Raw genomic sequence first — 57,671 nt, 5'->3', positions numbered from 1 at the left:
CCCTGCGCACCGGCTCCCGCGGATGCTGCACCCTCGAAGACTCCATGGACGCCCGCCGCGTCTGCTCCCAGCTGGGTATTCCCTTCTTCGTCTGGGACTTCTCGGAACGCTTCAAGGAAGACGTCGTGGACGACTTCATCGCCGAATACGAGGCCGGGCGAACCCCCAACCCCTGCATGCGCTGCAACGAGAAGATCAAGTTCGCAGCCCTGCTCGAACGCGCCGTCGCCCTCGGCTTCGACGCCGTGGTGACCGGCCACTATGCCCGCGTCATCACGAACGAGGACGGTAACCGCGAACTGCATCGCGCCGCCGACTGGGCCAAGGACCAGTCCTACGTGCTCGGCGTGCTCACCCACGAGCAGCTCAAGCACGCCTGGTTCCCCCTGGCCGATACCCCCTCGAAGGCACAGGTGCGTGCCGAGGCCGCCGAGCGCGGCTTCTCCGTGGCGAAGAAGCCTGACTCCTACGACATCTGCTTCATCCCCGAAGGTGACACCCGCGCGTGGCTCGGCGAGCACATCCAGATGCGCCCGGGCCTCATCAAGGACACGAACGGCCAGGTGCTTGGCGAGCACCCCGGCGCTCAGGCCTACACCGTCGGTCAGCGTAAGGGCCTGGCCCTGGGTCGCCCCGCCCCCGACGGCAAGCCCCGCTTCGTGCTGGAGGTGCGCCCCAAAGAGAACGAGGTGATTGTCGGATCCCGCGAGCTTCTGGCCGTGGACGAGATTCGCGGCATCCGCGCCACCTGGGCCGGAGTCCCGGTGAATCAGGCAGCCCGCTTCCTGCAGGAACCGGAGCAGCCAGGCGCTCGCAGCGAAGAGTTTGAGGTGACCGCGCAGGTGCGCGCCCACGCCGACCCGGTGCGCGCCAAGGCGTACCTGACCTGGGCCCCCGACCCCGAAGCTGAAGAAGAGAACGCGCTGCGCCTGGAGACCGTGGTGCGCCTGCTGGACCCGCTCTCGGGCGTCGCTCCCGGCCAGACCATGGTGCTCTACCAGGGCACCCGCGTGCTGGGCCAGTCCACGATTGCCCGCGCATACTCCCTGAACCGCGAGGATATTCAGGAAGCCCTGGGCGCCTAAGGCACAGCAGTAAATACTCTCGCGGTTTGCCCCAACCACACCGCAGCCGCAACGCACAGAAGACCACAACCGATCTGAGGAGAAACCGATGACCGCCGAACACACGTCCTGCGAATTTGACCCTCACGCCACCTCCATGGGCGATGAAGTTGCGCCCGAGGTCTACGAGGAGCTTTTCGCGATGCGCCGCTCCATCGACAACTTCGATGCGGCCCTCGTGCACATTTTGGCGGAGCGTTTTCAAGCCACGAAGCGCGTGGGTCTGCTCAAGGCTAAGCACAATCTGCCGGCGGGCGACCCCGGCCGCGAGGAAGCCCAGATTGCCCGTCTGCGCGCCATGGCGAAGGAGTCCAGCCTGGACCCCGAGTTCGCCGAGAAGTTCCTGAACTTCATCATCTCTGAGGTGATTCGTCACCACATTCGTATCGCGACTGAGCAGCAGGACAGCGAGCAGGGTGAGAACCCCACCTCGGCCGACCATGCAGAGTAGCCCTCGCCGGGGCGGGCGAGGCCCCGCGCCGGAACCGACGCCTCAACGTCTGCTGATGCCCGGTGAGTACCGTGCCCCCGAGGGCGACGAGCTGGACGAGCGGGAGCTCGCGGCCCTCGCCGCCGAGCGTCCTCTGGTGCGTGCCAGCGGCACCGGGCCCTTCCCCGGAACCTCCCTGGCGGAGGCGATGGCCCGCATCGAGGGAGAACTGGGAGCGCCACATCTGCCCTATCTGCCGCAGCTGCCGGCCACCGGCTGGAAGGGGACCGCGACCGCGCGCACCCTGGCAATCTGTGAGGGAATCGCCTTTGATGGTGCATCCTTCGGCTGGCGCATGGTGCACAGCACCGGACGCGGTGCACGCGAATCGGCTCTGGCCGAGGACCGGCTGCTCTCGGATATCAATCTTCTGGCTGACCGAGTGGGCTCACGCGCTTCGGGCCGCCGCACCTCAACGCAGACCGGGGGAGAAAGGGCGACCCGCCCCGCCTACAAGATCCAGCTCACCGGTCCGTTGAGCCTCGCCGCGCAGGTGTACCTGCCCGGTGGCGAACGGGCGATGAGCGATGCCGGCGCGAGCCGCGATCTGCTGGATTCTTTCCTCGAGGGTATGGAACGCTGGTTTATTCTCCTGCGAGAGGCCCTGCAAGCCCCGACCGCCCCGCTGGCCGTGCAATTTGACGAGCCAGAATTTCAACGCCTGCTGGAGGGCTCTATCCCCACTGTGAGCGGCTTCCGTACCCTGCCGGCAATTGAACCACACGTCTATCGCGAGGCGTACCGGCGCCTGACGGAGCGGTGCGCCGACCTGAACCTGCAGGTCATCCTGAATATTGACGGCACCGGGGTGAAACCGTTGCGCGCGCCGAAGGTGAGTGTTAAGCCCGCCCCGAGCCTGGACGCGCTCGAGATGTTCAAAACCATGCAGGTTGCAGCCAACCCCGCCCTGCCCTGCGCCCTGATGCTGCACCCCGACCGTTCCCGTCCGCGCGGGGCGGGAACGCTGCACGTGCCGCCCTTGAACGATCCGCGCTCTTGGGAGCCTATCGCCCAGCTAGCGGATGCGGGGGCCCGCATCTGGCTGCCGGTCGTCACCGAGGAAATGGTGCCCCACCAGGCACGACGCCTTTTCAACCTGTGGCGCGAGGTGGGGTTGGAGGCCCGTCAGCTGAGTTCCGTGGGCCTCATTCCCGACGACGCTCGCCTGCCCGCAGGAGGCTACGCCTCGCTGAGCCTCACAGAAGCGACGGCTTCTCTGGCGCGAGTGACAGAGTGTGCCCGAGCCCTGGGCGAGTGCGGGGTATGATTAGAGGAATGACATTTTAGTGTAAGTAATTTCGGCAATTCTTTAGGGAGGTACTGTGAGCGTAGGCGACGCGCACACCATTCTGGTGGTTGATGATGATGACGCCCTGGCGGAGATGATTGGTCTTGTGCTCGCACAAGAGGGGTTCAACGCCGTTTTTTGCGAGAATGGTGCACGCGCTTTTGAAACCTTTATGCGCTCCACTCCCGACCTGGTTCTTCTGGACCTAATGCTTCCCGGAATGAACGGTATTGAGGTGTGTCAGCAGATTCGCCGTTCCTCGAACGTGCCGATCATCATGCTGACCGCCAAGAGCGATACCGAAGACGTGGTGAAGGGCCTGGAGGCCGGCGCCGACGACTACATTGCCAAGCCGTTTAAGCACGCCGAGCTGTTGGCTCGTATCCGAACCCGCCTGCGCCCGCGTGAGAGCCGCCAGCTGGTCGTGTCGATTGGCGATATCGTCATGGATATGGACGGCCGCACGGTGAAGTACCACGACACCGAGGTCCCGATGACTCCGCTGGAGTTCGATCTTTTGGCGGCCCTGGTGCGCCACCCCGGCCAGGCCCTGAGCCGTCAGGAGCTGCTGGACATGGTCTGGGGTTACACCGACGTGAGCGATTCTCTGGTGAATGTGCACGTCCAGCGCTTGCGTGCAAAGTTCGACGAGCTGGGCGCGGATCGCTTTATCCAGACAGTGCGCGGTGTCGGATACAAGATTCCGACCGAACTGGTTGGTTCCTCCGCAAACTAAGCGGGAACACACGACGACTCTCACCACAGTGGCGAAGGGATAACCTGATTGTCTGTTGCGAAGTCGCGCCGTAAGCACGGCGCTTTGGCGGCGGAGGCGGTTGCCTCCGCCTCTTCGCGTACCCGAACCCCTCGGGCGCGGGAGAATCGCAAGCCGCGCCGAAACATTCCGCAGCGGATGCGCAGGCTCTGGCGTGAATCCCTTCAGTTCCGTGCATTGGCAACCGCCGGCGTGCTCATGTTCCTGAGCTTCTTGGCGGTGGGCTGGTCCCTGTCGAGCCAGATTGCAACGAGCCTGTTCGAGAACCAGAAGTCGCAGGCACTTCAGGAGTCGATCAGCGGTTTCCGTAACGTGCAGAGCGTGCTGAAATCCTCCGAGATGCGAAGCGACAGCGAGATTCGTCGTAACGTGAGCCGTACCCTGACGGTCTTGGACGCCGGCGCATCCGGCAAACGTAGCTGGATCCTTGTGCCGCTGGAGGGGCAAGGTAAGCAGGGTTTTATCCCCGAGCAGAGTAGCGATAAGTCCCTGAATTCGTCGAGCATCCCCACGGATTTCAAGAACACCGTTCGCGATAGGGACGGCGTGTATTGGCAGACCTCCACTATTACAACGTTTGAGAATAACCGCGAACGCACCTACCCCGTGCTTATCGTGGGTACGCACGTTTCTATCGCGCAGAATCCTAACTACGGTCTGTTCACCGTGTACGACATGACCGATTCGTCCGAGACGATTGCGCACATTAACTTCGTGCTGTTCGGCGGTTTCTGCGCCCTGCTGACCGTGGTGCTGTCCGTGGTGTGGTTCGTGACCCGCTTCGTGGTGCGCCCGATTACGCAGACCGCCATCACGGCGGAGCGTCTGGCCGCCGGTGATTTGGACCAGCGCGTGTCGGTTAAGGGCGAGGACCAGGCCGCGCGTTTGGGTATTTCCTTCAACCGCATGGCCGATTCTCTGCAGGAGAAGATTGTTCAGCTGGAGCGCCTGTCGACCCTGCAGCAGCGCTTCGTCTCGGACGTGTCGCACGAGTTGCGCACCCCGCTGTCCACGGTGCGTCTGGGCACCGAGCTGCTTTACGACTCGCGTGAGAACATGACCCCGATGCAGGTGCGAAGCGTGGAGCTTCTACACGGTCAGGTGGACCGCTTCCAGTCGATGCTGGCCGACCTGCTCGAGATTTCGCGCTTCGATGCCGGTAGTGCAATGCTGACGATTGATACCGAGGACTTCATCCAGGTGCTGTCGAATATTCTGCAGGAGGCTCTGCCGCACCTGGAGCGGACGAACACGAAGTTGAACGTGCACACGAACCACGAGAGCATCATGGTCGATATGGACCGTGTGCGTATTGAGCGTGTGCTGCGCAACCTGCTGTATAACGCGATTGAGCACGGCGAATCCCGACCGATTGATGTGTATGTCGATGCGAACGCCACGAACCTGGGCATCGCCGTGCGCGACCACGGTATCGGCCTGTCCGAGGACGAAGCTGTTCAGGTCTTCAACCGTTTCTGGCGTGCCGATACCTCGCGTAAGCGCACCCTGGGCGGTACCGGCTTGGGCCTGTCGATTGCGGCTGAGGATGTGCGCCTGCACGGAGGCACGCTTGAGGCATGGGGCGAGAAGGGCCGCGGCGCCTGCTTTACGATGAACCTTCCGCTGGTTCACGGCGCTCCGCTCGGGGAGTCCCCGGTTCTGGCGACCGGCGAACCGGAAGCGTCGACTAACCGTCCCGCGATTGCGCAGGATACCCTGCCCTCGATCGATCCGCGGCAGAAGAAGGACACCGCGGAGGGTGAGGAAGGGTAGCTTCCTAACCCTACCCAAACCGTCAAGGGCATGCCTTTTTCGGGGGGAGTGTTCCCACCCCGACGAGGCGCGATGTTTTTCTGGCGATCAAAGGGAATCCATGGATGATTCGCACGCATAATGTGCCTCGTCACATTGCGTGCACGAGGTACCTAGCCAGTACAATCGAGGAACGTATATTTTCACTCCGCTGTTACTTCTACGGGAGCGACGGCCATAACGTCACTGTTCTAGAGGAAGGTCTAACCCCTATGTCCCAGGGCGCTGTTTTCTCTCGGCGCGTTGCGCTCTCTGCGGGCGTCGCCTCGCTGGCGGCGCTCCTTAGCTCCTGTGCCGGTCTTCCCTCGAATGACCACGTGACGCAGCACAGTAGCACTCTGGGAGCGAAGGATTCGAAGACCTCCCCGGCGCGTGCGCCCGGCCCGTTGGCCGGTGCTACCCCCGAGGCCATTATCGAAGGCTTTGTCCGTGCTGGAGTCGACAGCATCGAGAACTACGCTGTGGCCCGCCAGTACCTGAGCTCCTCGTATAACCAGCATTGGAATCCCCTCGGCACGACTCGCGTGTACCGCAACACGATTCAAGCCCAGGCCGACGAGGGAATCTCTTCTTCTAACTCGGCGGAGAGTACCTACCATGTGCGCTTCCAGCAGACCGCTACGGTGAACAGCCAGGGCCTGACGAGCACCTTCCCCGAGGCGCAGACCGAGACCCAGGACTTCAAGCTGGTCAAGGAAGACAACCAGTGGCGTATTAGCTCCTGCCCCGATGGGCTGTGGCTTGACGGCAGCGAATTTGAGCGGGTGTTTAGTCCCTACCGCCTGTATTTTTACGATCGAGCCTTCCGCTACGCCGTGCCCGATATCCGGTGGTTCCCGCACATCGAGAACTACTTTGAACTTTTGGTGCGCATGTTGATGTCCGGCCCTGCATCCTACCTGAAGGGTGTCGCCTTCTCCGCCCTGACCGACTCTATGACCTTGGACGAGGCACGCCTCGTCAATAACCAGGACGCCACGGTGCGCCTGACGGGTGAGCGTCTGGATGATTCTCGCCTGGCGCGTATCCGCGAGCAGATTGTTCACGGGCTCAGCAACTTCTCCGGTCTGGAGAAGACCGAGGTGTACTACAACGGCACCCTCATTCCCGAGCAGACTCCGAACGGGTACATGCCCGTACCGCTGACGCTTTCGGTCCCCGACCGTACCGTGGCCATCACCGCGAACGGGCAGATGGTGGCCCGAGATAACTACATGAGCGCCTCGGGCGAGCAGATGCTCCTGCGCGGTGTCAGCCAGCTGAGCGCCCCTGCGATGAGCTACTCGGGCGATATGTTTGCCTGCCTGGCGAACGATGCAGGCAGCCTGTACACGGTGTACCAGGGGACCGCCCGCCGAGTGTGGCAGGGCTCGAATCTGACCGCCCCGACCTTTGACGCGTACGGTTGGGTGTGGACCGCCGATGCCGAGGGTACGGTGCGTGCCTTCAAGCCGAGCTCCGAGGACGCTCAGGAACGCGAGCGCGGGGTCGATATCGGTATGTCGTGGCCGCGCAACCTGAGCTTCACCAGCATCAACGTGTCACACGATAGCGCGCGCATTGCGATTGTAGCCTCCACGGAGGGCGCGTCGGCCGTGATTATTTCGGGTGTGGTGCGTGATGATACGGGTAAACCCCTCAACCTGACCGAGATGGTGCGTCTTAGCTCCTCGGTGGTGCCCCGTAGCGCGCGATGGGCTGGCGATCAGAACGTCGTAGTGGTGAACGTGAAGAACGGTGAATCCGAGGTAATCTCGCTGAGCGGTGAGGAGACGAAGCTGGATCGTCTGGACGGCGTGATGAGCGTGTCGACGGCCGATAATACCTCCAACATCATTGCCCACCGCTCCGATGGTTCCTGCTATGTGCTGGAGGAACGCGGCTGGACCCGCTTGGATACCCTTCTGCACGAGATTAGCTACGCCGGTTAGGGCGCTTGCATGAATTCCCAACAGCGTGGTTTGAATTCTGAGCGGGCCCCAGGCCGGAAGCACGTGCGTGGTTCGGAGCACCCCGTGCGCTGGGTGGAGAGCGCGTGGGGATCACTCGGTGAGTTGCTCCTGCCGCGGTCGTGTTCCTGCTGTTCCGCAGTGTTGCCGTACGGCTCGGGGCCCGCGCTCTGCGATGGGTGCCTGAACCGCTGGGAGCGCGCCTGCGTGAGGGTCGAGCGGGTGCATCCGGTGCAGGACGTTCCGGAAACCGTGGCGGCTTCGCGCTATGACGGGATTGTGCCCCGGGTTGTCCTGGGGATGAAGAACGCGGGGCGGACCGATCTTGTGCCGTTGATGGGGGAGGCCCTGGCTCGTTGCGTGTACGAGTTGTTGCGCGCGCACCGAGGGGAGCTCGTTCGGAATCCCGCGTCCGGTGCCGCCAAAAGCGAGGTCCTGCTGATTCCCGCCCCATCCTCACCCGCGAGCGTGCGTCGACGAGGCTACGCCCCGGCCTCGCTCCTGGCCCGTGAGGCGTCCCAACGGTTGAAGGGGCGCCTTCCCGCCGGCCTGAGGGTGATGCCCCTGGACATCATGGGGTACACCTCCAGCCCATCCGGGAGTGCCGGGGGAAGTCTCGGTAGCGTTGTGGGGGCCCTGACCGGGCGTCTGGGCGGCGCCTCCGGGGGAGAGGAACAGAAGACCCTGACCGCGGTGGCTCGTTCCGAGCGGATGCACGGGGCCCTGCGCGTTCTGGAGCCGGCCCTGGTTGAGGGGCGGCTGTGCATCATCTGCGATGATGTGGTGACGACCGGCGCAACGGCCGCGGAGATGGTCCGTGCTCTGCGTGAGGCAGGTTCCGTGGTGCTGGGCGTGTGTGCCGTAGCCTCCGTACCGAAGAAGGCCTCGCTCTAGTACCTAATCCGTGAGATGCGCCTTTTCTGTGAATGGGTCTGCAGATTGTTCTGACTATTGATAAATAGAGAGTAATGTAGGCGAATATTTGTCACATATAGTGATGTATGGCATCCATTCGTATTAGAATATAGGCAAGGGAACGGCATCGAGGTCGAACCCCCGTACCGGGTCCAGCCGGACGCGGTATAAACCCCCAACCTGGAGGGAATGATCGTGGAAGTCAACATCTACGGCCGCAATATCAAGGTCACCGAACGCCTGGAAGAATACGTGAACGAGAAGGTTCAGAAGTTCGCCCAGCTCGGTGATAACGTGAAGGACATCGACGTCAAGTTCAGCAAGGACGGTCACCTCGGTGGCGAGTCCATCCGCGTTGAGATTACCGTGGTCGGTACCGGCCCGGTCCTTCGTTCTGAGGCTCAGGGCAACGATAAGTTCGCGGTCTTCGATGAAACCTACGGCAAGCTCCTGGAGCGTCTGCGCCGTGCACGTGACCGCCGCAAGCTGGCTAAGCGCGGTGGCAAGCACCCGGTATCTGTGGCTGACGCTACCGGCTCGATTCCCGTTGTGAGCGAGGCGATTACCGAGATTCTGCTGCCGGATATTCCGGTGGAAGAAGCCGCCTTCGACAACAGCGAGGTCACCCTGGCCGACGAAGCCGCATCTCCCATCGAGATTCGTCACAAGAGCTTCAAGGGCGAGCGCCTGACCGCTGCAGAGGCAGTTGACCGCATGGAGCTGGTGGGCCACGATTTCTACCTGTACATTGACAGCGAGACCGGTGCCCCGGCTGCGGCATACCGCCGTAAGGGCTGGAGCTACGGCATCATCACCCTGACCGACGAATAACGGACGGGCAGGGAGTAACGGTTCATACCCGTTGAGAAATCTTCTGTGAGGTGCTGGTGTAAGCCGCAACCTCTCACCCCGGGAAGGCCCGGGTCCCGAAGGACGCAAGGTAATACGCATTATTGCCGGGTTGTCCGCTACGGGGCCCGGGCTTTCGCGTGCCCCGCGCACGGGGACGATGCCGCCAGGCTGATGGCTCACGGTCCGAGCGCAGAGCGTAAAAAAGAGCTCGGACGGGCGAATTAGGCGGCTCTGCCATACAATATGTAGGAAGGCCTCACCGCGCGCACTCTCGCGCGCCCTTGGTGAGGGCACCGAGACAATCAAGGAGTAGAAGCTCAGTGGCATCTTTCTTGGAGAAAATCCTCCGAACCGGCGATAAGAGGGTTCTGCGACAGCTCGAGGCGTACACGAAGGCGGTGAACTCGCTCGAGGACAGCTTCGCATCCATGACCGATGAGGAGCTGCGAGCGGAAACCGATAAGTTCCGTGAGCGCGTCAAGGACGGCGAGTCCCTCGACATCCTGCTGCCGGAGGCCTTCGCGGTGGTTCGCGAAGCATCCAAGCGTACCCTGGGCAAGCGTCACTACGACGTCCAGATTATGGGCGGCGCAGCGCTGCACCTGGGTAACATTGCCGAAATGAAGACCGGTGAGGGCAAGACCCTCGTCGCGACCCTGCCCGCATACCTGAACGCTCTGAGCGGCAAGGGCGTGCACATCGTGACCGTGAACGACTACCTGGCCGAGTACCAGGCGAACCTCATGGGCCGCGTGTTCCGTTTCCTGGGTATGGAATGCGGCGTGATTCTCTCCTCGATGGAGCCCGACGAGCGCCGCAAGCAGTATGCCGCGGACATCACCTACGGTACGAACAACGAGTTTGGCTTCGACTACCTGCGCGACAACATGGCCTGGACCGTGGAGGAGCAGGTTCAGCGCGGCCACAACTTCGCCATTATCGATGAGGTGGACTCCATCCTGATTGATGAGGCGCGTACCCCTCTGATTATTTCCGGCCCCGCCGCTGGCGAGGCAAACCGCTGGTATGCAGAGTTCGCGCGCATCGCCGCAACGATGCTCAAGCGCGATGAAGACTACGAGGTGGACGAGAAGAAGCGCACCGTCGGTATCCTCGAGCCCGGTATCGATAAGGTGGAAGACCACCTGGGTGTGAAGAACCTCTACGAATCCAAGAACACTCCGCTGATTGGCTTCCTGAACAACGCCATTAAGGCGAAGGAGCTGTTCACCAACAACAAGGACTACGTGGTCATCGACGGCGAGGTTCTGATCGTGGACGAGCACACCGGCCGTATTCTGCCGGGCCGCCGTTACAACGACGGCATCCACCAGGCGATTGAGGCGAAGGAAGGCGTCGAGATCAAGCCTGAGAACCAGACCATGGCGACCGTGACCCTGCAGAACTACTTCCGCATGTACGACAAGCTTTCGGGCATGACGGGTACCGCAGAGACCGAAGCCGCCGAGTTCATGAACACCTACAACCTGGGTGTCGTGCCGATTCCCACCAACAAGGGCGTGCAGCGCGTCGATAACCCCGATAAGGTGTACCGCGACGAGATTGCCAAGTTCAAGGCCGTCGTCAAGGACATTAAGGAACGCCACGAGAAGGGCCAGCCGATTCTGGTCGGTACCGCCAGCGTGGAGAACTCCGAGTACCTGTCCCGCCAGTTGGCGAAGGCCGGCGTGCGTCACGAGGTGCTGAACGCGAAGAACAACGAGCGTGAGGCCGCGATTGTGGCTCAGGCGGGTCGTAAGGGCGCCGTTACCGTGGCGACTAACATGGCCGGTCGCGGTACCGACATCATGCTCGGCGGCAACCCCGAGTTCGAGGCCGTCGAGAAGATGCGTCAGCTGGGCCTGGACCCGAACACCAACTCCGAGGCGTATGAGGCCCGCTGGCCCGAAGTTCTCAAGGAGTGCGAGGACGCCGCAGAAGCAGAGCACGAGGAGGTCACCGAGCTCGGTGGTCTGTACGTGCTTGGTACCGAGCGCCACGAGTCCCGCCGTATCGACAACCAGCTGCGCGGTCGTTCCGGTCGTCAGGGCGATCCGGGCGAGTCCCGCTTCTACCTGTCGCTGACCGATGAGCTCATGCGTCTGTTCAACACCGGCATGGCGACCCGCCTCATGGCCGCTGCCCCCGAGGACTCCGCACTGGACTCCAAGATTGTCAGCCGTGCCATTGCCACCGCGCAGGCCAACGTTGAGGGCCGTAACGCCGAGCAACGTAAGAACGTGCTCAAGTATGACGATGTGCTCAACCGCCAGCGCGAGGCCATCTACAAGGATCGTAGCCGTATTCTGCACGGTGACGACCTGAAGGAACAGATTTCCGGTTTCGTGGACGAGGTGCTGACCTCCATCATCGACGCACGCGTCTCCGAGGGGCACGCCGAGGACTGGGATTTCGAGGAGCTTTGGAACGCCCTCAAGCAGGTGTACCCCATCTCCATTACCGTGGATGACCTAGCTGAGGACGCAGGCGATCGCACCAAGATTACCCGCGACCAGATCGTGAAGGAAGTCCTTGCGGACGCTCACGTCGTGTACGACGAGCGTGAGGAGAGCGTCGGCGAAGAGAGCATGCGTGAGATTGAACGCCGCGTGATGCTCTCGGTCATCGGTCAGCGCTGGCCCGAGCACCTGTACGAGATGGAGTACCTCAAGGAAGGTATCGGTCTGCGTGCAATGGCCCAGCGTGACCCGCTGGTTGAATACCAGCGTGAGGGCTACGACATGTACCAGTCGATGCTCGACGCTGTTCGCGAGGAGACCGTGACCTACCTGTACAACCTGGACCTGTCCAAGCAGCGCACTCAGGCTTCCGCCGTGCGCCTGGCTGAGCCCTCGCGTCCGAAGTTCCTGCAGTACTCGGCCCCCGACGAGGACGGCCACACTCAGGTGCACGTGGAGCGTTCTCAGAAGAAGTCTCAGAAGAAGTAGTCGCGGTATAAACCCCGAAACGAACGGAGAGGGTGCGAATCCATCACTGGGTTCGCACCCTCTCCGCGTGTTTATATGTTTAGGGCAGGCTGAGATCGTGGGGTTCGTTCTTCCTCGGGGCAGAGCCCGCTAATTTGCGCCCGGCCGATTCTGCGGCTGCTCGATGGAAGTAACAAGCCAGGTACCGTGCAGTTCCCGAACCTGCAGGGTAACCACCCTGATACCCTGACCGCATCGGAACAGAGCAACCGCCTCGTAGAGCTTGGGGTTGACCCGCTGTGCGCGGACCCGAAGGAGCGCCGGAGGCATCGAGAGGGCCTGCCCGGCGGGAACCTGACGAGGATTCTTGGGAAAACGCGGTAGCAGGCGGTGAAAGCAATCCGCCGAAACCCACTGAGCGAGCTGCTGGCGCGAGCGTCGGGCAGCCATGATTTCGAGATAGGCGATGGCCACGCCCGCGCAACGCCCCTCAATTTGGCGGGAGATGGCGTCCACGGGGCGAAGCGGGCGACCAGCCCGAGGAGGTGCCGTTCGGTGCGAGGAGCTCTGCTCATAGCGGGGGAGAGGAACAATCGATACTGGGGAATCGAAGCCTCGGGCCTGCACAAGGGCGAGGGTTCCGGGTGCCTGCGCAAGCTTTTGCGAAGGCTCCGGAACGGAACCTGGAGTCGGCGTGCTCACCTTCGGGGGAGGGAACGTGCGGAGCGCCGGAGTGCGGCGGGGGAGCGGAGGAAGAAGAGGCGTGAAGCCCATGACGGGTTCCTTTCTGAAATGATGTAGAGGAAAATAACCGGTTAGCGACGGAAAGTCTGTAGCGGCTGCTCGGGAATCTGGAGTACCTGCCCCTCGTACAGCAGATCGGCGTTCTGCCCCAGCGCCTCGCGGTTGGCGCTGTAGATATCGAGGGTGTAATCGTAAATAACGGAGGCATCGGTGCCTTCGCCCAGCTGTTCGGCGGCGATGGACCAGAGAGTATCTCCGGCGCGTACCGTGTAGGCATAGGTGCCTCGGGCTTCGTGCGAGGGCGCGAAGAATGGGCTGCGATCCTGGAGTGACCCGGTGGATTCGGTAGTGTTTGGGGCGAGGGGAATCTCTGCATTGGTGGTGTTTCCCGCATCGGTCGGTTCCGTCTGGTACGCGACCGATGAACCGTCGGTACTGTACCCGGCTGAGCACGCATCCGGGGCCATCAACGAGGTGGTCGGCGCGGTCGGCGCGGTCGGCGCGGGGGTGTGACTCGCCTCGGCGGCGTGTGCCGGGGCGAAGACCGCCCCAAGCCCGATGGCCGTGCCGCCCAGCGTCAGAACGATGCGACGCATGAAGAGCGGGCGGAAAATGCGCGGCGTTCTCGGCAAACGAGGTTCCAGAGGGTTAGTGACCCTGTGGGCGGTTCGGGCCTCGTGAAGGGCGCAGACGAAGCTGACAATCCACCAGAGGGTGATGAGTACAGCTGATATCCCCGCGCAGAGGAGCACCGCATCGGTGAGCGGGTGGGCTGAAGGGATGCGCGGCAGGTGGACGCAGAGGGCAGCCAGCACAAGCGCCGAGAGTACCGGGGGAGCCGTGAACAGAAAGATGTCTTGGCGGCTGGCCCGCGCCTCGGGACGGAGCGCTTCGGAACGGGGCTCGTCGCTGCGTACACCGTGCGCGTATTGTGATGTTTGGTCCACGATGACCTCCAAAGAGTACGTTTGGTAACCCTGTTTGTACTCTATTTATACCCTATACTCCTATCTAGATGTAGCAAAATGCATTAAAACACATGAAAATTTTAGTTTTTTTGCTTTATTGAGGGATATTGGGGGTAGTTTTTTGTCACATCGTGTCATTAGAGTCTGTTTTGACCCGAGAGTCCCGAGTATCCGGTAGGGTCAAATCATGAGCATGGAAAAATTCCTCCGAGATATAGAATCCCGACTGGCCTCCGAGCGAGCCTGGGAGCTCGAACAAGACGCCCGCCAGGTTGCGCGCGTGCAATACTCCACCATCACCCTCGACGATCGCCTCCTGGCCCAAAAAGGTGGCCCCGTCCGGGTCTGCGCGACAGATATGCAGGTCTACGAGGGGAACCTCGATATGGTGGGGGAGGAATGGATTAACCTTGAATCCCACGGTGAGAGCATCCTCATTCCCCTACGAGGTATGCTCTGGTGGGAGGGCGGTCGAGCGCCCGGCCGTGCAGAAATTCGCCCAGGAAGGTATCGCATGAAGCTGCAGCTCGCCCTGCGATCGTTGGGCGTGGCGCGCGAACCGGTCCGCCTCTCCCTCGAGGGTGGAACCGTCAGCTACGACGGGGTGATCGAGCGAGTAGGGGCAGATTTTTTGGAGCTCCGTCTTCTCAACGGGGGACAGTATCCTCGCATCTACGAGCGGGGATCCTATTCGCGCGGGCCCCGTGAGGTGCGGGCGCCCGGCGCGGGTGTCAGAATTATTCCGCTGGCGCGTATAAGCGCCGTTATTGCACGTATTTCACGGTAGCTTTGCAGTGACTCTGAATGATTCTGAAAGATAAAAATAGTCGTCCGGAGAATAGAACAAGGGCCCGTTCCCTCATGAAAGGGGACGGGCCCTTGCAGACACCTGGCAGAGCGTCTTGGGTAAAACTATGTTGTATTACTCGGCCTTCGCCTTGGCAGTCAGCTTACCGGAAGCAATAGCCTCCAGGGTCTGCTCGTGACGCTCGGTAATGTACTCCTCGAAACGAGAACGTTCGATGCGCCACTGATTGCGGCCGCCAATCTGGATTGCGGGCAACTCGCCGCTACGCACCAGAGCACGCACCTGCGAAAGCGAAACCTGCAGTTCCTCAGCGACATCGCTCAGGGTGAGGAAACGAGGTGCAGACATGAATCTATCCTTTCCATATGTGGAATCTTGGGCCCCAGTGTCACGGAATCGCGACACTACATTGAGAGTTCTCATCGAACATCTATTGAGTACCTTCAGTATATGACACTGAGGTAAAAATTGCTCGCAAAAGCCTTATACTGCCCGAAATATTATCGAATCGTGTCTGAAAATGAGGGTAGGTTTGCGAGCATTTCATAAAATGCGTTCTTGTTGAGTGAATACACTAAATGAAATATCCTGTTAGGGTTAGTCCCTATAGCGCTTATAGGAACATCTAACAACTCACTCGCTCATCGGTTAGTTGAATACAACGGCTCGGCGGCCCGCCGAACTTCCGTACCGAAAGGCACAACCCACATGCGTACACGACAGAACGCGACGAAGCGTTCTACCCTCACCGAACCGCACGCCAAACGCCTCAAAAGGCCCACCATTAAAGACTGGAGATTCATTCTGGGGATTCTCCTGGTCCTCGTCTCTATGACGGGCGTCCAGCTCTACGTGCAGGCGAACAACCACAAAACCGAGTACTATACCGCCAAGACAGAAATCCGCATGGGTGAGAAAATTACCGACGATAAGCTCGCCCGGGTGGAAGCCAATATTGACGCTGCCAGCGATAAGTACTTCACCCGAGCCGATACCGCCCTAATGCAGGGAAAAATTGCAACGCAGCGCATCCCCGCCGGAAACCTCATCAGTAGGGAAGCTATCGGCACCGAAACCCCCTCCGGGCGTCGGCTCGCCACCATCACCATCGATCGAACCGCAGCGGCCACGCTAAAGACGGGGGAACGCGTAGATGTGTGGACCTCCGGGCCCCGTAACCAGGACACCAAACGACAGGAACCCGCCGAGAGCAACCCGTCTGGCGCTCACGCCATCGTGACCAACGCCGAGATTGCCGCCATCACGGTAGACGAGGGCGTGCTGGGCGCGAACGGTAAGGCCACCGTGCAATTGTGGGTGAAGGAAGAAGCCATCGCGGCGCTCGTACAGGAGAGCAATAGCGACTCGAAACTCAGCCTCATTCCCGGAACCTACGGGGAGGGCGAATGAATATCCCGGTCATCCTCTACGGCGATGACGGCACGCTCCTGAACGGTATCGAAACTCAGCACGGTCGTATCTCGGTCGCCCGTACCGTTCAGGACTTCAGCGAGGCTCTCGGCATGGCCCACACCGGCATCGCCAGGGCACTACTCTGCGCTCGCGTTCCCTCAGAGTTGAGCGCATCCACCGTTGACTCTCTCGCCCAATCCGAGGTTCTGCTCGCCGTCATCGCGCCCGAGAACCTGCCGCTACCGGTCGAGGCCCACCGCATCCGCACCGAGGCTGCGCTGGAAGAAATCCTTGGCTCCATCGAACGGGCCGTGGATGCGGCCTTGGCTCGGCCTCGCGGTGCGTACGGTGTGCAGCACACGGCATCCGGCACGCTACCCGGAAACACCCTGACGATGGATCCCTCCGGGTACGGTTACGACGCGGCGGGCCAGAACGCGGTGGGCTACGGCTACGATATCGGGACCGGACACGCCGACTACTCCTTGCCGGGCCTCTCAGCCGGGGCGTACGGTTACGACCCCGCATACGGGGCTCAGTCTCCCGAATTTCCCGCGGATTCCTACGGCCGCAATACCCCCGAGGGGGCCGTGCCTTCCTCATTCGACCCCGTGGCGCAGAACCCCGAGGCGCCGGCAATCCCGGGCGACGAAGAATCCGTGCTGACCCGGGCTGCCGCCATCGTCGATGGGCTCGCACCCGGTAGCGAATACGCCCGCCGATTCGAGGAAGAAAATGGCGACAGCCAGCCCCTGCATCCGGACATCACCCCGACCCCCGAAGCCCCGGCCCGTTACCAGCCCGGGCACCGCATCGGCAAGATTCTGACCGTTTGGGGCACCCACGGCGCACCCGGCCGAAGCACCATCGCGTTCAACCTTGCGGCGCTGGCCGCGCAGAAGGGGCAGAGTGTATGCCTGATCGATGCGGATACCTACGCACCCAGCCTCGACGCGCTCATGGCGTTGGAAGACGCAGGATCGGGCTTGGCCATTATCTGCTCGGACGCTGACCGCGCGCAGCTCGACGAGAAGAAGGCCGGAGCAATCATGGAACGGGTTCCGCTCAAGCAGGGATTCTTCGATTTTCTGAGCGGGATTACTTCATCCTCTCGCTGGCCGGAGGTGCGTGCCCGTGCCTTTAGCGAGGTGCTGGGCTGGCTCAAGCTCCACTACGATATCGTCATCTGCGATGTGGCCGCGCCCATCGAGGTGGACGAGGAACTCACCTTTGACGGACCCGCGCCCCGCCGTAACGCCGCGACCCTCACCGCCCTGGCGGAGTCCGATCGCGTGATTGTCGTGGGGGAGGCTGACGTGGTGGGTCTGCCTCGCCTCATCAACCTGGCCCGCGAGGTGCAGGAGCGGTCGGACCTCATGGCTCCCGGCACGAGCGTGCAGTACTGGCTCAACCGTTCCCGGCGTGAGGCGGCGGGCTTCAACCCAGAGGCAAAGATGCGCGATAACTGGTCCCGCTACCTCTCCGTTCCCCTGGACGGGGTGATTCCATACGAGCGGAAGATCATGGATCGCCTGCGCCGTAACGGGGAGGCCCTCCTGGAGGTCGCGCCTCGACACGCGATGGTGCAGGCATTCGATGCGATGCTGGAGGGAATGTACGCGGTACGGCCCGTAGGCTGAGGCCCCTTCTAATACGGTCTTATTGCTTCTAACATTGGTAGGTTTTGGCCCCAATAGATATACCCGGTGCCTCGCGACCGGTCGGCCCCGTTCGGGCGCACTGGACGCGATGCATCGGGTATATTTTGGTGGGGTACGTAGCGTGAGAACGATTCGCCCTGAGCAATGTAATATTCGGGGAAATTCTGAGACTTAGGAGCGGCTAACTTCTCGCTCTTCTATCCGTTTCTTTAAGCGTGGAGCGCCGCAGCGCTGATTTCAGGCAATCTCTCAGACAAGCTCGTTACACTGACCGAAATATTACCGCCCGAAATGGACTCGGGCGGGCAACCGCATAAAATGGTTGAAGATACCTGAACTTACGGGAAGCACACAAACATGTCTTTTGCAGAAGGAATTCTGAGCGCCTGCGACTTCGGCCCTGGCGATATTGAACGCGTTCACCTCATCATGGGGGAATGGCAGATTATCTCTGATATTGCCCAGAGCGACCTTGTCCTCTGGTTCCCCACCGACTACGTGGTTGCCGACGGCACCTCCCCGGATGCCGTTTCCGGTCCCCGCGAAACCAGTACCTTCGCAGCATTTGCACATGTGCGCCCCTCCAACGTCCGCACCCTCTTCCACCACGACATCATTGACCACGACATGGAAGACGGCATCCGCGACGAGGCCTACCGTGCCTGGACGACCCAGGAGATCAGCACCTATACCGACCCGGCCAGGGGAGAGGGGCTGGGATACCGCCCGGAGGTGAACATCACCTTCGTGCCGATTGTGCGCAATAACCGTACTATTGCCCTGCTCACCAGCCATCGCGTTGCCACTCCTCACACCTATCCCAGCCTGAGCGAAGAGGTCTACGAGTTCGTCACCGACACCATGATGACCATGTTGCACAGCGGCTTGTGGCCCGACCCTCTGGCGCAGGGCAGCCGCACGCAGGGCAATCCCCGCGCGATTGACGGCATTATCGTGCTCGACCCGACCGGTCGCGTGGTCGTTGCTTCCCCCAACGCCAACTCGATGTACACCCGGATGGGCATGACCGGTTACCTTGAGAAGCGTAACCTGGCAGACGTGACCCGTGCGATGCTTTCCTCCGGCGAGGAGGCGGACGAGACCCTGCAGCTGGTCCTGGCCGGCCGTAGCGACCTGCGTACCGAGCTGACCATCGCCCGAGCCCGTGTGACGATGCGCGCCATCCCCCTGCTCAAGCAGAAGGGTGCGCACATCGAGCGCCTGGGCGCCCTGATTCTCTGCCGCGACGTCACCGAGCTGCGCCGTCGCGAGATGGAGCTCATGACCAAGGATGCAACCATCCGCGAGATTCACCACCGCGTGAAGAACAACCTGCAGACGGTGTCCGCTCTGCTGCGCTTGCAGTCCCGTCGCATGACCTCCGATGAGGCGCGTCAGGGCTTGGAACAGGCGATGCGTCGTGTCGCCACGATTGCCACCGTGCACGAGGCTCTCTCGCAGGGTCTGACTCAGAACGTCGACTTTGACGAGCTTATCGAGCGTCAGTTCCACCTGGCCGCCGAGCTTGCCTCCCCCGGCCAGCACGTGACGACCAAGCTGCTGGGATCCTTTGGTGCCCTGCCTAGCCAGTTCGCGACACCCTTGGCGCTGGTGATTAACGAGGTCGTCGCCAACGCCGTGGAGCACGGACTCGACGGAGAAACCGGAACCGTGACGCTCGAGGGTATTCGCGGCACCAATGACGAGGGTGAGGACACCCTGACCGTCATTATTACCGATGACGGCAAGGGCATGGGCGATAAGAAGATCGAGGAGTCCGGTCCGAACGCCTACCGCCCGGTCAGCGGTAAGGAAGGCCTGGGCATGCAGATTGTGCGCACCCTGGTGGCGAGCGAGCTCAACGGCTCAATCCGTTGGGAGGCTAACGAACCGACCGGTACCCGAGTGGTTATTACGGCGCTCCTCATCTAAAGCGAAGAGAAAACCCGGCCGCGGGACCTTGATTTTGGGGTTCCGCGGCCGGGTTTATCGTTGCCTCGGGTATAGCAAAAGCGTGGTGCAGTGACCGATAAGTCACTGCACCACGCTTTTAATGCCCTATTGAATACTCCGGAAGTTAGGATGCACGGCGGGCACGAGCTGCGCGACGCTTCATGGCGCGACGCTCGTCTTCACTGGTGCCACCCCACACGCCGGAGTCCTGGCCGGTCTCGATGGCCCACTTCAGGCAGACGTCAATAACCTCGCAAGAGCGGCAGACGGTCTTAGCCTCTTCAATCTGCAACAGGGCGGGTCCGGTGTTTCCAACGGGGAAGAACAGCTCCGGGTCCTTGTCCAAACAAGCTGCACGACTACGCCAATCCACGGTGGACCTCCTTCTCTATGTGCAGTCCCGCCGAAGCGAGATGCTGTTTATTATTCCTGTGCGCGTGCCAAATAGGCCCACCGTTGGGGTGTGCGCCCCAAGTTAGGGTGAAATTTGACTTATCAACTTTCGCACGTCGGGGCTAATGTGACAAGTGCTTTAAGCTAAAAACTTGAAGTATTACACTGAGGCATCTATCACTAAGGGGAGCCTTTGTCTAATTGTCCGGTTGGAGAATCGCATGGTGACACAATCCCTCGCTGAGTCATCTCACAACCGGGGAGCCGCCCCGCAGGGGAGTGGCGCCTCGGGCATAATATAAAGCGGTACTTCACCCGACGAACCGCACCGATGACGAGGCGGCGAGCCCCTGCACAAATGCAGGCACCCCGCGCGCAAACAAGTGTGCGGGGGAAGTGCCCAGCCGCTAAACTACAAGCGCATCAGGCTGAATACCCCTCGGCCTGCCAACGACACCACCTGTGAGGAGCCCACCGTGACGTCACGCCCGTTCAACGTCCTCTACGCATTCGTTCTGACCGAAACCTTCGCGGCATACATTCTGATTCGCGGTATCCTCTACCCCTTCCTCCTTTCTAATGGAGAGCCCGCCCAGGGCGTGGTCGGCGGCGTACTTCAAGTGCTCATCGCCGCGGGCATGACCTTTTACGCCCTGCGTTTCTACCGCGGACGTTACGGCTCGCGCCTGCCCATGATCCTGATTACCCTCTGCGCCCTGTGGGTCACTGCAAGCACGCTAGTGCAGAGCGTGAGCGCCTACGGCGTAAGCATTAATGGATTCAACCCTCAGACCGTGGCGGGCGTTATCGGCGCGGCGGTAGCCTTCATCTTCGTCCTGATGCCCAGTAGCCGCCGCTACATCGAAGCCGTCACCGAGGAACGCGGTGAGGAAGCCAAGCGTATCGGCCGCCGTCGCTAGGCTATCTCCGGATTGTCTCTACGCAATGGGATGAGCGTCGAGGACCCTCGGTAGCGGAACCTGTATCGCTTCAACGGAGCTGCCGTCCACCGCTACCGCGCGCCCGGCCGGTTGCTCGCCTCGCGTGAAACGATCCGCCGGAAGCGCCGTAACGGTGCAGATATCGGCCTCCGCCAGGGTTGCGGGCGCGAGCAGAATCGCACGCGAGCATCCCATAAGCGCCGAAAGCAGCGGGGAGGAGGCCCGCCTCGGCCAGGGTGTGTAGGTCACGAAGACCGCGCGGAAGGACCCGCGGCGCTCCAGCAGAACGTTCTGCACTCCGGCCGAAAGGTACTGCAAATCATCGACGAGTAGCAGAGTCTGGGCGGGATGCTTCACATCGCTCAGCAGGGAACGTACCATTTCCTCCGTGAACGGCCTGGAACTATTGCCTCCCTCGATGCAGAGCGCCTCCAGATGCGGGTTGAGCTGGCGGACGCTCTCGAGTAGCGTGCTCTTACCCGTCGACCGGGCACCCGGAACGGGAATGATGCTTCCCTGCCCGGCGCTCAGCCACACGGGTAGACGGCGGCGGTTGAAACCCACGAGAAGCTGCTCGCCCCGAGGGTTGCAGGTCTTTTGAGCTACGCGAATATACTCCTCCGCAGGCATGCGGAAATACTCCGGGAACTGGCGTAACAGGGCGCCTGTCTGAGCGGATGTGCTCGCAGATGAGCGGGTATACATCTCAAAGTCTCGGAGGGATAGCGTGCACGGTGCCAACACCGAGGCGGTAAGCGGCTGATCCCCGATAAACCCCTCGTTGATGCTCCCCTCGACACAGTAGTGACCCTGGGACGGGACCGGGTAGTCGCGGCTGGCCGAACGCATCAGGTCGGTATCAAGGAAGCGGCGGCTCAGCAGAGTGGAGTGCGCGACCGTGCCGAAGCGTCCCCTCGGGCTCAGTGCAGAGGTGAACAGCACCGAGTAGCCGCGCCGGTAGCCTTGCGAGAGTACATCGTAGAGTAGATGCTCCGTATCAGGATGGCGGATGAGCGCATCCAACCATCCGTCCAAGCCGTCCACGATGATGAGTGGGCGGTGTCCCTCGCTTTCGGCGTGCAGGCGCTGTTCTCTCAGCTCCTCAAGGCAGAAACGCAGATGCTGGAGTTCTTGCGGCCCCACGAGCACCTCAAGGAACGGAGCATAGGGCTCCAAGTCCCGCTGGAGGGAGCCATCGGAGGTCAGCAGAACCACTGGGACGTTGGCGGATATCGCCTGGGCGAGCAGGCCCAGAAGAAACGGTATACGTTCCGCGCTCTGCGCCAGAAGCCCCAGCGTTTGTCCGCCGTTCCACCTGTACCGGCCACGAACACCGTAGCGGGCAATCTCCAGTTCTCCCAGCAGATACCGGTTCCCTCGCTCCGTCTCCTCGGCCGGAAGTGACAGGGATAGAGATTCGGGAAGCTCCTCGGGGATGGGGCAGTACTCTTCCTGCTTACCCTTGCGGGGCTCGGTGCCGGGAGCACCGTGCAGATATGAGGCGCCGTGAGACCCCGCTACGGCGCGGAAGGTTTCTCTAATAGACCGGGTGAGGCACTCATCCTCTCCGTAGCCTTCTCTCGGCGATTCCTCCGTAACGTTGATGCACCTCCAACCTTCGGGCTCGAGCGAAAAGATCTTCGGAGGAATCGCCTGCACCTCGGAGGGAACTCGGTCCGTGAGAGGAGCGCGGAACGAGAGGGAACGTCCATCCGGCAGACGAACGTACCCGGCCCCGGGCTGAGCAGCCGAGATATAGGCGGCCGCTTCGTGCTCCAACAGGTTGTAGGAATCTTGTGCGCTGGCCACGCGCAGGCAGATACTCGTGGCGATATTGGCGCGGATATCCTGTGAAATCGTGCCCTGGGGACGCTGCGTAGCAAGAATCAGGTGCAGCCCCAGGGAGCGGCCAATCGTTGCGATGCGCATGAGCTCCGTCATCGCATCGGGCATGGAATCAATCAGCATGCGGAACTCATCAACGACAATGAGCAGCTCGGGGTAACGGGGGAGTACACCTTGCGCCCGGCAACCCGCCAAATAGTCGCGGTAAGAATTGACCCCGGCAGCCTGTAGATTGGTTTCCCTTCGACGGACGTCTGCCCTCAAGAACTCTAGGGCGCGCTCAACCGCGGAAACATCGAAATTGCTCAAGATGCTCAGAGTATGGGGCAGCTCGGCGAGGGGGCCCAGGCCCGCGGAACCCTTAAAATCCACCAGAATCAACCCGAGACGCTCGGGCGGGTAGGCCAGGGCGGCGCTCAGCACCAGGGAACGTAGCAGCTGGGATTTGCCGGCACCGGTGGTGCCGCCAAGCAGCCAGTGGGGCCCGTGTTCCGAAAGGCCGAGCGAAAACGAGCCCGCCTGCGAAACTCCCAGGTAGCAGCGGATGTCTTCGGCGTAAAGCCCCTTCGACCACCGTTCCTTGAGTCCCTCGGCGGAGAGGTCAATCCCGCCTTCGCCCCTGCCATTTTTCGCCTCCGATAGGGAGGAGAACCGATGCGCGAATTGGTGCACCTGCGCGTCGCTGATCTTGCCCGTCCTCGGCCCCTCCTCAACTAGATAGAGGTGGTCTAGAGCTTGGATAAATGCCTCGACGCTCAGCCCATCGGCGTGCAGGCATAGGTCATCGAGGAGGAGGGGGTGCACCTGTACTACTCCTTCGCTGGGCTGCTCCGGAGGCTTCGAGTAGTGCCGTGCCGCATAGCGGATGGAATGACGGTGGCTACCCTCGCTGACGCACTCGAGCCACCCCGCGGCGAAGAGAGACTCGCAGACGGTACGACCGGATGACGATCGCGTACCATCCTTCGGATCGGCGACGATGCACAGAGCTACCGATGCACCCCTCGGCTCTTTGGGAGCCCGCGAGCCATTCCGTGTTGCGGCTTCGACGGCCGCCGTCTCAGCCTGGAGCGTGCGCACGAGCGGAGCGTAAATATCGCACGCGTCCTCCGACATAATCAACAGGGGAGGGGTCTGCGCGGAAAGTTCGTCGTGCAGGGCATCGTGAAGAGCCTGCCTTTCCTCGGGGGCGGTCTCGGAGCGCTGAGAGTACACGCTAACCCGGGGCACCACGGCGAGAGTTTGCAGGAGCGCGTTGATTCGCTCCTGTTCGGCGCTCGCAGGAGGGCCGAGCAGGATTGAGATACTTCCCGGATAACCGGCGACCAGCTGAACGAGATAGGCGCGCAGGTGCCCCTCGTCGAGCGAAAGAAGGTGCCCGAGCGCACCGGCGGGCAAGGGAACGTAGTGGGGTGCCCTCTGGAGCCTGGGTAGTGAGGCGAGCGTAAGGTTACGTCCACGCAGGTAGGGCAGCCGAGGGCCGCATCCGAGCACGATGCCGGGGTGAGCGGGGAACGCGAGAGGGGCGGGGGAGGTTGCGGCGAACGCCAGATCCGCGGCGGTGGGTAGATTCAAGGCCCGTTGCTCCTCTCGTTCGGCCGCCGTGCGGGTCATTGCGCGGCCCGCACGGTTTTCGGCTCGGCTTCCAAAGAAGTGCAGGAGCATGAGCAGGGAAGAGGCCGCCGACATGAGAAGCAGAAACCACAGCCCGGTCAGCAGCGCAATGGCCAGACCCACGAGAATCGGCAGGCAAACGCTGAGTAGAATCTGCTTGAGCTTTCGAGGCTGGGCCGGGTTGACCGTGACGGGTTCAAACGGATTGCCGTCGGGGGAGTCCACTAGGGAACCCTGAAGCTTGTCGGCACCGCCCTTGGAAACGGAAGACGCCGCACGGTTGGAAGGAATCGGGCCTGAAACGCCGGGGTCTCGAAGAACGCAAAGGGACGATCCCAGAAGGAAGGGCTCGTCCCAGACAACCGGCCGTGCCCCATCGTCCCGAGTTCTCCGGATTTTACGCGCGGGAGTATTCACCAGGCGCCACAGCACACCCGAGCTATCGGCGTGGAAGGTTCCGTGAACCCCTCGTAGGAAGGGGTCTCGCAGATGCACGTGCCCGGCTTTTCCTCGTCGTCCGCGCGGGGACCTGCCCAGCGTGGTGTCCCCGCGGAGAATCGGGAAGGACTTGCCGGCGTCCGGGCCGCGCAGAACGCAGAGAAGGCTGATGGCCCGCCCGCTGTTGCCCGCACCGGTGGTATTTTCCTCTTCTCTGGAGCGTTCGCCCCGTGTAGGCAGGCTCAGATGCTTCTTACCGCTTGCGATTTGTTCTTGTAGAGCGGCGGCCAAATCGTGCTCCAGGCGTTTTTCTGCCCGGGCCAGCGTCATGCTTTCGGCCCTACCCGGTTCACCTTCGACCCGCACGACGCGAGGGTAGGGGCGTTCTGCGGAGGTTTTGGCGCGGTCAAGAAAATAGAGAGTCATGCCTATAGGTAAACCCATAGTGAACTAATGCTCAATATATGCCATTTAAGATGACATAAATATTCGAATAATGCGTTTTTGTTATCTAAATATCTTAAATTCTGTGGATACTGCATATTTGCTCGAAAGGCTACCCGGGGTGATTTTCGCGATCGACCCCGGTGCGCGGCTTGTGCGCATACGGTCGGCTTGTGCGCATACGGTCGGTGGGCGCGCGCCGTTCCATGAATGGTCTCTTCTGGGTAGTGGACCCGCCCGCCCCTCAAGTGAATATTTACGCGTAAATAATTTCCCGCCCTGTTTCGCGCAGCTTCCGAAGTTCTTATTCTGAACGGCAAATAAAGATCTTCAGATGCGTGCTAATCCCGTTCATGTCAATCCGGAACCCAACGACCAATAGCGCAAAAACTAGTTCCCAAAAGTACCGAAAATCATGTCATAAGTATGCGGACCAGTTGATAAGCGGGTATCTTAGAGTATGACTATATCCATCGTGGGAGGGGCAAGGTGTGCCCCGCCCACGCGGATCGTGCCCTCCCCGAACCAGCGGGGAAATGCCCGGTCTGGAAGGCGAAAACCAGCCCCGATAGGGGCCGGGGCGCCGTGATAATACAGGAGAAAACATTGACTGCTGACCTCGTAGTTGTCGGATCGGGCCTCTTCGGCCTGACCATCGCAGAACAGGCCGCCACCGAGCTGGGCCTGAAAGTCGCTCTGCTGGACCGTCGCTCCCACATTGGCGGTAACGCATACAGCGAGAAGGAGAAGCAGACCGGCATTGAGGTGCACCGCTACGGCGCTCACCTGTTCCACACCTCCAACGAGCGCGTGTGGGAGTATGTGAACCGCTTCACCGACTTCACGAACTATGTGCACCGCGTGTACACCCGCCACAACGGCATCGTGTATCCCATGCCGATTAACCTCGGTACCATCAACCAGTTCTTCAACGCCGCCTACTCGCCGGCAGAGGCAAAGGCGCTGATTGCTGAGCAGGCTGGCGAGCTGGCTGGTACCGACCCGCAGAACCTCAACGACAAGGGCATCTCCCTGATTGGTCGCCCCCTGTACGAGGCCTTCATCAAGCACTACACCGCAAAGCAGTGGCAGACCCCGCCGGAGGAGCTGCCCGCATCCATCATTTCCCGTCTGCCGGTGCGTTACACCTACGACAACCGCTACTTCAACGATAAGTACGAGGGCCTGCCGGTCGACGGCTACGCCGCTTGGCTGGAGCGCATGGCCGCACACCCGAACATCGAGGTTCACCTGAACACCGATTTCTTCGAGCCCGGCCACGAGTACTCCCGCGAGAACGTGCTCGGCCAGATTCCCGTGGTTTACACCGGCCCGGTGGACCGCTACTTCGACTACGCCGAGGGCGATCTGTCCTGGCGCACCATCGACCTGGAAGAAGAAGTTCTGCCGATTGAGGACTTCCAGGGCTGCTCCGTGATGAACTACCCCGATGCTGACGTCCCCTTCACTCGTATCCACGAATTCCGTCACTTCCACCCGGAGCGTGACTACACCAAGGACGCAACCGTCATTATGCGTGAGTTCTCCCGCTTCGCTAACAAGGGTGACGAGCCCTACTACCCGGTGAACACTGCCGTGGATCGCGAGAAGCTGCTGGCTTACCGCGACCTGGCTAAGGGTGAGGATAACGTGCTGTTCGGCGGCCGCCTGGGTACCTACAAGTACCTGGACATGCACATGGCCATCGCCTCGGCACTGTCGATGTTTGACAACAAGATCCGCCCGCACTTCACCGACGGTGCCAAGATCGAATCCGGTGGTGTGGACGCATAGTTATGGCTACTCAGACTTTGAAGACTCTGCAGCGGGTCATTTTCCCGAGCGCGGTTGAGACCGACGTCGTGCCCCTCTACGTGGATGCGGGCGTTGCAACCGGCGTTCAGCTACCCACCCGTATCGACGGCGACGCCTCGACCTCCATCGCGGAGGCGATGAACACCTCCGGTCAGTCTGTATCGAACGCTAGCGCGAACCGCGACGCCGCAAACAGCCTGAACAGCCGCCGCTCCATCACCGTGAGCGCGGGCCAGAGCCTGTCGTTCGGTACCTATTTCAACGCCTTCCCCGCTTCGTACTGGCGCCGCTGGACCGACCTGAAGAAGGTCACCCTGAGCGTTCAGACCCGTGGCGAGGGCATGGTCATTGTGTACAAGTCCAACGGCCGTGGCGTGATCCAGCGTGTGGACGCCAAGCTGCTCTCCGGCGAGGAGACCACCACCTTCACGATGCCCCTGGCACCCTTCGGTGACGGTGGCTGGTACTGGTTCGACCTGTCAGGCACCACCGACCTCGAGCTGGTCGAGGCAAATTGGCTGGGCGATATCGAGCCCCGCGCCGACGTGAAGGCCGGCCAGGCAACCGTGCAGATTACCACCATGAACAAGGTGGAGTACTGCATCAACAACATTCGTGCGCTGGGCGAGAGCCCCGAGATTTTCGATGCCGTGCACGAGTTCCTGATTGTCGACCAGGGCACCCAGAAGGTTCAGGACCACGAGGACTTCGAAGAGGTCGTCAAGCCTCTGGCGGGCAAGTTCCGCATCATTAATCAGGGCAACCTGGGTGGTTCCGGCGGCTTCTCGCGCGGCATGTTCGAGGCTGTCAACAACGGCTCCGATTACGTGCTGTTGCTTGATGACGACGTTATCGTTGAGCCCGAGTCGATCCTGCGTATGGTGACCTTCGCGAACTACTGCAAGGAACCCACCATCGTGGGTGCGCACATGTTCGACATGTTCGACCGTTCGGTTCTGCACGCGTTCGGTGAGGTTGTTGATCCGTGGCGTAACTTCTACGCTAAGCCGCACGATGACATGGCGATGGGCCACAACCTGGGCCACCACAACCTGCGTAACACCCCGTGGCTGCACCGCCGCGTGGACGTGGACTATAACGGCTGGTGGATGTGCCTCATCCCGACCGCGGTCATCAAGGAGATCGGCCTGTCCCTGCCGCTGTTCCTGAAGTGGGACGACGCCGAGTACGGCCTGCGCGCTAAGGCCGCGGGCTTCGCGACCGTGTCCTTCCCCGGTGCGGGCGTGTGGCACGTGTCCTGGACCGATAAGGACGATTCCGTCGGCTGGCAGGCTTACTACCACGAGCGTAACCGTCTCATCACGGCCCTGTTGCACTCTCCCTTCGACAAGGGTGGCCGCGTGTTGCTGGATTCGCTGTTCCTTGACGTCAAGCACACCCTGTCGATGCAGTACTACACCGAGGCCGGCCGTCTGCTGGCTCTCGAGGATCTGCTGTCGGGCCCCGATCACCTGCACCCCTCGCTCTCGAAGCGTCTGCCGGTGATTCGCGCAATGGCTAAGGAGTACCCGGAGTCTCAGGTGAAGCCGAACGTGGATGACTTCCCGGCTATCCAGTCGAAGAAGCCGCCGTTCCGCGGTCGCCGCTCCTTCGCATCCCCCGGCTACAAGAAGCTTGCTTCGTGGACCGCGAAGACCGTGGGTCGCCAGCTCTTCAAGCCCGTGAGCGAAGAAGCGAAGGCGCATCCGCAGATTCAGCTGAACTACGGTGAAACCAACTGGTGGACCCTGTCGAAGTTCGACTCGGCTCTGGCCACGAACGCTGAGGGTACCGGTCTCTTCTGGTACCGTCGTGACCCCGAGCAGCTGAAGTCGAAGCTGATTCACGCCGCGAAGCTGCACGCTCAGCTGGTGACCGGCTGGGAGAAGCTGCGCGACCTGTACCGTTCGAAGGCCGCAGAGGTTGCCTCCTACGATGCGTGGGCTAAGACCTTTGCTGAGCATACGGATTCTGAGCTGACCCGATGAGCGATTTGAAGTCTGTTCCCCTGAAGGCGCCCGGTCGCGGCCGCGGCATTCTGGATGCGATGAAGAATCGCTACCTGCTTCGACTGCTGGTCGATAAGGAAATCCAGGTCCGCTACCGCGGCTCGGTGCTGGGTATTTTGTGGTCGTACATTAAGCCGGGCGTGCAGTTCCTGGTGTTCTACATTGCCATGGGTCTTTTCCTTGGCCTGGAACGCGGTATGCACAACTATGCGGTGTACCTATTCTCGGGCATGATTGCCATTAACTTCTTCTCGGAGGGGTTCGGCAACGGTGCCCGCGCCATGGTGGTTAACAGCGCTCTGATTCGCAAGATTTACCTGCCGCGTGAGTTGTTCTCGCTGTCGACGGTGTGGGTGGCTCTGGTGCATTTTGTGCCGCAGATTGTGGTCATGCTCCTGGCGTGTTTTGCGGTGGGTTGGCATCCGTCCGCGTTGGCTTTCGGGTCGATTCTGGCGGGCATGCTCATCGTGATGCTGCTGTCCTATGGTCTGGGTCTGATTTTCGGTGTGGCTAACGTGTTCTTCCGAGATTCGGAGAACATTGTGGACATGCTGCTGATGGTGGCTACCTGGTTCTCGCCGGTGCTGTACTCCTGGACCATGGTGCGTGACACTCTCTACCCGTGGGTGTTCAACGTGTTCATGATTAACCCGCTGACCGTTGCGGTGGAGCTGTTCCACTATGGCTTCTGGCATCCGACGCTCCGTCCTGAGGATTTGGCGCTTCCTGCTTCGCAGGTGGTTCCGCATCTCTTCAGCTTCTGGACTCCGATTGCCATTGGTATTTCTCTGCTGACCGTTTTGATTGGTGATTTGCTCTTCCGTAAGTTTGAGGGCAACTTCGCCCAGGAGCTCTGATTCTGTGGATATTAAGAAGCTTGAGTTCCCGCCGGTGAGCCCGGACGCTCCCGTGGTGATTCACGTGGAGAATTTGGTGAAGCGCTTCGTTCTGCGCCACACCCGTTCGATGAAGGAAGCTTTTGTGTGGCTGATTAAGGGCCGCAAGGGTGATCTTTCGGAGAAGTTCAATGCACTCAACGGCGTGAGCCTGGATATTCGTCAGGGCGAGCGTGTGGCTCTTCTGGGTCTGAACGGCTCGGGTAAGTCCACGCTGCTGAAGATGATTTCTGGCGTGATGCGCGCTGATGAAGGTGAGGTTCTTACTCGCGGCAATATTGCGGGTCTGATTGAGGTAGGCGCTGGTTTCCACCCGGATCTGACCGGCCGCGATAACGTGTACCTCAACGGCGCGATTTTGGGTATGACCAAGGATGAGATTGAGGCTTCCTTCGATTCGATTGTGGATTTCGCTGAGATTCACGACTTTATCGATACCGAGGTGAAGTTCTACTCTTCGGGTATGTACCTGCGTCTGGCGTTCTCGGTTGCGGTTCATACGAACCCGGATATCTTCCTGGTGGATGAGATTCTTGCGGTGGGCGATGAGCCGTTCCAGAAGAAGTGTATTGCGAAGATTCAGGAGCTGTGCTCTGCCGGTAAGACTCTTGCCGTGGTGAGCCATGACCTGGATTTGGTGTCTAAGATTTGTGACCGCGGCGTGGTGCTGGAGCACGGTAACCTTCGATTCGACGGTCCGATTAAGGAGGCTGTGAAGGTAATTCGCGGCGGTGACTAACCGCTAGATGTATCGCTTGTGATGGGGCGTGTATTCCCGATGGGGGAGTGCACGCCCCTTTGCCGTGCCCTGTCACTGCGCTCTTTCGTTGCGAGGTTATCGGCTCGTGAGGGACAGCGCGGATGGTCCTGGCCAAATCCGCGATGTGGATAAAGCACCAAATGTTACGCACGTATTCGTGGTAGGAAGATGGGCTTGGCGCTAGATGCTGCAAGCTACCTCCCAAGGGCGGAGAAGAATACTTGTGGCGATTGACTAGGGCGTTTGTACTGATCCGGGTATTCCCCGCGTAGAAATGGCATATATCACGATAGAAAATATCGAAAAACTACACCTGTAAATATTAAGTAGCGAAATATATAGTTTTGATAAATTTGATGCCCTGTGGCTAGGATGATGGAAGTAATAGGTTACAGTCGCAAAGTTGCATGTAACGCCACCACACACCGCAGCATCGGATTATTTCAATGGAGAACACCGTTCCGAATACCAAAATGGAACACCTGGCTCTACTTGAGGAGAACATTCGCAAGGCCATGCGCCGTCGCAACCTGGACCCTCGAGAGGACCGGGATGCCGTACGCGCGCTCATCGGTGAATGTTTGGACGAATATGAGCAGAAGCGCACCCGCGTCTCCCTGCCCGATGTGGGGGAGCGGAGCGTCGTCATCCAGCGGCTCCACGATGAAATCTGCGGTTTCGGGGTCATTCAGCCCTTCCTCGATGATGAGAGCGTTGAGGAGATCTGGATTAACTCGCCCGATGAAATCTTCATCGCGCGCAACGGCGAAAGCGAATTGACCGGTCTGCATCTGAGCCCCCGGGCCATCAACAGCCTGCTGGAGCGTATGCTCAAGCCCTCGGGCCGTCGCCTGGACCTTTCCTCTCCCTTCGTGGACGCCTCCCTGCCGGATGGCTCCCGATTGCACGCGGTGATTCCGGACATCACCCGCAGGCACACGAGCATCAACATTCGTAAGTTCGTGGTGCGGGCCCGCCGCCTGCCCGATCTGGTCCGCATGAACTCCCTAAGCGCCGGTGCGGCGTCCCTGCTGCACGCGGCGGTGGAGAGCGGCATGAATATCCTCGTCTCGGGTGCAACCCAGTCGGGCAAGACCACGATGCTCAATTGCCTATCTGCATCGATTCCGCCGCGGGAACGCGTGGTCACCTGCGAAGAGATTTTTGAGCTATCCGTGCCGCTGCGAGACGTGGTGGGCATGCAATGCCGTCAGCCGAACCTTGAGGGTACCGGCGCCATCGAGTTGCGCCGCCTGGTCAAGGAGGCCCTGCGTATGCGCCCGGACCGCATCCTCATTGGCGAGGTACGCGAGGCAGAATCTCTGGACATGCTGATTGCGCTCAACGCGGGTCTGCCCGGCATGTGCACGATTCACGCTAACTCTGCACGCGACGCCGTGACAAAGATTTGCACCCTGCCGCTGCTGGCGGGCGAGAATATCTCCTCCTCATTCGTGGTGCCCACCGTGGCCTCGTGCTTTGACATCGTGGTTCACTGCGGCCGCGATACCCGCGGGCAGCGCCGGGTCGAGGAGATTAGCATGCTCGGCGGTCGTGTCGAGGACGGGGTGATTGAGATGTCGCCGCTGTTTGTGCGACGTGATGGGCGCATGGTCTGCGTGGCCCTGGAACTGCCGAACGCCGAACGCTGGGTACGTGCGGGACATCGTCCCGAACAGGTGCTGGCCCTCGCGAAAGCGGGGCAGTGATGTCGCTTTTCCTCAGCCTAATTCTGGGCATCGGCGTGTGCCTGGTGTACCTCTCCTGTTTTCCGGAGGGGCAGAAACCGGTCCGCGAGGCCGCCGACCCCGCGCTGGTCGTGGCGTTGCGCAAGGCCGGGATGCACACGCTGACCCCTCGAACCTTCACCTGGGTGAGCCTTGCGAGCGCCGTCGCCCTGTCCCTGCTGCTTCTGCTGGTTAGCCAGTTGGTGGCCCTGGGCGTGCTCGGGTTTATCGCCGGGCTGGTGGCCCCTCGCGTGGTGGTGAATCATCGCGCCCGTGCCGCGGATGCACGCATCTGGCAGCTGTGGCCGGATGCGGTGGACCACCTGCGTTCGGCGATTCGTGCGGGCCTCTCCCTGCCGGAGGCACTGATTCAGCTCTCCTACCGCGGCCCGGAGGAACTTCGCGGGGCCTTCGCCCATTTTTCGCGTGACTATCGCGCCTCGGGCGAGTTCGTGCCCTCGCTGAACCGTCTGAAGGAATACCTCTCGGACCCGGTTGCGGACACCATCATCGAGGCTCTCAAAATTGCTCGCGAGGTGGGAGGCTCTGACCTGGGCAAGCTGCTGGGCACGCTGAGCGATTTTCTGCGCGATAATGCCCGCACCCGCTCGGAGCTTCTGGCCCGCCAATCCTGGACAGTGAATGCGGCCCGGCTCTCGTGCGTGGCCCCCTGGTTTGTGCTGTGTCTGATGGCGACTCAGCCTGCCGCGCGCATGGTGTACAACTCCTTTACCGGGGCCGTGCTCATGATGGCCGGGGCGACGGTTTCGCTGGCCGCCTATCGTCTGATGCTTCGCATCGGTGAGCTTCCGCGCGAACGGAGGGTCTTCGGATGAACCTTCCCATTGTGTTTGCCCTGTTGTTGGCGGCCGGCCTGGGCCTGATTCTTTCGTCGGTTCTGAATACTCGAAGCGTTTCCTTCGCCGATCGCGTGGCATCGCAGCTTCGCGGTGAGACTCTGCGTGAGTCTCTGCTGAGGGAGCAGGAGCGTCGCGAACCCAGCCTGATGGAGGCCCTCTCGGCCTTCTGCGCGCCGCTACTACGCTCGCTTTCCGCGACGTTGAACGGCTCCTCGTTGAGCGACAGCTCTGTGCTGGAGCGTCTGCGCCGGGCGGGGTCTTCCCAGAGCGTGAGCGCGTTTCGTGCTGAGCAGCTGCTGTGGGCTCTTGCCGGTGTGACCGTCATGAGTGCGCTGACCGTCATTGGCGTGGTGCAGGAGCGTTTCTCCATCCTGGTGGCTCTTGTGCTGGTGCTGGTGAGCGGTTTGAGCGGCTTTCTGGCGCGTGACTGGTGGCTGGGTGAGGCGGTGACTAAGCGTGAGAAGCAGCTGGTTGCTGAGTTCCCGGCGCTGGCGGAGATGATGGCTCTGTCGGTGACGGCGGGCGAGTCGGCGCTGGCGGCTTTGGAACGTATTTGTTTGACCTCTCGCGGCGAGTTGGCTCGTGAGTTTTCTGAGATTTTGGCGCAGACCCGCACCGGCGTTTCACTACTGAGCGCGCTGCAGGAGTTTGCGGAGCGTACTCGCGTTCCGGCGTTGAGCCGCTTCGTTGAGGGTATTGCTGTTGCGATTGAGCGCGGTACCCCTCTGGCTGATGTGTTGCGTGCGCAGGCTCAGGATGTGCGCGATAACGCTAAACGTGAGCTGATGGAAACAGCCGGTAAGAAGGAGATTGCGATGCTCGCCCCGGTGGTGTTTTTTATCCTGCCGCTGACCGTAATTTTTGCGGTCTTCCCGGGCCTGTCGCTCATGCGTTTGAACTTTTAGATTTTGCGGCGGGTACACACCGTACCTGCTACACCGCGGTGGGCTGGGCTGATTGCCCGGCGCGCCGCACCAACCACACACTACACCCTTTGATAGAAGGAGAAAATCATGTTCCGTCGTTTCCGCACCACCCTCACCGTGCTGATTGCCCTGGCTATCGCATCCGTGCTGGCTCTGCGCCTGAAGAACAAGCAGGATGATCCCGAGCGCGGCGACGTGCCCGGCTGGGTCATGATTACCATGATGAGCGCCGTGCTGGTTGCCGCTATCTTGGCGATTGCTCAGCCCGCTCTGACCAAGATGTTCAACGACGCGATTGCTCTGGTTCACCAGTAATGCGTAAGCCTCGCATCGCTTCTGAGCTGACTGTCGCTGAGCTATCCTCCGCGGAGTATTCTGTGGAGGAGAGCGAGCGCGGTGACGCCAGCACGGAATTCGTCATGGTCGGTGCGCTGTTGGTGTTGCTGACCATGGCGATTCTGCAGGTTTCTTTCGCCCTGTATGCACGAACCATGTTGGTGGATGCTGCGGCGGCTGGGGCACGGTACGGTACGATGCGTGACCGCACTCCGCAGGAGGGCATGGAGCGTACCCGTCAGATGATTGAGGGGACTCTTCCATCCTCGTATGCTGAGAATATTTCGTACCGTCAGAGTAGTGATTCTACGGGTGTGCGCACTTTGGAGGTGACGGTGAAGTCTCCGTTGCCGGTGCTGGGCCCGTGGGGTTTTCCGGATTCTATTGAGGTGAAGGGGCATGCGATTTATGCGGAGCATCGTTCCGGTGATTAGCGACTTTTCGCTTCGGCAGCGGGTGAAGGAACGCCTGAAGAGCCGCTCTGATTGGCCTCTTTCTGAGCAACACGACTCTGAAGAGGGTAGCGCCATTGTGGAGTTCCTGGGCCTGGGCATTACGCTGCTCATCCCGGTGCTCTACGCGGTGCTCACCATCTTCAGCCTGCAGTCCTCGGTCATGGCGGCCCATGCCGCGAGCGCCCAGGTGGTGCTGTATGTGCAGGAGCAGCCGCAGGATTCGTCGGTTGGCCCGGATTTGGCTCAGCGTTTGGCTGTGCATGCTGCCGCGGATTACGGGGTTGAGCCTTCCGATGTGAGCGTGTCGTTGAGCTGTGCGTCGGGGGAGTGCGTCTCGGGTACGAAGGCGTACGCCACGGTGACGGTTCAGGCGCGTCTGCCGCTTCTGCCTTCGTTTATGGGTGGCGGCGTGATTCCGGTGAGTTCTCATGCGACGAGTTGGGGGTCTGGTCATGCTGATTCCTAATGGTTCGCCCGCTCATCTGTTCTCGCCCGCTCGCCTGCTTTCCTCTGTGCGGGAGCGCTACGCTAACGCATGCCGTCGTGCCCGTCTACAGGTTCGTGCCCGTGCGCAGAGCCGGGCGCTCGCCGCTGACCCGATCGCATCAGGCCCGGAAGAGGGCAGTATTGCCCCGCTGATTGTGGGCATGCTGGCGTTGCTTCTGCTCATCGGTTCGGTGACGGTGGCGATTACTGGCGCGTATCTGCAGACTCAGCATCTGCAGGATATGGCGGACGCTCAGGCGAACTCGATTACCCGCACGATGCGCACTCCGGATGAGGCGAGTGGTTCGGCGGCGTGGGAGTATGCGAGTGCGTACCTGGCTGAGGTTCAGCCGGGGCAGGATTTTCAGGCGCTACGTCTGGAGAACGTGTCTGTGGATTCTGACCAGAGTGTGCATGTGTACCTGTCGGCTCGTATTCGTCCGCCGCTACTGTCGATTCTGGTGCCTGATGGTATTGAGGTAACCGCTCACGGTTCGTCGCGTTTGAAGACGAGCCAGGGCCCGTCCACTGATTAGTGCGTCCATCAACGGCGCACGGGCGTATCGGCGACGGGTATATCGGCTCACTCGCTTATTGGCGTGTTGTGAGCCTCCTAGACTGCGAGGGCGCATCCGCAAGGTAGTGTAACGGCTAGCGGATGCGCCCTCGTTTTATGCCCTTTTTAGGTCTTCGTTGCGCGGGTTCTGCCCTCTGCCTGCCTTATCCTTCTGTGCTGTGGGCTGTTGCGGGCTGTAACGGCGGGACTTTCTGGCCGTTTCGCGATAGTGTTAAAAGCTATGGCATCCTTCGATTTTTCCGCTGAGATTAAAGAGCTTCGCGCTATCTTTGCCTCGATTGCCGCAGTGAGCGACATCGAGGGGATTGAGCGCGCCATTGAGGAGCTGTCCGAACAGGCCGCCGCCCCCGACCTCTGGGATGATGTTGAGCATGCCCAGAAGGTGACGAGTGCCCTCTCCTACAAGCAGGCGGAGCTGAATCGTCTGCGCTCGCTGTCCTCTCGCATTGACGATGTTGAGGTGATGGTGGAGCTTGCCGAGGCCGAGGATGCTGAGACCGCCGCCGAACTACTGGCAGATGCTCAGGAGGAATGCGGCCAGATTCGCGCCAAGCTGGAAGAGCTGGAGGTTTTGGTCCTCCTCTCCGGCGAGTACGATCAGCGCGAGGCCGTGGTGACCATCCGTGCGGGTGCCGGTGGTGTGGACGCCGCTGATTTTGCGGAGATGCTTCTGCGCATGTACCTGCGGTGGGCGGAGAAGAACGGCTACCCGACGAAGGTGCTGGATACCTCCTACGCTGAGGAGGCGGGCTTGAAGTCGGTGACCTTTGAGGTGAACGCACCGTACGCTTTTGGTCGCCTGTCGGTGGAGGCGGGTACTCACCGCCTGGTGCGTATTTCACCCTTCGATAATCAGGGCCGCCGCCAGACCTCGTTTGCGGCGGTTGAGGTGATTCCTCTGATTGAGCAGACGGACGCTATTGAGATTCCCGAGTCTGAGATTAAGGTGGACGTGTTCCGCTCCTCGGGCCCGGGTGGTCAGTCGGTGAACACGACGGATTCGGCGGTGCGTATGACTCACCTGCCGACCGGTATTGTGGTGTCGATGCAGAATGAGAAGTCGCAGCTGCAGAACCGTGCGGCGGCCCTGCGCGTGCTGCAGTCCCGCCTGCTGTTGCTGCGTAAAGAACAGGAAGACGCGAAGAAGAAGGAGCTTGCCGGCGATATCAAGGCGAGCTGGGGCGATCAGATGCGCTCCTATGTTCTGCATCCGTACCAGATGGTGAAGGATCTGCGTACCGGCTATGAGGAGGGTAATACCTCTAATGTTTTGGATGGCGGTTTGAACGCCTTTATTGATGCTGGTATTCGCTGGCGTGCTTCGGGGCGCGCGGCTGAAGACAGCTAAGACGTGAAGGATTGAGTAATGGCTCAGAAAAAGAAGAAAGACGCAAAGAAAGACCCGAATAACGCGATTATTGCCCAGAATAAGAAGGCTCGCCACAACTACAACATTGTGGATACCTATGAGGCGGGTATTGTTCTGCTGGGCACCGAGGTGAAGTCTCTGCGTGATGGTGGGGCGTCCATTGTGGATGGTTTCTGCCAGGTGACCGATAACGAGATGTGGCTCGAGGGTATTCATATTGCGGAGTACGGTTACGGTACGTGGACGAACCACGCGGCTCGTCGTCGCCGCAAGCTGCTGCTGCATCGTTCGGAGATTAACAAGCTGGCGCAGAAGCTGAAGGAGACCGGCTACACGGTGGTTCCGTTGAAGCTGTACTTCTCGAACGGCCGCGCGAAGGTTGAGATTGCCCTGGCGACCGGTAAGCGCGAGTATGATAAGCGTCAGGCTTTGCGTGAGCGTCAGGATGACCTGGAGGCGCGCCGCGCGATGCGCTACCGCAACCTCGGCTAGGGACTGGCGCATCGCTCTTCTCCCTCGGGAAGGGTGGGTGCCCCTACCTATAATGGTAGGTGGATAGTGCGCCGACCGGATGTTGCCTACAATTCCAAGCTCCGTCGTGCGCCGCCACAAACTATATCTATGTAAGGAGATCGATATGTCTGAGTCCTCGAACGTTCAGCCGTTGCCCGAAGACGCCGCTTCCGCACCGGTGCAGGAAGCGGCGGAGCGCACCCCGCATCCTGTTGCGGAACAGAAGCTGAGCTCGGGGCTGGCTATCGCCTCCTTGGTATGCGGCATTTTGGGTATTCTGACCGGTATTTTTATCTACGGTGTTGCTCTCGGCTTGGCCGGTATTGTGCTGGGCATTGTTGCGCTGGTTCAGGTGCGTCGAGGCGCTGCTTCCGGTAAGGGCCTGGCGATTGGCGGTATCGTGACCGGTGTCGTGAGCTTCGTGGTGACCGCGGTGACCATCGCGGTCATCGTGCTGAACGCCATGATGGGTCAGGAGTGCATCAACAACGGTCACGAGACGTCCGATGGTGGTTACGTGTGCACCCTGGGCGGTCACGAGCAGACCCTGAGCCCCTCGGAGTACAAGAACCTGAGCCGTTTCTAGGGCAGACGGTGCTGCCTCCTCACGGGGATAGCGCGCGCACTGGCTCCGAAGCATATTTGCTGGATGGAGGGCGTAACGGCTCTCCTGATGAAAAAATTGCGTGATATGTGGTCAAAGAGCGGCTTGTTTATATAATTGTGGGTAAGGCTTGGCGCTACGTAGCGCGTTGAGCGAGATGAAACTGTTCACTGCAACTGTGAAAGAAAGAATGACAGATGTCTGAGAATAACTACGGAAACCCCCAGGGGAACGCGCAGAACCCCTATGCTGCTCAGCAGCCTGCTTCTTCCCAGCAGAACGACGCGTACGGCCAGTCCTCCTACAATCAGTCCTCGTACGGTCAGGATTCGTCCGCTCAGGGTTCCTACGGCCAGAACTCGTATGGCCAGAACTCGTATGGCCAGAACTCCTACAACCAGTCCTCGTACGGTCAGGAGAGCCAGAACCAGTTCGGCCAGTACGGCCAGGACTCTTCGGCTCAGCAGTCTTCCCAGTACGGCCAGGGTTACCCCCAGCAGGGCCAGCCGGGTGAGTACAACAACTACCAGTACCAGCAGAACTCCTACCAGCAGCCCGGCCAGGATCTCTACAACTACGGCCAGCAGGGCAACTACCCCTACCAGGCATCGAAGAAGACCCCGGCTCTGGCTATCACCTCGATGATTCTCGGTATTGTTGGTCTTCTGACCGGCTTCTTCGCAATCGGCCTGCTCTTTGGCATCGCTGCCGTTGTTCTGGGTATCATCTCGCTGAAGCAGACCAAGGCTGCCGGCGCGGGTCAGGGCTTCGCAATTACCGGTATCATTACCGGTGCTCTGGCCTTTATCTTCGGCCTCATTATGGTCTTTGTCTATATCCTTACCTTCCAGACCATGCAGAAGTGCGCCGAGGTTGGTACTAACGACGGTCACGGCCACGCGGTCTGCCAGATCGGTGACGATCCGGACGACCTGATGACCGTCCCGGCACGTTAATAAACTTTAGAACGCCACCTGACGAGCGCGTTAGGGGAGGGGCGGAGCACTCAGAGTTTCTGAGGCTCCGCCCCTCCTCCTTTGTATTTGGAGACTGATACTCAGCGTGTGCACGTCGTCGGGGGAGGTCTCGAGGACTTGCGCCCGTTCGAGTGTCTCAGATATACTGAATCTCTACCGTGTTTGAATGGCACCGCAGCGTCTAGGTACGCTGAGGAAAACTTTCAGAGGACGGTGGGCTTTTTGATAAAAGCATAGGGGGATGATCGGTTTCGACGATGTGAGTTGAGATGGGTGAAGCGTGCCGAGGATGCAGGGTTATCTCGTTAACGCCCTCTGCAAAAAATTAAGTGCAGAATCTAAGCGCACTGACTTCGCACTCGCTGCCTAAGCGCGAGTTGCCGTCTGTCGGCCTGAGCATGCCTTTGGCTCAGTTACCGGCATCGACTTAAAAGGCCACTGCTGCTAGCCCTCGTCGCGGGGGCTGGCGGGACTTTTACGTGACTAGGTTCGTCGGTATATGTGTTTATGCAAGTACCGGAGCCGAAAAGTAGCGTTCGCATAAACTGCGCACGGAGAAGCCCCGTTGACGCCACATCGGACCGGGGTTCGATTCCCCGCATCTCCACGATCTCCCAACCGTCCGCTATCCCGTATTGGGTGCGGCGGTGATTATCGGTTCCAATCCAGAGGACGAACCGCGGTAGGTTTCTACCACCCGGCAGGACGCCCCACGGCGTCACCTGCCGGGTATTTTTATGCCCAATTGGTCGGTCCTGTATTGCCGGTCTGTTCTGGAATGTACCGGCGTGCCCGAGGGTGCTCATGTGACCGCATTGTAATGAGAACGCCATCAGAGAATGACGACTCATATGTCGTTGACTTCGAGGGCCTGTCTATCTCTCCTCATCCGTTCGAGGGACGATATCGGGGTAGCTGGTCCTCATTCAGAGACTACCTCACTGACGAAAATAAGGATGAGTGGCACAGCTGACTCGACAAAGATGTGTGCTATTTCGATGGGGCTGTCTATGAGCGAAATGCACGCTTTGAGTACAGCACCATCAATGTCTCGGATAGGAAGGTTTTCAGCTTTGCCTTGCTATGAGCCTCAGCCCGATATCCGTCGCCCACATGGTAATTTGGGTCTTGCCTCCCCGCTAGAAGTATTTGATATCGATAATGTTGTCAATGATGATACACTCAGGTGGTCAGACACCGATTATGGGACAGATTCTGAGGCTTACTGAACCCAGCAGCCTACATTGTTCCTAGGGTTCAGAATCGACCGATTTATTGTGACATGGGTAGCAAAGGAGCGGCGATGGCGGAGGACCTTACCGAAGATCAGGTGCGCGACAAGGCCAGGGGAATCCTCGACTTCGAGGACAGGCCGGGGGTCGTCTCTGGCGTCGGACAGCTCATGACGTTCAACCGGGTGGGCTTCAAGGGTGTGGCGGACAAGCCGGACGGGTGGTATCTGCCCGACAACGTGAACGACCCCGCCGTCGTGCTGGAAACCAAGGCCAGCCGCATCGTGCTCAAAAAAGACCAAGTCGATGAACTGCTCAAGAACATACGCATCCTCATAGGCTCAAGGATATGGGCTATCAGATGTTTCATACGGCGATTCATTCGGTTCTGTCGAAATGGCTTGAGAGTGCCGCAACCAAAACACGAAGATTGACATCCTGCTGGAGGAGTATTCCAACATCAAGATGAACACGACGGACAATCAGAAGGCAATCAATGATTTCATTGATTGGGTGATTGAGATTAAAGAGTTTCTCTGTGAATTGCTGGAAGCGATGTACGAAGAACTTCCTGTTCCGAAAAAGAAGAAGTGAGAATAATATGAGCAGAACGGAAAATGTTGAATTGACGGTATTGTGTCTCATCACGGATGGGGACAGAATGCTCCTTCAGAACAGAGTAAAAAATGACTGGCAGGGATATACGCTTCCAGGCGGTCATGTGGAACCGGGAGAATCTTTCGTTAATGCGGTTATCCGTGAAATGAAAGAGGAAACGGGGCTGGATATAAAGAATCCACGGCTTGTGGGTGTGAAGCAATTTCCAATCAAGGACGGACGCTATGTTGTTATTTTGTTCAGGACTAACGAATATAGCGGGACGGTCATGTCTTCTGACGAGGGTCAGATGGAATGGGTGGAAAGCAATCGCCTATCAGAGATAAACACGGTCGATGATTTTGAGGATTTGATGCGAGTAATAAACGATCCGGCTCTGACGGAATTTCAGTACCTGGTCGATGGGGATACATGGACAGTCTCTATAAAATAGTATGAGTACACGAGGTTGAAAAATGAGCAGACCTATAACAACTTTATTTATGCTTATGTCGGTAGACGGCAAAATCAGCACAGGCTCCTCGGACGCATTGGATGTAGATAAGGATTATCCTACTATAACTGGCGTGTCGGAAGGTTTGCATCAATCACTATGATTTTGCTCCTGAGAATGGGAGCCCAAGACTGAGCTGGAAACAGTAGAGTCGTAGATACCGACAAAATATCCGGCATCCTCCGTTGTCTCACAGAAAGCAATGGTGGCCTCCGTAATACCAGCCTTGGAAGAGGTCCAATGCGTGCGAAGAATATATTTACACTAGGATTTTTTCTCACTATTGTTCCGGTGTTCTGGGTGATTATCTCATTTGCCAGAGACGGGGAGTTCTTTAATCCAGTATCAATTCTAAGTGCAATTTTAGGAGGTCTTTTGGTTACTTTTGCAGCCAGAAAGACGCTTGAGAGTGATTCAAAGTTCCCTAAGGGACCTCCTAAGGGATCTAGTAAGTAAAACATCGCTTAGAAGTTTCTAAGAGGAAGAACCGCCGTAGGTTTCTACCACCCGGCAGGACGCCGTGGAGGGGGTCGACTACGCCCACAAGGAGGCATTCAACTGGATTGCCGTTATCCGTCTACCCGACTTCGTGACACGGGAGGTCTTCGGCTGGGCGGTCGAGGAGGCGACGGCGAAAAAGAAGATTGACTGCTCGATTGCGGAGTATCTTCGGGTACGCGAGGGGCTCTGCGTCCAGTGTCTGCACGTCGGTAGCTACGACGACGAGCCTGCCACGGTCGAAGCCATGGATGCCTTCGCGCGCGAGCAAGGCTACGAGATCGACCTGTCGGAGGAGCGGCGCCACCACGAGGTTTATCTGTCGGACGCTCGCAAGGTAACACCTGACAAGTTGAAGACCATCGTGCGTCATCCGATTAAACTCGCGGGTGAAGACTGACAGTCCGAATAGCGGTAGCCTGGCGAGTGTGAAGTGTTAGGAGCTTCGTGTTCGTGTAGCCGGTGGCCTACTAGCCGTAGCGCGAGAAGACAGGTAGTGTTGTTACGTTAGCTCTCTATGATTGGAGTGAATAATGCTTGTTGTGACGACCCCAACTGTTGAGGGTGCACCCGTCAAGGAATACATCGGTATGGTCTCCGGCGAAGCGATCTCCGGTGTCAACATGTTCAAAGACATCGGTGCGAGCCTGGCCAACTTGTTCGGTGGCCGCGCCTCCCAGTACGAGGAAGAGATTGGCGGCGCCTCCGAGACCGCCGTCAATGAAATGTGCGCCCGTGCCGAGGCGATGGGCGCCAATGCGGTCGTCGGCGTGAAGGTCGACTACTTCACCGCCGGCACCGACAACGGCATGCTCGCCGCCATCGCGACGGGCACTGCGGTCATTCTCTGACCCGCGCCTGCACGGCGCTCGGCTCGCGCAGAACAACCCGCCAGAAGGGGCTCGCATGGGCCTGCGCTGGCGGGTTGTTGTTGCGCTCATCGGTGCTCACCCCCCGTTGGAGGCGAAGCGCTCGGTTGACGCGCGCATAAGCATCGAGTGCCTCGGCGCTAACTTTGACTCGATCGCCCGCGTAGACGGCCTGAAGGTGACCGCCGCGGATAGCACGGCGTAGGGTGGCAATGGATTCATAGCCCGCCTCGGAAACCTCGCGGAGCGAGTAGAGGTGCGGCGGTGATTATCGGTTCCAATCCAGAGGAAGAACCGCGGTAGGTTTCTACCACCCGGCAGATGCTCAAACGAGCGCCTGCCGGGTCTTTTTTATACCCGCTGCGGGGCGAATGTGCGACCGTATCGTAACGAGAACGTTACGTAAGAAGACGTAGAGAGAACTCATGACGTAGTATCAAAGTGTAGATATTGTTCCGACGCCGCGACGCTTGAGCTTTCGTAGCCGTATGATGAACGATAGAGAGCCAATGGATACCCACGTTGCCGGGGGCATTCGGAGCGTACCGTCACGCACCGGAGCTCGGCGACACCCGAATAAGGACACACCATGGATAACCAGAACCCCACCCCCGCTTCCGGCGGTGCCCAGGGCGGATTCGCCGCGGCATCGAACAATAGCGCTCCCTACGGCGCTTCGCAGGCTCAGTCTGGAGGGCCCGGCGCAGCTCCCTCCTTCCAGCCCGCCTACGGTGCTCCGAACGGTCAGCCCGGTGCACCCGCGGGAGTGGCTATCGCACCCGCCGCGTACCCCGAGCGTGACGATACCTACCATCGTATCCCGGCCGAGTACACCGTCCCCGAAGAACACCGCCGCCCCTACGGCGACGCCACCAGCGATTTCCGCGGCCCCGGCTACTACTACTCCATCGGCGCCTTCTGCTCCGGCCTGGGAGCCCTGGCGCTCACCATCTACGCCTGGATGGTTGTGGGCCTGCGTGCCCTCGAGATGAATGAGATGAGTAGCCGTGGCTACCGTTCCAGCTCGCTAGCCTACGACTCGACCTCGGTCGTCGGTCTATTCCTGACGGGCCTGATTCCCGCCGGTATTGCTATCTGGCTGGCCATCTATTCCGCGCAGGTCAATAGCGGCCACGTCACCAAGTACACCTCGAAGATGAACACCTTCAATATCTTCGCCTATGTCCTTGCAGGCCTGAGCATTCTGGCCTTGCTGGGCGTTCTATTCGTCGCTCTCTAAGAAAGCGATATAACGCAGGAAGGCGGCGGCACCCCGTATTGGGGTGCCGCCGCCTTTATCGTATGCGCGGCTCCGCCGAGATAAGTCCGGCGAGAGAAGGAGGCCTAACCCTCCGTGTTAAGGATTTGGAGGACCTGTTCCTGAACCGCTACGGTATTACTGGCCACCAACGATACCGTCTCGGACGTACCGGCGTGCTCGGGCAGGTTGCCCTCGAGGGTAGAGGCAACGCCGCCGGCCTCACGGATGATCGGGAGGAGAGCCGCCACCTCGAAGAAGGAAAGGGCCGGATCCACCACGGTATCCACGGCCCCCTCGGCGAGCAGGCACACCGACCAGAAGGACCCGTAGGCGCGGGAACGGCTTGCGGAGCGTAGCAGGTGTAGCAGGCGCGGGGTGAGGTTCGGGACGGAGGAGCCAGCCTGCTCCCACGAGGCGATATCCGTGTACGCTACGGAGAGAAGATCGAGCTGCGTCACCTCAGAAACCTGAAGGCGGGTCGCCTGCGCGAGCGACTTGCCCGTGTACGCACCCGAACCGCGAGCAGCCCACCAGCGACGGCCCAGCGACGGGGCGGAGACCACGCCCACCACAGGCTCACCCTGGTCCAGCAGAGCGATGAGGGTGGCCCACACGGGAACGCCGCGGCGGAAGTTATCCAGCTCCGCGAGGGGCGCAATAACCCACTGGCGCGCCGCCTGGCCGTTGTGGCCCGCGTGTTCGCCGGCGATGCCGTCGCGGGTGCGGACCCTCGACAGCTGAGCCCGCAACAGCTCCTCAATTTCTAGAGCAACCTCCAGCGCATAATCGGCGGGCGCCTCCGGCACGACCGGTTCGGGCTCGGTACTCTGCTGCGCGGCACGCTGCCAGGGTGCCAGGGGCGCGGACTCAGCGGGCTTCTGCTCCTCTTCGGGGATAGCGGGGCCGTCCTCCGCGGGGGAGTATGCGGGACGGTCACGGAAACGGGCGGAGCTGACCCGGTCCACGCTATCTGCCAAAATGTGCGCGAGACGCAAATCGTCGGTGTACAGCGGGGTACGGCTCATGGTTGGTTGGCTCTTCTCACGGTAGTAATCGGTGTGTGGTTAGGCGAGGGCGCCCAGTTCCTTCTCGGAGTCCCCCTCCTCGGGGGTCAGCAGCAGGAGCTTGCGTAGCGACTCCAGACGCTCGGGGCCGCTGGGGCCCGCCTTCCCGGCGGCCACGTAGGCTTCGATTCCGCAATCGGGGGCCTGCGCTGCGTGGGTGCATCCCTTCGGGCAGTCGGCGGCACCGGGGGCCAAGTCGACGAAAGCATCGACCACGGTCTCACGCGGCACATGCGCCAGGCCGAAGGAGCGGATACCCGGGGTATCGATAATCCAGGTACCCGCAGGGACCGGGCGGCCATCGCGCTCCACGGGGCGCAGGGCCAGGGCCGAGGAGGAAGTGTGTCGGCCTCGACCGGTCACCGCGTTCACGTGGCCGGTTGCGCGATCCGAACCGGTCAGCGCGTTCACCAACGTGGACTTACCCACGCCCGAGTGGCCCAGCAGGACCGATACCTCACCCAGCAGCTCCTGCAACAGCTCCTGCACGGGAGCCGACTCGAGGCCCTGGGCACCGTCCTGGCTGGGGGCCAGGCCGTCCGAGGAAGCCGAGAGAACAATCTTGAGGCCGCTGGCGGCGTAGTAGTCCAGCAGATGTTGGGGGTAACGCACATCGGTCTTCGTGATGCACAGAATCGGTTCGATTCCGGCATCAACCGCCGCCACCACGGCGCGGTCGATGAAACCGGTACGCGGTTCGGGATTGGCCGCAGCGACCACAATGACGAGCTGCTGGGCGTTGGCCACGACCACGCGTTCCGAGGGGTCGGTGTCGTCGGCGCTTCTGCGTAGCACGGAGGTGCGTTCCCCCAGACGCACGATGCGCGCCAGGGTATCCTTCGCCCCCGAGGTATCTCCCACCACGTCTACGAAGTCGCCGGTCACAATCGGGGTGCGGCGCAGTTCCTTGGCGCGGGCGGCAATCAGGGTGCGCTCGTTCTCGGTGCCCTCGTCCACGACCACGGACCAGCGGCCTCGGTCCACGGTAATCACGCGGCCGCGAATGGCCTCCTTGAAGGTGGGGCGGTCCTTGGTGCGGGGGCGGGAGCCCTTCTTGTTGGGGCGAACGTGCACATCCGATTCATCCCAATCAGAGAAGTCACGAACATTCATTCGGGAGGAACCCATTAGCTCACCTCCTCGGTGGTTTGTACGTTCTGCGGGGCTTCTGGGGCCTCACCGGCCCACTGCGCGAGCATGCCCTCCCACATGGAGGTGAACTCGGGCATCGTCTTCGCGACGGTCCCCACGTTCTGCACGACGGTGTTGCCGCGACGAAGGCCGACAATGGCCGCGAAGGTAGCCATTCGATGGTCGTCGTAGGTGCGGGCCACCACGGTCTCGGCGCGGGCCTCAGCGGGGATGGGAGCCTCAATCACGAGGCCGTCCTCGGTATCGCGGGCACGGCCGCCCAGACGGTTAATTTCGGCGGCCAGGGCGGCCAGGCGGTCCGTCTCGTGGCCGCGCAGATGCGCAATGCCGTGCAGCTCGACGGGGCCGTGCGCCAGCGCGCACAGGGCGGCCATGGTCGGGGCGAGCTCGCCCCCGGCCGACAGGTCGTAGTTGAGCGGCCCCTCCGGCAGGGAACGCGGGCCGGTCACGGTCAGAGCACCGTCGCGATACTCGACGCGCGCACCCAGGGTCGGCAGAAGCTCGCGCCACATATCGCCGACCTGCGTGGTACCGGCCGAGGAATCAGCCGCGGGGGCGGGCCAGTGGGGAACGCTCACAGAGGCACCCGTGGCCACGGCAGCCGCCAGGAACGGGCCGGCATTCGACAAATCGGGTTCCACGGTGACCTCGAAGCCGGGGAAAGAACCGGGGGAAACAACCCAGCGGTACTCGCCACCCTCGGCGGGGTAGTGCTCCTGCACCCGCACGCCACGTTCGCGGAGCGCCTCAACCGTCATCTGAATGTGCGGAATCGAGGGAACCGAGGAGCCCTCGTGCACGAGCACGAGCCCCTTCGGCAGGCGCGGAGCCATGAGCAGAAGCGCAGAGACGAACTGGGAAGAGGAAGAAGCGTCGATGCGCACGACGGGAGCCTCGTCCACCGGCACGGAGGCCAGGCCCAGGGTACGCAGAATGAAGGGTAGAGCATCGGGCGCTTCGGCGCAGTCCACGCGCACGCCCAGCTGGCGCAGACCCTCCAGCACGGGGCCCATGGGACGCTGGCGTGCGTGAGGGTCGCCGTCAAAGGCGAACTCACCGGGTAGCAGGGCCGCCAGGGCGGGTACGAAACGCATCACGGTGCCGGCCAGACCGCAGTCAATACTGACGCGGTGAGCCTCGCGAACCCCGGAAGGCTCGGCTGACGCGGAGAAATCCAACGGGGTAACCCGCAGGTCGGGGCCGAAGGGCGAATCGGTGGGAATGAGCTCAACCCCGGCACCCAGGCGGCGTAGCGCCTCAATCATGAGGGCAGAATCGCGGGAGTGCAGAGGCGCGCGTAGGTACGAGGGAGAATCGGCCAGAGCGGCCAGGAGCAGGTATCGGTTTGTGAGCGACTTTGAACCGGGGATATGCACCGTCGCGTGACGGCCGAGGGCCGAAGCGGGGGCCGGGGGAGCGGGCCAATCACCCGCGGACAGCTGCACTGATGCGTCGCTCATAAATCCTCTTCCAAATCGGCATGCTACGGAGGGTAGCCCGCACTCGGCGGAATCCGTAGCCGGTCTAGGTCTATTCTACCGGGTGAAGGTTTAGCGCACCCCGCCGGAACCCCCGGATGAGACGGGCCTGCCCGGTGCTCGAGGGGAGCGCCGGGCAGGCCCTATAAGAAAAGCTGAAAAGCAGAGTGGGGAGACTCAGTGCCTAGCGGTGCACCTGCTCGCAGAAGTCTCGCACATCCTGCAGCAGACGGCTCTTGAGCTCCGCGGGAGCTTTCTGCGCGCAGGAGGAACGCATCTTCTCGCGGAGCGCCAGCTCAAAGTTCTTGACATCGGTGCACTCGGGGCAGGCGGTGAGGTGGCGCTGAATCGTGCGCACCTGTTCGCTGCTCAGCTCGCCGTCCAGGAACTCGTAGAGCTTCTTGAGGGTCGTGGAACAGGGTTCGCCGCCGCAGTCTTCTGAGGGGGCGGTAGAGGTATTCGGGGTATCAGACATCGGAGGTTCCTTTCACACGGAAGGTGTAGGGGGAAGCAAGTGGGGCAAACGTTTTTTGAGGGGGCTAAACCGATTTGGGGGAGGTTTTCGCCGCGGCCTTGGCTGCCGAGGCGGCGGCCTTCGCCTCAACCTTGGCAACCGTGGAGGGGCGCAGACCGTTCTCCCTCGCGTAGTCGAGTAGCTTTTCTCGCAGGATGCGTCGTCCTCGGTGAAGACGGGACATGACCGTACCTATCGGGATGTCCATAATCTCGGCGATGTCCTTGTAGGCGAAGCCCTCGACATCGGAGTAGTACACCACCATGCGGAAATCCTCGGGGAGGGAGCTCAGTGCCTCACGCACCTCGGTGCCCGGCAGAGAGCTCAGCGCCTCGGCCTCAGCCGAACGCAGACCCACGGCGTCGTGATCGCCGGCAGCGGCCAGCTGCCAGTCCTCGACGGTTTCACCCTGACTCTGCTGCGGTTCGCGCTGACGCTTGCGGTACAGGTTGATGTACGTATTCGTGAGGATGCGGTATAACCACGCCTTCAGGTTCGTACCCTCGGTGAACTGGTGATAGGACGCGAAGGCCTTCATATAGGTCTCCTGCACCAGATCTTCAGCGTCGGCAGGGTTGCGGCTCATGCGTAGGGCCGCGCTGTAGAGCTGGTCCACGTACTGCATGGCCTGTGCGGTAAAACGTTCACGTAGCTCGCGGGTGTCCTTGGCACTGACACTCTGAGTGTCTGCGGTCTCGGCCATGATTCCTCCTCTCTACGGGAACGCTCCATACGGTCACCGTAGAACATAACGTCTGATTTGGGGCTTTATTCCCCGCACCCGGGTGATGGGGGGGGTAAAGCAAAACCCCGGGTTCGAATAGAAGATTCGATACGCCGGGGTTTTAAAGTGTATGCAAGATACCTTATGCGTTGGGGCGCTTACCGTGGTTTGCGCCGCCCTTACGACGGTCCTTGCGCTTACGACCGCGCTTGCTCATGAGAGCCTCCTTATAGTGTTCATGGAAACACGCCCCACCTTCGCGGTGCGCGTTCCTCGTTAACTGCCCTGTGAGAGGCGGTCACCGAAAATCGGTGGTCCACGCTATAGGGGCAACGCCGTCTATTTTTTCATAGAAACGGCCTGATTGCATCTTGGAACCGAGATATGAGCGAAAAAACACGAAGTTTCTTCGCCTTCCTCTTCCAAAGGATTAGCCGTGCTCCGGGATGTTCAGCCAGTTGTACCAGCCGCGGTGCAACACGAGCCAGGCCATGAGGCCGTAACCGGACTGGCCGGGGCGACCGTCATTTGCTGCCAGGTCGTTGCGCCACTGCTCGTGGTGCAGCAGCGGGTTGAAGGTGTCCACGTACACGTGGTTACGGCGGGTCACGACATCGGCGTATGCGGCCGACAGATCGGCGATGCGGCGGTTACGCTCGGCATCCAGGGTCGGAGGGGGACCGACGACCAGAACCTTGATGTTGTTCTGCGAGGCCATGTCCACAATGTTAGCCAGGTTCAAGCGGGAGCGTGCGCTGGTCAGACCCAAATCGATGTCGAAGGTCGACGGAGCGATGACGAGGCGGTTGTCGGCGCCCGGAATAAAGCGGCGGCGGGCCTCCTCAAACCAGCGAGCGTTGAGCTGTTCGCTGCCTTCATTGGGTGCGGCCAGGTTGTACGCCGCGATGGATGCGGTGGTCTGCGGGGTGCGTGCCATGACGCGGCCGAACCAGCCGAGGGTACGGGGATCGCCAACACCGGCGAGCAGGTCATCGCCGACTGCCACAATTCGAATATTGCGTTGCTCCACGGAATTCTTTCTTCTGCAGGATGGACCCGCCGTGAGAGGCGGCGGGGCACGTGAGTAATAGTCTTTATATCTAGGATAAGCGCTTACGGGCCGGTTTTCGAACTTAATCCCCTATCCACAAGCATCCGAGACCAAAAACCCGTCGCCCCACCAGGCGTACCTGACGGGGCGACGGGTTGTGAACGGTTAGAACTTCAACCGTTTAGCCTTCGAAGACCTGCTTGAGCAGAGCCTCGTTCTCGGCGGTGTGCAGCTTACCGGTACCGGCTGCCGGGGAAGCAGCGGCCGGGCGGGAAGCCAGACGCACGCGGCGGTCGAGCAGCGGCAGCAGGTTGACCGCCATGAACGGCCACTGGCCCTGGTTGGCCGGCTCGTCCTGAGCCCACACAAGGTCGGTTGCGTTGGAGTACAGGGCAAGCTGTTCCTTGATCTCCCTCTCGGGCAGCGGGTACAGCTGCTCCACCGAGACAATCGCGGTCTTGGTGTCGCCGCGGCGCTCACGCTCGGCCTCCAGATCGTAGTAGAGACGACCGGACACGAAGACCAGGCGCTCCACCTGAGCCGGGTTAATGCCCGAACGGTCGCCAATCACCGGCTGGAACGAGCCCTCGGTGAAGTCCTCAATCGAGGATGCAGCGGCCTTCAGACGCAGCAACTGCTTGGGGCTGATAACCACCAGCGGCTTGTACGGACGGTGCTGAGCATGGCGGCGCAGCAGGTGGAAGTGCGAAGCCGGGGTCGAGGGGACCGCAACGGTCATGTTGTTCTCGGCGCACAGCTGCAGGTAACGCTCGATGCGTGCCGAAGAGTGGTCAGGACCCTGGCCCTCGTAGCCGTGAGGCAGCAGCATAACCAGCGAGGAGCGCTGGCCCCACTTCTGCTCGGAGGAGGAGACGAACTCGTCGATGATGGTCTGGGCGCCGTTGGCGAAGTCACCGAACTGAGCCTCCCACACGACCATCGAGTCGGGGCGCTCCACCGAGTAGCCGTACTCAAAGCCGAGCACGCCGTACTCCGAGAGGAAGGAGTTGTAGATACGGAACTTACCCTGGTTCTCGGAGAGATGCTGCAGCGGCGACCATTCTTCGTCGGTCAGGTGGTCGTGCAGGACCGCGTGACGCTGAACGAAGGTACCGCGCTGAACATCCTGACCGCTCATGCGAACGTCGGTGCCCTCCAGCAGCAGCGAACCGAAGGCGAGCAGCTCGCCCATACCCCAGTTCACGTTACCGCTACGGCCCATCTCAACGCGCTGGTCCATGAGCTTCTTCAGCTTCTTGTGGACGGTGAAGCCCTCGGGAGCCTTACCGAAGGCATCGGCAATGCGCTGGAGAGTCTCCAGGGAGATTGCGGTCTTGCCGGCGTGAACCACCTCGGTGTTCTGCTGAGCAGCCGGCAGTTCCAGACCGGAAACGTGTGGAGCGGTCGGAGCCGGTGCCGAGGACTGGGTCTCGACGAAGATAGCGTCCAGCTTCGAGTGGTAGGAATCCAGAACCTCGTCTGCCTCCTCCTGGGAGACATCGCCACGGCCCACCAGATCCTGTGCGTACAGGGTGCGGGTCGAAGGCAGAGCGTCGATGTCCTGGTACATCTTCGGCTGGGTCATCGACGGGTCGTCGGCCTCGTTGTGACCGCGGCGGCGGTAGCAAATCAAATCGATGACCACGTCGCGACCGAAGCGCTCGCGGTACTCGAAGGCCAGGCGTGCGGCGCGGACCACGGCATCCGGGTCATCAGCGTTGACGTGGAAGACCGGAGCCTTAGTCATACGCGCAATGTCGGTGGGGTGGGTTGCGCTACGGCCGTCGTTGGGCAGGGTGGTGAAACCGATCTGGTTGTTCACCACAACGTGCACGGTGCCGCCGGTAGTGTAAGCCTTCAGGTCTGCCATCTGCAGGGTCTCCATGACGATGCCCTGGCCGGCAAACGCTGCGTCACCGTGAATCAGGATGGGCAGAACCGGGTGGCCCTCAACGCCCTGCTCGCGATAGACGTCCTGCTTAGCGCGGACAATACCCTCGAGCACGGTGTTAGCGGCTTCGAGGTGCGAGGGGTTAGCGGCCACATACACCTGGGTCTGCTTGCCGGAATCGGAGGTGAAGACGCCCTCGGTGCCGAGGTGGTACTTCACGTCACCCGAACCGCCCTCGTAGGGAGCGGCGGTTCCGGAGAACTCACGGAAGATCTGAGCGTAGGACTTGCCCGCGATGTTGGTCAGCACGTTCAGGCGACCGCGGTGTGCCATACCGATGGCAACGCCCTTCAGATCCTTGTTTGCTGCCTTGTCAAGAACGGCATCCAGCAGCGGAATCAGGGATTCGCCACCCTCGAGGGAGAATCGCTTCTGGCCCAGGTACTTGGTCTGCAGGAAGTGCTCGAATGCCTCGGCCTCAACCAGCTTCGAGAGCACGCGCAGCTGCTCTTCGCGGTTGGGCTTGGTCGCACCGTGCTCCAGACGCTCCTGGAACCATGCGCGCACCTCGGGGTCTTCGGAGTACATGTACTCGACCGCGAGGGAACCCGAGTATGCCTCGTGCAGACGCTCCAGGATGGTGCGCAGCGGCAGACGCTCGGCGCCGCCGAAGCCCCCGGTCGGGTAGACGCGGTCCAGATCCCACAGGGTCAGGCCGTAGCGCTCCAGCTTCAGGTCCGGATGCGAACGCATCTTGTAGCCGACGGGGTTTGTTGCCGCGGTCAGGTGGCCGTGCACGCGGTACGCGTGAATCAGCTGCTGAATACGGGCGACCTTCGAAATCTCGTGCTCGTCGTCGATGTGGTTGTCGCGGGCCCAGCGCACCGGCTCGAACGGGATGCGCAGGTCGCGGAAGATAGCGTCGTAGAAGTCATCGCCGCCGAGCAGGTAGTGCTCGACCAGCTTCAGGAACTCACCGGAACCGGCGCCCTGAATCACGCGGTGATCGTAGGTGCTGGTCAGGGTGATAATCTTCGACAGGCCCTGCTGAGTAATCAGCTTCTCGGACAGACCGCGGAACTCAGCCGGGTACTCGAGAGCACCCACACCAATAATGGCGGCCTGGCCCTTCGACAGGCGGGGCACCGAGTGAACGGTACCGATACCGCCGGGGTTGGTCAGCGACACGGTGGTGCCGCGGAAATCCTCGATGGTCAGCGCGCCGTTACGGCCGCGCTTGACGATGTCGTTGTAAGCGTCCCAGAACTCGCGGAAGCTCAGCTGCTCGGCACCCTTAATGTTCGGAACCACCAGGTTACGCGAACCATCGGGGCGGGGGATATCAATTGCCAGACCGAAGTTCACGTGAGCGTTGTGGACGGCAACGGGCTTGCCCTTCTCATCCACGTTGTAGGTCACGTTCATGGAGGGCATAGCCGCAACGGCGCGGATGACCGCGTAACCAATAATGTGGGTGAAGGAAACCTTGCCGCCGCGGGTGCTGGCCAGGTACTTGTTGATGGCGCTACGGTTCTCAATCAGAAGCTTAGCGGGGACCGCGCGAACAGTCGTAGCGGTGGGGACGGTCAGCGACTCTTCCATGGTCGTGACGACTGCCTTAGCAGGGCCACGCAGGGGGACAATCTTGTCTTCAGCAGGTTCCACGGTATTAGCTTTCGGAGTAGCAGGTGCGGGGGAGGGGGTAGCAGGCGCTTTCGTAGGCTTCGATGCCACGGGAGCGGTGGGGGCTGCAGGAGCCGCCGGAGCGGCGGCGGGAGTTGCGGGAGCAGCCGGTGCGGCTGCGGCGGGGCTCGGAGTACTCGCGGTACCGGCGCCTCCCAGCGCCTTATCGATGGTCTCAAAAATGGGCCACCATGAAGGGTCCACGAGGTTCTTGTCCTTCTGGTAACGCTCGTACTGTTCTTCAACGAACCATTCGTTACCGGCAAATTCCTCAGGCACCAGATGTTCTGGCAGATTTGGCACGTTAAACGCCTCTTCCAATTAGTGTGAATTTATCCGTCGCGTCCGGGACTCACCCCGGCATAGACGACCCGCGTCTTCGAGGGGCGAATCATCACGCTGAGCATGTGCGCATCGCCTGCGGTAGAGGCCGTATGTGCGGGGTGTGCACCGTACAAACCTGCCTAGCGTGCCGTGAACTCCGGAGTTCATCCGCTTGCTTGGCGGCACACTCATGCTCCTATGTATAAGTGTAGAGAGAATCACCGTGAAGTTTCCACCTGAGAACAGCATGTAGACAATGCAATTTTTCACTCAACACGGTTCAAATAAGCTAAGGGCCGCCATAAAGCCCCTCACGAGGCCTTCCGCCCAGAACGGAACCGACCCGGAGCAACGAGGCGGCCCGGAACCTTCGCTAGAATATGGGGTATGGATGACCCTTCGAGTACGAACGTACACACAGACCAGCGCGGAGTACCCGCACTATTCCGCGACCCGACCGCTACTCTACCCGTGCTCGGCGCATCGCTCCGAACCGAGGTGGTGACCGAGTGGATCTGATTCTTCTGCTGATCGGGCTATTGCTCATTCTTGGAACCGGATTCTTTGTGGCCGTCGAGTTCTCTCTCGTGGCCCTCGAAGCCGCCACCGTGCAGCAGGCCAAAGACTCCGGCGACAAGGCCGCAGACGCCGTCCTGCGCTGCCTCAAGACCCTATCCACGCAGCTCTCCAGCTGCCAGATCGGCATCACTATCACCACCCTGCTTACCGGTTACACCCTCGACGCCGCCATCAAGGCGCTCACCACGGGAACCATCGGTAGCCTGGGCCTGCCAAGCGGATTAATCGACGTTCTTACCCTCGTCCTCGCGATGCTCATCGCGACCCTGCTGTCCATGGTGATGGGCGAACTGCTGCCCAAGGGGCTCGCCATCGCGGACCCCTACAACGTGGCCCGCCGCCTTGCCCCGTTCCAGCTGAACTTCACCCGCATTATTTCGCCGCTCGTGCGCATCATGAACGGCTCCGCAAACTGGATTCTGGGCCGCTTCGGCATGGAAGCCAAAGAAGAACTCTCCGCCGCCCGCACCCCCGACGAGCTCTCCTCGATGGTGCGCCGCTCCGCTAAGGAAGGTACCCTCGACTCAGCCGTAGCCCGCTTCCTGGACCGCACCCTGCGCTTCTCCGAGCTGACCGCCTCCGAGGTCATGACCCCGCGAGGCCAGGTCTCCATGCTCGAAGACACCGCACCCGTCAGCGATATCATCGAGCTGGCACGCTCCACCGGCCACTCCCGATTCCCGCTCTACAAGGGCGACCACGACAACATTGTGGGTGTTGTGCACGTCAAGAAGGCCGTGGGCGTTCCCCCCGAAGTGCGCGGCACCCTCGAGGCCGGCGCGCTCGCCGAAGACGTTCTGCAGGTCCCCGAGACCCTGCACCTGGACGCGCTGCTCACCCAGCTGCGCCAGGGAGCCCTGCAGCTTGCCGTGGTCCTCGACGAGTACGGCGGAACCGCGGGTATCGCAACGCTCGAAGACCTCGTTGAAGAAATCGTCGGCGAAGTCTCCGACGAACACGACCGCGGACGCACCGAGCGCCCCCTGCGCTACGGCAACGGCGACTGGGTCTTCTCCGGCCTGCGCCGCCCCGACGAAATCAACGCCCTTATTCCCGGACTCGAGGTTGAGGAAAGCCCCGAGTACGAGACGGTCGGCGGCTTTATGATGGATCGACTCGGCCGCATCCCCGAAATCGGCGACACCGTCCCGGTCACAGGGGGCACCCTGCGCGTTGACGCCCTCGAAGGCCGGCGCGTTGACCGCATCCGATTCACCCCCGACTCTGAAGAAAACTCGGCTCACGAGGACACCGCACCGAAGAAGGGAGTACGCGCATGAACGACTGGGTAGCCATCGCACTGCTGGTCCTGCTGCTTGCCGGAAACGCCTTCTTCGTCTCCGGTGAGTTCTCCATCATGTCCACCCGACGTGCACAGGTCGAGCCCCTCGCGGAGGAAGGCAACAAACGGGCGCAGACCGTCATCTACGCCCTTGAACACGTCTCGCTCATGCTCGCCACCTGCCAGCTGGGCATCACCATCTGCTCGCTGCTCATCCTGAATGTCTCGGAGCCTGCGCTACACCACCTGCTGGAGATGCCCATGCACCTGGTTGGCCTGCCTACCGCGGTCGTCGACGTGCTGGCCTTCGGCATCACCCTCATCCTGGTGACCTACCTGCACGTCATCTTCGGCGAAATGGTGCCCAAGAACGCAACCGTCACCCTCGCCGCCCGAGGCCTGGCCCTCTGGGTTGTGCCGCCGCTGGTGCGTGTCTCCAAGGTCTTCGCACCCATCGTGGCCCTGCTCAATAACCTCTCCAACAGCCTGCTGCACCTCATGAAGGTCGAAGCTAAGGACGAGGTTGCCTCGACCTTCACCCTGGGCGAGCTGCAGACCATCGTGGCCACCTCGACCGCCGAAGGTACCGTGGAGGATGACGCCGGCGTGATCGAAGGCGCCCTCGAGTTCACCGAGAAGGAAATCTCCGACATCATGGTGACCGGTGACAAGCTCGTCACCCTGCCCTTCGGCAGCACCCCCGCAGAGCTGGAGCACGCCGTGGCCCGCAGCGGTTACTCTCGCTTCGTCATCACCGACAGCGACGGAACCTACATGGGATACCTGCACGTGAAGGACGCGCTCGCCGTCTCCCCGGAGCGATTCAACGAGCCCTTCCCCTGGTATAAGTTGCGCTCTCTGGATACGCTCTCGCCGACCACGGATATCGACGATGCGTTGACCTCGATGCAGCGCACCCGAACCCACATCGCGCAGGTCATGGACAGTCACGGCCGCACCCTGGGCGTGGTCTTCCTGGAGGACGTGCTCGAGGAGCTCGTCGGCGAAATCAACGACACCACGCAGGACGAGGTGCGCGAACGTATTCGCCGTCAGCGTGCCCGTGCTGCGGGTCGGGACGCCGACTAAGGCGACGTCCGGCCCCTCGGCTCGGCTACTCGAGGCTCCTACCCTCCGGCGACCGTCTGCAGCAGAAACGATGCCCCGCGCTTCAGCGCCCACTGCCCTGAAGCACGGGGCCTTTGCGTACCCGAACCGTCGATAAGGCATGCCTCCAAAGGACATCGAACGCGGGTACTCGCCCGGTCGGGACAACAAATAAAGAGTTGTTTAT

At 60.9% G+C, this 57,671-nt stretch carries 50 protein-coding genes and 1 other RNA gene (1 of these 51 cut by a window edge); 38 read left to right on the top strand and 13 right to left on the bottom strand.

What is annotated here, in order from left to right; genetic code table 11:
• The 9 genes from mnmA to secA all read left to right on the top strand — a co-directional run.
• Window positions 1-1,085 carry the 3' portion of a tRNA 2-thiouridine(34) synthase MnmA gene (gene mnmA / locus ADJ95_RS05520; protein WP_049333348.1) on the top strand. Its footprint begins 118 nt before the window's first position, so the window shows 1,085 of its 1,203 coding nt (coding positions 119-1,203); its start codon lies beyond the left edge, outside the window; its stop codon occupies window positions 1,083-1,085.
• Between the two features lie 88 nt (window positions 1,086-1,173).
• The gene (locus ADJ95_RS05515) at window positions 1,174-1,575 is read left to right on the top strand and encodes a chorismate mutase (RefSeq protein ID WP_049333347.1); all 402 of its coding nucleotides are present in this window, start codon (window positions 1,174-1,176) and stop codon (window positions 1,573-1,575) included.
• Window positions 1,576-1,630: 55 nt separating this feature from the next.
• Window positions 1,631-2,881, top strand: a complete 1,251-nt coding sequence (locus tag ADJ95_RS05510; protein ID WP_239662797.1) for a methionine synthase — start codon at window positions 1,631-1,633, stop codon at window positions 2,879-2,881.
• 55 nt (window positions 2,882-2,936) lie between these two features.
• Window positions 2,937-3,638, top strand: a complete 702-nt coding sequence (mtrA, locus tag ADJ95_RS05505; protein WP_080974956.1) for an MtrAB system response regulator MtrA — start codon at window positions 2,937-2,939, stop codon at window positions 3,636-3,638.
• A gap of 48 nt (window positions 3,639-3,686) precedes the next feature.
• A complete protein-coding gene (gene mtrB, locus ADJ95_RS05500; protein ID WP_049333345.1) occupies window positions 3,687-5,450 on the top strand; it encodes an MtrAB system histidine kinase MtrB in 1,764 nt (587 codons plus the stop codon).
• A 251-nt stretch (window positions 5,451-5,701) separates the two neighbouring features.
• Window positions 5,702-7,420, top strand: a complete 1,719-nt coding sequence (locus ADJ95_RS05495; RefSeq protein ID WP_049333344.1) for an LpqB family beta-propeller domain-containing protein — start codon at window positions 5,702-5,704, stop codon at window positions 7,418-7,420.
• A gap of 225 nt (window positions 7,421-7,645) precedes the next feature.
• On the top strand, window positions 7,646-8,332 hold the full coding sequence (locus ADJ95_RS05490; RefSeq protein ID WP_160310628.1) for a ComF family protein: 687 nt from the start codon (window positions 7,646-7,648) through the stop codon (window positions 8,330-8,332).
• Window positions 8,333-8,548: 216 nt separating this feature from the next.
• Window positions 8,549-9,184, top strand: a complete 636-nt coding sequence (hpf, locus tag ADJ95_RS05485; RefSeq protein ID WP_049333383.1) for a ribosome hibernation-promoting factor, HPF/YfiA family — start codon at window positions 8,549-8,551, stop codon at window positions 9,182-9,184.
• A gap of 341 nt (window positions 9,185-9,525) precedes the next feature.
• Window positions 9,526-12,153 carry a preprotein translocase subunit SecA gene (secA, locus tag ADJ95_RS05480; protein ID WP_049333342.1) on the top strand — a complete coding sequence of 876 codons (2,628 nt, stop codon included), beginning with the start codon at window positions 9,526-9,528 and terminating at the stop codon, window positions 12,151-12,153.
• 129 nt (window positions 12,154-12,282) lie between these two features.
• Here the strand turns inward: secA and ADJ95_RS05475 are convergent, their stop codons facing one another.
• Together ADJ95_RS05475 and ADJ95_RS05470 are read right to left on the bottom strand one after the other, a co-directional pair.
• Complete coding sequence (locus ADJ95_RS05475) at window positions 12,283-12,906, bottom strand: Rv3235 family protein (RefSeq protein ID WP_053088812.1); 624 nt, start codon at window positions 12,904-12,906, stop codon at window positions 12,283-12,285.
• A 41-nt stretch (window positions 12,907-12,947) separates the two neighbouring features.
• On the bottom strand, window positions 12,948-13,823 hold the full coding sequence (locus tag ADJ95_RS05470) for a LysM peptidoglycan-binding domain-containing protein (RefSeq protein WP_053088811.1): 876 nt from the start codon (window positions 13,821-13,823) through the stop codon (window positions 12,948-12,950).
• A 208-nt stretch (window positions 13,824-14,031) separates the two neighbouring features.
• On the opposite strand from ADJ95_RS05470, the gene ADJ95_RS05465 reads away from it, so the two are divergent.
• The gene (locus ADJ95_RS05465) at window positions 14,032-14,631 is read left to right on the top strand and encodes a hypothetical protein (RefSeq protein WP_049333341.1); all 600 of its coding nucleotides are present in this window, start codon (window positions 14,032-14,034) and stop codon (window positions 14,629-14,631) included.
• 135 nt (window positions 14,632-14,766) lie between these two features.
• On the opposite strand, the gene ADJ95_RS05460 is transcribed toward ADJ95_RS05465, so the two are convergent.
• Complete coding sequence (locus ADJ95_RS05460) at window positions 14,767-15,000, bottom strand: helix-turn-helix domain-containing protein (protein WP_049333339.1); 234 nt, start codon at window positions 14,998-15,000, stop codon at window positions 14,767-14,769.
• 360 nt (window positions 15,001-15,360) lie between these two features.
• Between ADJ95_RS05460 and ADJ95_RS05455 the strand changes: the two genes are divergently transcribed.
• The 3 genes from ADJ95_RS05455 to ADJ95_RS05445 all read left to right on the top strand — a co-directional run bounded on the left by ADJ95_RS05455 (window position 15,361) and on the right by ADJ95_RS05445 (window position 19,658).
• On the top strand, window positions 15,361-16,062 hold the full coding sequence (locus ADJ95_RS05455; protein WP_049333337.1) for an SAF domain-containing protein: 702 nt from the start codon (window positions 15,361-15,363) through the stop codon (window positions 16,060-16,062).
• Window positions 16,059-17,705: an AAA family ATPase gene (locus ADJ95_RS05450; RefSeq protein WP_049333335.1), complete on the top strand. Its 1,647-nt coding sequence runs from the start codon at window positions 16,059-16,061 to the stop codon at window positions 17,703-17,705. Before ADJ95_RS05455 ends, ADJ95_RS05450 begins: the two co-directional genes overlap by 4 nt.
• Before the next feature lie 378 nt (window positions 17,706-18,083).
• Complete coding sequence (locus ADJ95_RS05445) at window positions 18,084-19,658, top strand: sensor histidine kinase (RefSeq protein ID WP_049333333.1); 1,575 nt, start codon at window positions 18,084-18,086, stop codon at window positions 19,656-19,658.
• Between the two features lie 145 nt (window positions 19,659-19,803).
• Here ADJ95_RS05445 and ADJ95_RS05440 read toward each other — a convergent pair whose 3' ends face one another.
• On the bottom strand, window positions 19,804-20,052 hold the full coding sequence (locus tag ADJ95_RS05440) for a WhiB family transcriptional regulator (RefSeq protein WP_004005030.1): 249 nt from the start codon (window positions 20,050-20,052) through the stop codon (window positions 19,804-19,806).
• Between the two features lie 496 nt (window positions 20,053-20,548).
• On the opposite strand from ADJ95_RS05440, the gene ADJ95_RS05435 reads away from it, so the two are divergent.
• On the top strand, window positions 20,549-20,992 hold the full coding sequence (locus tag ADJ95_RS05435) for a hypothetical protein (protein ID WP_049333329.1): 444 nt from the start codon (window positions 20,549-20,551) through the stop codon (window positions 20,990-20,992).
• Window positions 20,993-21,010: 18 nt separating this feature from the next.
• Here ADJ95_RS05435 and ADJ95_RS05430 read toward each other — a convergent pair whose 3' ends face one another.
• Window positions 21,011-25,336: an FtsK/SpoIIIE domain-containing protein gene (locus ADJ95_RS05430; RefSeq protein ID WP_239662796.1), complete on the bottom strand. Its 4,326-nt coding sequence runs from the start codon at window positions 25,334-25,336 to the stop codon at window positions 21,011-21,013.
• Window positions 25,337-25,960: 624 nt separating this feature from the next.
• Here ADJ95_RS05430 and glf point away from each other — a divergent pair.
• From glf to ADJ95_RS05330, 22 genes are all read left to right on the top strand, one after another.
• Window positions 25,961-27,148 carry a UDP-galactopyranose mutase gene (gene glf, locus ADJ95_RS05425; RefSeq protein ID WP_049333325.1) on the top strand — a complete coding sequence of 396 codons (1,188 nt, stop codon included), beginning with the start codon at window positions 25,961-25,963 and terminating at the stop codon, window positions 27,146-27,148.
• 2 nt (window positions 27,149-27,150) lie between these two features.
• Complete coding sequence (locus ADJ95_RS05420; protein ID WP_049333324.1) at window positions 27,151-29,157, top strand: glycosyltransferase; 2,007 nt, start codon at window positions 27,151-27,153, stop codon at window positions 29,155-29,157.
• A complete protein-coding gene (locus tag ADJ95_RS05415; protein ID WP_049333323.1) occupies window positions 29,154-30,035 on the top strand; it encodes an ABC transporter permease in 882 nt (293 codons plus the stop codon). Before ADJ95_RS05420 ends, ADJ95_RS05415 begins: the two co-directional genes overlap by 4 nt.
• A 4-nt stretch (window positions 30,036-30,039) precedes the next feature.
• A complete protein-coding gene (locus ADJ95_RS05410) occupies window positions 30,040-30,813 on the top strand; it encodes an ABC transporter ATP-binding protein (protein WP_005505398.1) in 774 nt (257 codons plus the stop codon).
• A 467-nt stretch (window positions 30,814-31,280) separates the two neighbouring features.
• On the top strand, window positions 31,281-32,543 hold the full coding sequence (locus ADJ95_RS05405) for a CpaF family protein (RefSeq protein ID WP_049333322.1): 1,263 nt from the start codon (window positions 31,281-31,283) through the stop codon (window positions 32,541-32,543).
• A complete protein-coding gene (locus ADJ95_RS05400) occupies window positions 32,543-33,397 on the top strand; it encodes a type II secretion system F family protein (protein ID WP_049333321.1) in 855 nt (284 codons plus the stop codon). The genes ADJ95_RS05405 and ADJ95_RS05400 overlap by 1 nt, the downstream gene beginning before the upstream one ends.
• Entirely contained in the window at window positions 33,394-34,326 is a 933-nt protein-coding gene (locus ADJ95_RS05395) for a type II secretion system F family protein (protein ID WP_049333316.1), read from the top strand. Before ADJ95_RS05400 ends, ADJ95_RS05395 begins: the two co-directional genes overlap by 4 nt.
• A 108-nt stretch (window positions 34,327-34,434) precedes the next feature.
• Entirely contained in the window at window positions 34,435-34,662 is a 228-nt protein-coding gene (locus ADJ95_RS05390; protein WP_005505403.1) for a hypothetical protein, read from the top strand.
• Entirely contained in the window at window positions 34,662-35,117 is a 456-nt protein-coding gene (locus ADJ95_RS05385; RefSeq protein WP_049333314.1) for a TadE family protein, read from the top strand. Before ADJ95_RS05390 ends, ADJ95_RS05385 begins: the two co-directional genes overlap by 1 nt.
• Complete coding sequence (locus ADJ95_RS05380; protein WP_239662795.1) at window positions 35,092-35,604, top strand: pilus assembly protein TadE; 513 nt, start codon at window positions 35,092-35,094, stop codon at window positions 35,602-35,604. Before ADJ95_RS05385 ends, ADJ95_RS05380 begins: the two co-directional genes overlap by 26 nt.
• Window positions 35,567-36,160 (top strand): pilus assembly protein TadG-related protein, encoded by a 594-nt coding sequence (locus ADJ95_RS05375; protein WP_049333310.1) that lies wholly within the window; start codon window positions 35,567-35,569, stop codon window positions 36,158-36,160. Before ADJ95_RS05380 ends, ADJ95_RS05375 begins: the two co-directional genes overlap by 38 nt.
• A 261-nt stretch (window positions 36,161-36,421) precedes the next feature.
• Window positions 36,422-37,549 (top strand): peptide chain release factor 2, encoded by a 1,128-nt coding sequence (gene prfB, locus ADJ95_RS05370; RefSeq protein ID WP_049333308.1) that lies wholly within the window; start codon window positions 36,422-36,424, stop codon window positions 37,547-37,549.
• An 18-nt stretch (window positions 37,550-37,567) separates the two neighbouring features.
• Window positions 37,568-38,062 (top strand): SsrA-binding protein SmpB, encoded by a 495-nt coding sequence (gene smpB / locus ADJ95_RS05365; protein ID WP_005505423.1) that lies wholly within the window; start codon window positions 37,568-37,570, stop codon window positions 38,060-38,062.
• Between the two features lie 145 nt (window positions 38,063-38,207).
• The gene (locus ADJ95_RS05360) at window positions 38,208-38,669 is read left to right on the top strand and encodes a DUF4190 domain-containing protein (RefSeq protein ID WP_049333306.1); all 462 of its coding nucleotides are present in this window, start codon (window positions 38,208-38,210) and stop codon (window positions 38,667-38,669) included.
• 215 nt (window positions 38,670-38,884) lie between these two features.
• Window positions 38,885-39,643, top strand: coding sequence for a DUF4190 domain-containing protein (locus ADJ95_RS05355; RefSeq protein WP_049333304.1), 759 nt, complete (start codon window positions 38,885-38,887; stop codon window positions 39,641-39,643).
• Between the two features lie 258 nt (window positions 39,644-39,901).
• Window positions 39,902-40,274, top strand: a transfer-messenger RNA (tmRNA) gene (ssrA, locus tag ADJ95_RS09030).
• 693 nt (window positions 40,275-40,967) lie between these two features.
• On the top strand, window positions 40,968-41,330 hold the full coding sequence (locus ADJ95_RS05350) for a hypothetical protein (RefSeq protein WP_065423987.1): 363 nt from the start codon (window positions 40,968-40,970) through the stop codon (window positions 41,328-41,330).
• A gap of 167 nt (window positions 41,331-41,497) precedes the next feature.
• On the top strand, window positions 41,498-41,947 hold the full coding sequence (locus ADJ95_RS05345) for an 8-oxo-dGTP diphosphatase (RefSeq protein ID WP_049333302.1): 450 nt from the start codon (window positions 41,498-41,500) through the stop codon (window positions 41,945-41,947).
• Window positions 41,948-42,527: 580 nt separating this feature from the next.
• Complete coding sequence (locus tag ADJ95_RS05340) at window positions 42,528-42,905, top strand: GyrI-like domain-containing protein (RefSeq protein ID WP_204371130.1); 378 nt, start codon at window positions 42,528-42,530, stop codon at window positions 42,903-42,905.
• 133 nt (window positions 42,906-43,038) lie between these two features.
• Entirely contained in the window at window positions 43,039-43,356 is a 318-nt protein-coding gene (locus tag ADJ95_RS05335) for a heavy metal-binding domain-containing protein (protein WP_049333301.1), read from the top strand.
• Window positions 43,357-43,411: 55 nt separating this feature from the next.
• Window positions 43,412-43,579, top strand: a complete 168-nt coding sequence (locus ADJ95_RS09385) for a hypothetical protein (protein ID WP_160310627.1) — start codon at window positions 43,412-43,414, stop codon at window positions 43,577-43,579.
• A gap of 384 nt (window positions 43,580-43,963) precedes the next feature.
• Window positions 43,964-44,614 carry a hypothetical protein gene (locus ADJ95_RS05330; protein ID WP_049333299.1) on the top strand — a complete coding sequence of 217 codons (651 nt, stop codon included), beginning with the start codon at window positions 43,964-43,966 and terminating at the stop codon, window positions 44,612-44,614.
• Between the two features lie 104 nt (window positions 44,615-44,718).
• Here the strand turns inward: ADJ95_RS05330 and ADJ95_RS05325 are convergent, their stop codons facing one another.
• From ADJ95_RS05325 to ADJ95_RS05295, 8 genes are all read right to left on the bottom strand, one after another.
• Window positions 44,719-45,660: an inositol monophosphatase family protein gene (locus ADJ95_RS05325; protein WP_049333297.1), complete on the bottom strand. Its 942-nt coding sequence runs from the start codon at window positions 45,658-45,660 to the stop codon at window positions 44,719-44,721.
• Window positions 45,661-45,699: 39 nt separating this feature from the next.
• Window positions 45,700-46,827, bottom strand: coding sequence for a ribosome small subunit-dependent GTPase A (rsgA, locus tag ADJ95_RS05320; RefSeq protein WP_049333294.1), 1,128 nt, complete (start codon window positions 46,825-46,827; stop codon window positions 45,700-45,702).
• Entirely contained in the window at window positions 46,827-48,311 is a 1,485-nt protein-coding gene (gene aroA / locus ADJ95_RS05315; RefSeq protein WP_049333292.1) for a 3-phosphoshikimate 1-carboxyvinyltransferase, read from the bottom strand. Before aroA ends, rsgA begins: the two co-directional genes overlap by 1 nt.
• A gap of 202 nt (window positions 48,312-48,513) precedes the next feature.
• On the bottom strand, window positions 48,514-48,804 hold the full coding sequence (gene rsrA / locus ADJ95_RS05310) for a mycothiol system anti-sigma-R factor (protein ID WP_049333289.1): 291 nt from the start codon (window positions 48,802-48,804) through the stop codon (window positions 48,514-48,516).
• Window positions 48,805-48,868: 64 nt separating this feature from the next.
• Complete coding sequence (locus tag ADJ95_RS05305; protein WP_049333287.1) at window positions 48,869-49,546, bottom strand: sigma-70 family RNA polymerase sigma factor; 678 nt, start codon at window positions 49,544-49,546, stop codon at window positions 48,869-48,871.
• A gap of 163 nt (window positions 49,547-49,709) precedes the next feature.
• Window positions 49,710-49,784, bottom strand: a complete 75-nt coding sequence (locus ADJ95_RS09610; protein WP_095343185.1) for a 50S ribosomal protein bL37 — start codon at window positions 49,782-49,784, stop codon at window positions 49,710-49,712.
• 213 nt (window positions 49,785-49,997) lie between these two features.
• Window positions 49,998-50,597: a GDSL-type esterase/lipase family protein gene (locus tag ADJ95_RS05300; protein ID WP_049333285.1), complete on the bottom strand. Its 600-nt coding sequence runs from the start codon at window positions 50,595-50,597 to the stop codon at window positions 49,998-50,000.
• 202 nt (window positions 50,598-50,799) lie between these two features.
• On the bottom strand, window positions 50,800-54,495 hold the full coding sequence (locus ADJ95_RS05295) for a multifunctional oxoglutarate decarboxylase/oxoglutarate dehydrogenase thiamine pyrophosphate-binding subunit/dihydrolipoyllysine-residue succinyltransferase subunit (protein ID WP_049333373.1): 3,696 nt from the start codon (window positions 54,493-54,495) through the stop codon (window positions 50,800-50,802).
• Between the two features lie 530 nt (window positions 54,496-55,025).
• On the opposite strand from ADJ95_RS05295, the gene ADJ95_RS05290 reads away from it, so the two are divergent.
• Window positions 55,026-56,375 (top strand): hemolysin family protein, encoded by a 1,350-nt coding sequence (locus ADJ95_RS05290; RefSeq protein WP_049333283.1) that lies wholly within the window; start codon window positions 55,026-55,028, stop codon window positions 56,373-56,375.
• Window positions 56,372-57,466, top strand: coding sequence for a hemolysin family protein (locus ADJ95_RS05285; RefSeq protein ID WP_049333281.1), 1,095 nt, complete (start codon window positions 56,372-56,374; stop codon window positions 57,464-57,466). The genes ADJ95_RS05290 and ADJ95_RS05285 overlap by 4 nt, the downstream gene beginning before the upstream one ends.
• Window positions 57,467-57,671: the final 205 nt, after the last annotated feature.

The organism is Rothia mucilaginosa (assembly GCF_001061665.1).
GTDB lineage: Bacteria > Actinomycetota > Actinomycetes > Actinomycetales > Micrococcaceae > Rothia > Rothia mucilaginosa_A.
The sequence above is the reverse complement of the archived record's forward strand: the minus strand, read 5'-3'. Positions and strand labels throughout refer to the sequence as shown.

Bases quoted from the DNA above. Each gene is read 5' to 3' on its own strand.
- ADJ95_RS05515 (WP_049333347.1), top strand. From the start codon at position 1,174: ATGACCGCCGAACACACGTCCTGCGAATTTGACCCTCACGCCACCTCC.
- ADJ95_RS05510 (WP_239662797.1), top strand. From the start codon at position 1,631: ATGCCCGGTGAGTACCGTGCCCCCGAGGGCGACGAGCTGGACGAGCGG.
- ADJ95_RS05495 (WP_049333344.1), top strand. From the start codon at position 5,702: ATGTCCCAGGGCGCTGTTTTCTCTCGGCGCGTTGCGCTCTCTGCGGGC.
- ADJ95_RS05475 (WP_053088812.1), bottom strand. From the start codon at position 12,906: ATGGGCTTCACGCCTCTTCTTCCTCCGCTCCCCCGCCGCACTCCGGCG.
- ADJ95_RS05465 (WP_049333341.1), top strand. From the start codon at position 14,032: ATGAGCATGGAAAAATTCCTCCGAGATATAGAATCCCGACTGGCCTCC.
- ADJ95_RS05460 (WP_049333339.1), bottom strand. From the start codon at position 15,000: ATGTCTGCACCTCGTTTCCTCACCCTGAGCGATGTCGCTGAGGAACTG.
- ADJ95_RS05455 (WP_049333337.1), top strand. From the start codon at position 15,361: ATGCGTACACGACAGAACGCGACGAAGCGTTCTACCCTCACCGAACCG.
- ADJ95_RS05450 (WP_049333335.1), top strand. From the start codon at position 16,059: ATGAATATCCCGGTCATCCTCTACGGCGATGACGGCACGCTCCTGAAC.
- ADJ95_RS05445 (WP_049333333.1), top strand. From the start codon at position 18,084: ATGTCTTTTGCAGAAGGAATTCTGAGCGCCTGCGACTTCGGCCCTGGC.
- ADJ95_RS05430 (WP_239662796.1), bottom strand. From the start codon at position 25,336: ATGACTCTCTATTTTCTTGACCGCGCCAAAACCTCCGCAGAACGCCCC.
- ADJ95_RS05420 (WP_049333324.1), top strand. From the start codon at position 27,151: ATGGCTACTCAGACTTTGAAGACTCTGCAGCGGGTCATTTTCCCGAGC.
- ADJ95_RS05415 (WP_049333323.1), top strand. From the start codon at position 29,154: ATGAGCGATTTGAAGTCTGTTCCCCTGAAGGCGCCCGGTCGCGGCCGC.
- ADJ95_RS05405 (WP_049333322.1), top strand. From the start codon at position 31,281: ATGGAGAACACCGTTCCGAATACCAAAATGGAACACCTGGCTCTACTT.
- ADJ95_RS05400 (WP_049333321.1), top strand. From the start codon at position 32,543: ATGTCGCTTTTCCTCAGCCTAATTCTGGGCATCGGCGTGTGCCTGGTG.
- ADJ95_RS05395 (WP_049333316.1), top strand. From the start codon at position 33,394: ATGAACCTTCCCATTGTGTTTGCCCTGTTGTTGGCGGCCGGCCTGGGC.
- ADJ95_RS05390 (WP_005505403.1), top strand. From the start codon at position 34,435: ATGTTCCGTCGTTTCCGCACCACCCTCACCGTGCTGATTGCCCTGGCT.
- ADJ95_RS05385 (WP_049333314.1), top strand. From the start codon at position 34,662: ATGCGTAAGCCTCGCATCGCTTCTGAGCTGACTGTCGCTGAGCTATCC.
- ADJ95_RS05380 (WP_239662795.1), top strand. From the start codon at position 35,092: ATGCGGAGCATCGTTCCGGTGATTAGCGACTTTTCGCTTCGGCAGCGG.
- ADJ95_RS05375 (WP_049333310.1), top strand. From the start codon at position 35,567: ATGCGACGAGTTGGGGGTCTGGTCATGCTGATTCCTAATGGTTCGCCC.
- prfB (WP_049333308.1), top strand. From the start codon at position 36,422: ATGGCATCCTTCGATTTTTCCGCTGAGATTAAAGAGCTTCGCGCTATC.
- smpB (WP_005505423.1), top strand. From the start codon at position 37,568: ATGGCTCAGAAAAAGAAGAAAGACGCAAAGAAAGACCCGAATAACGCG.
- ADJ95_RS05360 (WP_049333306.1), top strand. From the start codon at position 38,208: ATGTCTGAGTCCTCGAACGTTCAGCCGTTGCCCGAAGACGCCGCTTCC.
- ADJ95_RS05355 (WP_049333304.1), top strand. From the start codon at position 38,885: ATGTCTGAGAATAACTACGGAAACCCCCAGGGGAACGCGCAGAACCCC.
- ADJ95_RS05350 (WP_065423987.1), top strand. From the start codon at position 40,968: ATGGCGGAGGACCTTACCGAAGATCAGGTGCGCGACAAGGCCAGGGGA.
- ADJ95_RS05345 (WP_049333302.1), top strand. From the start codon at position 41,498: ATGAGCAGAACGGAAAATGTTGAATTGACGGTATTGTGTCTCATCACG.
- ADJ95_RS05335 (WP_049333301.1), top strand. From the start codon at position 43,039: ATGCTTGTTGTGACGACCCCAACTGTTGAGGGTGCACCCGTCAAGGAA.
- ADJ95_RS09385 (WP_160310627.1), top strand. From the start codon at position 43,412: ATGGGCCTGCGCTGGCGGGTTGTTGTTGCGCTCATCGGTGCTCACCCC.
- ADJ95_RS05330 (WP_049333299.1), top strand. From the start codon at position 43,964: ATGGATAACCAGAACCCCACCCCCGCTTCCGGCGGTGCCCAGGGCGGA.
- ADJ95_RS05325 (WP_049333297.1), bottom strand. From the start codon at position 45,660: ATGAGCCGTACCCCGCTGTACACCGACGATTTGCGTCTCGCGCACATT.
- rsgA (WP_049333294.1), bottom strand. From the start codon at position 46,827: ATGGGTTCCTCCCGAATGAATGTTCGTGACTTCTCTGATTGGGATGAA.
- aroA (WP_049333292.1), bottom strand. From the start codon at position 48,311: ATGAGCGACGCATCAGTGCAGCTGTCCGCGGGTGATTGGCCCGCTCCC.
- rsrA (WP_049333289.1), bottom strand. From the start codon at position 48,804: ATGTCTGATACCCCGAATACCTCTACCGCCCCCTCAGAAGACTGCGGC.
- ADJ95_RS05305 (WP_049333287.1), bottom strand. From the start codon at position 49,546: ATGGCCGAGACCGCAGACACTCAGAGTGTCAGTGCCAAGGACACCCGC.
- ADJ95_RS05285 (WP_049333281.1), top strand. From the start codon at position 56,372: ATGAACGACTGGGTAGCCATCGCACTGCTGGTCCTGCTGCTTGCCGGA.